The organism is Streptomyces sp. NPDC001373 (assembly GCF_042895815.1).
In the GTDB taxonomy this organism is placed as follows: Bacteria; Actinomycetota; Actinomycetes; order Streptomycetales; family Streptomycetaceae; genus Streptomyces.
Map to the genome: position 1 here is coordinate 166,253 of NZ_JBIAWQ010000001.1, position 56,577 is coordinate 222,829.

Annotated in this window: 49 protein-coding genes, 5 tRNA genes and 1 pseudogene (1 of these 55 running past the window's edge); 18 read left to right on the plus strand and 37 right to left on the minus strand. The window is 72.1% G+C overall.

The genetic code is table 11. From position 1 onward, the window contains the following. Positions 1-97: 97 nt before the first annotated feature. The 4 genes from ACFY15_RS00880 to ACFY15_RS00895 form a co-directional block, all read right to left on the minus strand. Positions 98-2,530 carry a [protein-PII] uridylyltransferase gene (locus ACFY15_RS00880; protein WP_390688943.1) on the minus strand — a complete coding sequence of 811 codons (2,433 nt, stop codon included), beginning with the start codon at positions 2,528-2,530 and terminating at the stop codon, positions 98-100. Between the two features lie 17 nt (positions 2,531-2,547). After that, positions 2,548-2,886: a P-II family nitrogen regulator gene (locus ACFY15_RS00885; RefSeq protein ID WP_390688942.1), complete on the minus strand. Its 339-nt coding sequence runs from the start codon at positions 2,884-2,886 to the stop codon at positions 2,548-2,550. Beyond that, positions 2,883-4,229, minus strand: coding sequence for an ammonium transporter (locus ACFY15_RS00890; protein ID WP_390688941.1), 1,347 nt, complete (start codon positions 4,227-4,229; stop codon positions 2,883-2,885). The genes ACFY15_RS00885 and ACFY15_RS00890 overlap by 4 nt, the downstream gene beginning before the upstream one ends. A 263-nt stretch (positions 4,230-4,492) precedes the next feature. Next, positions 4,493-5,977 (minus strand): hypothetical protein, encoded by a 1,485-nt coding sequence (locus tag ACFY15_RS00895; protein WP_390688940.1) that lies wholly within the window; start codon positions 5,975-5,977, stop codon positions 4,493-4,495. Positions 5,978-6,383: 406 nt separating this feature from the next. Here ACFY15_RS00895 and ACFY15_RS00900 point away from each other — a divergent pair, with 406 nt between their 5' ends. After that, on the plus strand, positions 6,384-7,058 hold the full coding sequence (locus ACFY15_RS00900; RefSeq protein ID WP_390688939.1) for a bifunctional DNA primase/polymerase: 675 nt from the start codon (positions 6,384-6,386) through the stop codon (positions 7,056-7,058). A gap of 115 nt (positions 7,059-7,173) precedes the next feature. On the opposite strand, the gene ftsY is transcribed toward ACFY15_RS00900, so the two are convergent. Then, positions 7,174-8,391 (minus strand): signal recognition particle-docking protein FtsY, encoded by a 1,218-nt coding sequence (gene ftsY / locus ACFY15_RS00905; RefSeq protein ID WP_390688938.1) that lies wholly within the window; start codon positions 8,389-8,391, stop codon positions 7,174-7,176. A 143-nt stretch (positions 8,392-8,534) separates the two neighbouring features. On the opposite strand from ftsY, the gene ACFY15_RS00910 reads away from it, so the two are divergent. Beyond that, entirely contained in the window at positions 8,535-9,992 is a 1,458-nt protein-coding gene (locus ACFY15_RS00910; RefSeq protein WP_390688937.1) for a cytosine permease, read from the plus strand. A 61-nt stretch (positions 9,993-10,053) separates the two neighbouring features. Continuing rightward, entirely contained in the window at positions 10,054-11,040 is a 987-nt protein-coding gene (locus ACFY15_RS00915; protein ID WP_390688936.1) for an LLM class flavin-dependent oxidoreductase, read from the plus strand. 43 nt (positions 11,041-11,083) lie between these two features. Here ACFY15_RS00915 and ACFY15_RS00920 read toward each other — a convergent pair whose 3' ends face one another. From ACFY15_RS00920 to ACFY15_RS00935, 4 genes are all read right to left on the minus strand, one after another. Continuing rightward, positions 11,084-12,523, minus strand: a complete 1,440-nt coding sequence (locus tag ACFY15_RS00920) for a sugar porter family MFS transporter (RefSeq protein WP_390688935.1) — start codon at positions 12,521-12,523, stop codon at positions 11,084-11,086. A gap of 182 nt (positions 12,524-12,705) precedes the next feature. Further along, a complete protein-coding gene (locus ACFY15_RS00925; RefSeq protein WP_390688934.1) occupies positions 12,706-16,779 on the minus strand; it encodes an AAA family ATPase in 4,074 nt (1,357 codons plus the stop codon). A gap of 215 nt (positions 16,780-16,994) precedes the next feature. Further along, on the minus strand, positions 16,995-17,210 hold the full coding sequence (locus ACFY15_RS00930) for a hypothetical protein (protein WP_042810367.1): 216 nt from the start codon (positions 17,208-17,210) through the stop codon (positions 16,995-16,997). Positions 17,211-17,582: 372 nt separating this feature from the next. After that, complete coding sequence (locus tag ACFY15_RS00935) at positions 17,583-17,864, minus strand: acylphosphatase (protein ID WP_358892717.1); 282 nt, start codon at positions 17,862-17,864, stop codon at positions 17,583-17,585. A gap of 130 nt (positions 17,865-17,994) precedes the next feature. Between ACFY15_RS00935 and ACFY15_RS00940 the strand changes: the two genes are divergently transcribed. Then, positions 17,995-18,849 carry a CAP domain-containing protein gene (locus tag ACFY15_RS00940; RefSeq protein WP_390688933.1) on the plus strand — a complete coding sequence of 285 codons (855 nt, stop codon included), beginning with the start codon at positions 17,995-17,997 and terminating at the stop codon, positions 18,847-18,849. A gap of 30 nt (positions 18,850-18,879) precedes the next feature. On the opposite strand, the gene ACFY15_RS00945 is transcribed toward ACFY15_RS00940, so the two are convergent. Beyond that, entirely contained in the window at positions 18,880-19,491 is a 612-nt protein-coding gene (locus tag ACFY15_RS00945; RefSeq protein ID WP_390688932.1) for a flavodoxin family protein, read from the minus strand. Between the two features lie 126 nt (positions 19,492-19,617). On the opposite strand from ACFY15_RS00945, the gene ACFY15_RS00950 reads away from it, so the two are divergent. After that, a complete protein-coding gene (locus ACFY15_RS00950) occupies positions 19,618-20,034 on the plus strand; it encodes a helix-turn-helix domain-containing protein (protein ID WP_366455155.1) in 417 nt (138 codons plus the stop codon). Here the strand turns inward: ACFY15_RS00950 and mutM are convergent. From mutM to ACFY15_RS00995, 9 genes are all read right to left on the minus strand, one after another. Further along, positions 20,007-20,876 (minus strand): bifunctional DNA-formamidopyrimidine glycosylase/DNA-(apurinic or apyrimidinic site) lyase, encoded by an 870-nt coding sequence (gene mutM, locus ACFY15_RS00955; protein WP_390688931.1) that lies wholly within the window; start codon positions 20,874-20,876, stop codon positions 20,007-20,009. The two genes, ACFY15_RS00950 and mutM, sit on opposite strands and share 28 nt — an antisense overlap. Positions 20,877-21,067: 191 nt before the next feature. Continuing rightward, positions 21,068-21,898, minus strand: a complete 831-nt coding sequence (gene rnc / locus ACFY15_RS00960) for a ribonuclease III (RefSeq protein ID WP_390688930.1) — start codon at positions 21,896-21,898, stop codon at positions 21,068-21,070. Between the two features lie 19 nt (positions 21,899-21,917). Next, entirely contained in the window at positions 21,918-22,091 is a 174-nt protein-coding gene (rpmF, locus tag ACFY15_RS00965; RefSeq protein WP_003965982.1) for a 50S ribosomal protein L32, read from the minus strand. A 2-nt stretch (positions 22,092-22,093) separates the two neighbouring features. Further along, entirely contained in the window at positions 22,094-22,759 is a 666-nt protein-coding gene (locus tag ACFY15_RS00970; RefSeq protein WP_390688929.1) for a YceD family protein, read from the minus strand. Between the two features lie 110 nt (positions 22,760-22,869). Beyond that, positions 22,870-23,913, minus strand: a complete 1,044-nt coding sequence (locus tag ACFY15_RS00975) for a DivIVA domain-containing protein (RefSeq protein WP_390688928.1) — start codon at positions 23,911-23,913, stop codon at positions 22,870-22,872. A gap of 101 nt (positions 23,914-24,014) precedes the next feature. Beyond that, a complete protein-coding gene (gene coaD, locus ACFY15_RS00980; RefSeq protein ID WP_390689030.1) occupies positions 24,015-24,494 on the minus strand; it encodes a pantetheine-phosphate adenylyltransferase in 480 nt (159 codons plus the stop codon). Between the two features lie 14 nt (positions 24,495-24,508). Then, positions 24,509-25,087: a 16S rRNA (guanine(966)-N(2))-methyltransferase RsmD gene (rsmD, locus tag ACFY15_RS00985; protein ID WP_390824846.1), complete on the minus strand. Its 579-nt coding sequence runs from the start codon at positions 25,085-25,087 to the stop codon at positions 24,509-24,511. 73 nt (positions 25,088-25,160) lie between these two features. Then, positions 25,161-28,379 (minus strand): helicase-related protein, encoded by a 3,219-nt coding sequence (locus ACFY15_RS00990; protein WP_390688926.1) that lies wholly within the window; start codon positions 28,377-28,379, stop codon positions 25,161-25,163. A 26-nt stretch (positions 28,380-28,405) separates the two neighbouring features. Continuing rightward, positions 28,406-30,052: a DAK2 domain-containing protein gene (locus ACFY15_RS00995; protein WP_390688925.1), complete on the minus strand. Its 1,647-nt coding sequence runs from the start codon at positions 30,050-30,052 to the stop codon at positions 28,406-28,408. 241 nt (positions 30,053-30,293) lie between these two features. On the opposite strand from ACFY15_RS00995, the gene rpmB reads away from it, so the two are divergent. Then, positions 30,294-30,479: a 50S ribosomal protein L28 gene (rpmB, locus tag ACFY15_RS01000; RefSeq protein WP_007266795.1), complete on the plus strand. Its 186-nt coding sequence runs from the start codon at positions 30,294-30,296 to the stop codon at positions 30,477-30,479. 120 nt (positions 30,480-30,599) lie between these two features. Here rpmB and thiD read toward each other — a convergent pair whose 3' ends face one another. Next, complete coding sequence (gene thiD / locus ACFY15_RS01005) at positions 30,600-31,400, minus strand: bifunctional hydroxymethylpyrimidine kinase/phosphomethylpyrimidine kinase (RefSeq protein WP_390688924.1); 801 nt, start codon at positions 31,398-31,400, stop codon at positions 30,600-30,602. Beyond that, positions 31,397-32,377, minus strand: a complete 981-nt coding sequence (locus tag ACFY15_RS01010) for a thiamine-phosphate kinase (RefSeq protein WP_042816782.1) — start codon at positions 32,375-32,377, stop codon at positions 31,397-31,399. Before ACFY15_RS01010 ends, thiD begins: the two co-directional genes overlap by 4 nt. Before the next feature lie 245 nt (positions 32,378-32,622). Here ACFY15_RS01010 and ACFY15_RS01015 point away from each other — a divergent pair, with 245 nt between their 5' ends. Further along, positions 32,623-32,856 (plus strand): Lrp/AsnC ligand binding domain-containing protein, encoded by a 234-nt coding sequence (locus ACFY15_RS01015; protein WP_042816780.1) that lies wholly within the window; start codon positions 32,623-32,625, stop codon positions 32,854-32,856. Between the two features lie 23 nt (positions 32,857-32,879). Continuing rightward, on the plus strand, positions 32,880-33,371 hold the full coding sequence (locus ACFY15_RS01020) for a DUF3515 domain-containing protein (RefSeq protein WP_390688923.1): 492 nt from the start codon (positions 32,880-32,882) through the stop codon (positions 33,369-33,371). An 86-nt stretch (positions 33,372-33,457) separates the two neighbouring features. On the opposite strand, the gene ACFY15_RS01025 is transcribed toward ACFY15_RS01020, so the two are convergent. The 3 genes from ACFY15_RS01025 to ACFY15_RS01035 are packed head-to-tail and all read right to left on the minus strand — an operon-like array spanning position 33,458 to position 36,414. After that, complete coding sequence (locus tag ACFY15_RS01025; RefSeq protein ID WP_390688922.1) at positions 33,458-34,615, minus strand: D-alanine--D-alanine ligase family protein; 1,158 nt, start codon at positions 34,613-34,615, stop codon at positions 33,458-33,460. 39 nt (positions 34,616-34,654) lie between these two features. Beyond that, on the minus strand, positions 34,655-35,665 hold the full coding sequence (locus ACFY15_RS01030) for an NAD(P)H-dependent glycerol-3-phosphate dehydrogenase (protein ID WP_390688921.1): 1,011 nt from the start codon (positions 35,663-35,665) through the stop codon (positions 34,655-34,657). Then, complete coding sequence (locus ACFY15_RS01035) at positions 35,662-36,414, minus strand: lysophospholipid acyltransferase family protein (protein ID WP_390688920.1); 753 nt, start codon at positions 36,412-36,414, stop codon at positions 35,662-35,664. The genes ACFY15_RS01030 and ACFY15_RS01035 overlap by 4 nt, the downstream gene beginning before the upstream one ends. A gap of 267 nt (positions 36,415-36,681) precedes the next feature. Between ACFY15_RS01035 and cofC the strand changes: the two are divergent. Next, positions 36,682-37,269, plus strand: a pseudogene (cofC, locus tag ACFY15_RS01040) (2-phospho-L-lactate guanylyltransferase); the annotation flags it as partial. Positions 37,270-37,589: 320 nt separating this feature from the next. Here the strand turns inward: cofC and ACFY15_RS01045 are convergent. From ACFY15_RS01045 to leuC, 4 genes are all read right to left on the minus strand, one after another. Further along, complete coding sequence (locus ACFY15_RS01045) at positions 37,590-38,276, minus strand: HU family DNA-binding protein (RefSeq protein ID WP_390688919.1); 687 nt, start codon at positions 38,274-38,276, stop codon at positions 37,590-37,592. Between the two features lie 144 nt (positions 38,277-38,420). Beyond that, entirely contained in the window at positions 38,421-38,648 is a 228-nt protein-coding gene (locus ACFY15_RS01050) for a hypothetical protein (RefSeq protein WP_042816772.1), read from the minus strand. Positions 38,649-38,785: 137 nt separating this feature from the next. After that, positions 38,786-39,379: a 3-isopropylmalate dehydratase small subunit gene (leuD, locus tag ACFY15_RS01055; protein ID WP_390688918.1), complete on the minus strand. Its 594-nt coding sequence runs from the start codon at positions 39,377-39,379 to the stop codon at positions 38,786-38,788. Between the two features lie 3 nt (positions 39,380-39,382). Beyond that, the gene (leuC, locus tag ACFY15_RS01060) at positions 39,383-40,807 is read right to left on the minus strand and encodes a 3-isopropylmalate dehydratase large subunit (protein ID WP_390688917.1); all 1,425 of its coding nucleotides are present in this window, start codon (positions 40,805-40,807) and stop codon (positions 39,383-39,385) included. A gap of 121 nt (positions 40,808-40,928) precedes the next feature. Between leuC and ndgR the strand changes: the two genes are divergently transcribed. Beyond that, positions 40,929-41,645: an IclR family transcriptional regulator NdgR gene (gene ndgR, locus ACFY15_RS01065; RefSeq protein WP_007266782.1), complete on the plus strand. Its 717-nt coding sequence runs from the start codon at positions 40,929-40,931 to the stop codon at positions 41,643-41,645. 169 nt (positions 41,646-41,814) lie between these two features. Here ndgR and ACFY15_RS01070 read toward each other — a convergent pair. The 9 genes from ACFY15_RS01070 to ACFY15_RS01110 form a co-directional block, all read right to left on the minus strand. Beyond that, positions 41,815-41,887: transfer RNA gene (locus ACFY15_RS01070), tRNA-Glu, on the minus strand. A 21-nt stretch (positions 41,888-41,908) separates the two neighbouring features. Continuing rightward, positions 41,909-41,980 (minus strand) — tRNA-Gln (locus tag ACFY15_RS01075). Between the two features lie 22 nt (positions 41,981-42,002). After that, a tRNA-Glu gene (locus tag ACFY15_RS01080) sits at positions 42,003-42,078 on the minus strand. A 61-nt stretch (positions 42,079-42,139) separates the two neighbouring features. After that, positions 42,140-42,212, minus strand: a tRNA-Glu gene (locus tag ACFY15_RS01085). A gap of 27 nt (positions 42,213-42,239) precedes the next feature. Next, a tRNA-Gln gene (locus tag ACFY15_RS01090) sits at positions 42,240-42,311 on the minus strand. Between the two features lie 88 nt (positions 42,312-42,399). Then, the gene (locus ACFY15_RS01095; RefSeq protein ID WP_390688916.1) at positions 42,400-43,128 is read right to left on the minus strand and encodes an HAD family hydrolase; all 729 of its coding nucleotides are present in this window, start codon (positions 43,126-43,128) and stop codon (positions 42,400-42,402) included. 279 nt (positions 43,129-43,407) lie between these two features. Continuing rightward, positions 43,408-44,883: a glutamate--tRNA ligase gene (gene gltX / locus ACFY15_RS01100; RefSeq protein WP_390688915.1), complete on the minus strand. Its 1,476-nt coding sequence runs from the start codon at positions 44,881-44,883 to the stop codon at positions 43,408-43,410. Beyond that, entirely contained in the window at positions 44,876-45,664 is a 789-nt protein-coding gene (locus ACFY15_RS01105; RefSeq protein ID WP_390688914.1) for a fumarylacetoacetate hydrolase family protein, read from the minus strand. Before ACFY15_RS01105 ends, gltX begins: the two co-directional genes overlap by 8 nt. Positions 45,665-45,761: 97 nt before the next feature. After that, complete coding sequence (locus tag ACFY15_RS01110; protein ID WP_390688913.1) at positions 45,762-45,950, minus strand: hypothetical protein; 189 nt, start codon at positions 45,948-45,950, stop codon at positions 45,762-45,764. A gap of 579 nt (positions 45,951-46,529) precedes the next feature. On the opposite strand from ACFY15_RS01110, the gene ACFY15_RS01115 reads away from it, so the two are divergent. The 8 genes from ACFY15_RS01115 to ACFY15_RS01150 all read left to right on the plus strand — a co-directional run. Then, positions 46,530-50,288, plus strand: coding sequence for a nitrate- and nitrite sensing domain-containing protein (locus tag ACFY15_RS01115; protein ID WP_390824847.1), 3,759 nt, complete (start codon positions 46,530-46,532; stop codon positions 50,286-50,288). Positions 50,289-50,297: 9 nt separating this feature from the next. Next, positions 50,298-50,711: a roadblock/LC7 domain-containing protein gene (locus ACFY15_RS01120; RefSeq protein WP_042820501.1), complete on the plus strand. Its 414-nt coding sequence runs from the start codon at positions 50,298-50,300 to the stop codon at positions 50,709-50,711. 151 nt (positions 50,712-50,862) lie between these two features. Then, on the plus strand, positions 50,863-51,255 hold the full coding sequence (locus tag ACFY15_RS01125; RefSeq protein WP_267012008.1) for a DUF742 domain-containing protein: 393 nt from the start codon (positions 50,863-50,865) through the stop codon (positions 51,253-51,255). Next, positions 51,236-51,817, plus strand: coding sequence for an ATP/GTP-binding protein (locus tag ACFY15_RS01130; protein ID WP_079429943.1), 582 nt, complete (start codon positions 51,236-51,238; stop codon positions 51,815-51,817). Before ACFY15_RS01125 ends, ACFY15_RS01130 begins: the two co-directional genes overlap by 20 nt. 285 nt (positions 51,818-52,102) lie before the next feature. Beyond that, positions 52,103-55,306, plus strand: a complete 3,204-nt coding sequence (locus ACFY15_RS01135) for a nitrate- and nitrite sensing domain-containing protein (protein ID WP_390824848.1) — start codon at positions 52,103-52,105, stop codon at positions 55,304-55,306. Positions 55,307-55,316: 10 nt separating this feature from the next. Further along, on the plus strand, positions 55,317-55,730 hold the full coding sequence (locus tag ACFY15_RS01140) for a roadblock/LC7 domain-containing protein (RefSeq protein ID WP_030037347.1): 414 nt from the start codon (positions 55,317-55,319) through the stop codon (positions 55,728-55,730). 93 nt (positions 55,731-55,823) lie between these two features. Then, on the plus strand, positions 55,824-56,378 hold the full coding sequence (locus tag ACFY15_RS01145; RefSeq protein WP_344170358.1) for a DUF742 domain-containing protein: 555 nt from the start codon (positions 55,824-55,826) through the stop codon (positions 56,376-56,378). Next, a protein-coding gene (locus ACFY15_RS01150; protein ID WP_079429940.1) for an ATP/GTP-binding protein crosses the window boundary here: on the plus strand, positions 56,359-56,577 show its start. It continues 363 nt past the right edge of the window; only the first 219 of its 582 coding nucleotides appear in the window; the start codon lies at positions 56,359-56,361; the stop codon falls past the right edge of the window. The genes ACFY15_RS01145 and ACFY15_RS01150 overlap by 20 nt, the downstream gene beginning before the upstream one ends.

Sequence of the window (56,577 nt, forward strand, 5' to 3'; positions counted from 1 at the left end):
CGCGATTCCTCGGGTCGGGGGCGTGGTGGTCGTCCCCCAGGGTATCCGGCCCCGCCACCCCCCGGGGGCGGGGCCGGGTTCCCGCCGCGCGCAGCGGCTACGACAGGGCCGACTGGATCCGCACGGCCAGGGCGGCCGCCTCCGCCGGCGGGAGGGGCTTGCCGTCCGGGTCGACCACGTAGACGGTGTCCACGGCGTTCGCGCCCAGCGTGGAGACATGGGCGCTGCGCACCCGGACGCCGCCCTCCTCCAGGGCGCGGCCGATGCGGTGCAGCAGGCCCACCGCATCGGGGGCGCGGACTTCCAGGACGGTGGCCAGGGGGGAGACGTCCGGGACCGCGGTGACGCGGGGCGGCGGGGGGACCACCCCCCGCCGGCGCGGGTACGCCGCCTCGCGGCCGGCCAGCTTGGCCGGGACGTCCAGCGAGCCGTCCAGCGCCCGTACCAGGTCGGTCCGCAGCCGGGCCGCCTGCGGCAGTGTCCCGTACTCCGCCGCCACCCGCCACCGCAGCACCAGCACCTCGCCCAGGTGTTCGGGCAGCTCCAGGAAGCGCAGGTCCGCCGCCCGCACCGTCAGCCGGTGCAGCGCCAGCACCCCGGCCACGGCCGGGAGCACCCCGGGCTGGTCCGGGACGGCCACGGCCAGCTCGGCCCCGACGGCGTCGTCCTCCTCCTGCCGGGCGTGCAGGGTGAGCACCGGCTCCCCGGTGCGCAGCGCCTCCAGGGCCAGGCGCTCCTGCTCCGCGGTGGGCCGCTCCGGCTGCGGGTCGGCCGCCGGGGCCCCGCTCAGCACGGCGGCGACCCGCCGCACGAGGTCGGCCACCAGGGAGCCGCGCCAGGTGCTCCAGGCGGCGGGCCCGGTCGCGAGGGCGTCGGCCTCGGTCAGGGCGTGCAGGACCTCCAGGGTGGCGGTCGAGCCGACGGCGCGCGCCACCGCGGTGACGGTGGCGGGGTCGTCGAGGTCCCGCCGGGTCGCGGTGTCCACCAGCAGCAGGTGGTGGCGTACGAGCGTGCCCAGTACGGCGGTGTCCTCGGCGTCGAAGCCGACCCGTGCGGCCATGTCGCGCGCGATGGTCTCGCCGACGACGGAGTGGTCGCCGGGCCAGCCCTTGCCGATGTCGTGCAGGAGGGCCGCCGTCAGCAGCAGGTCGGGCCGGCCCACCCGGCGGGTCAGCGCCGAGGCCCGGACGGCCGTCTCGATCAGGTGCCGGTCCACCGTCCAGGTGTGGACGGGGTTGTGCTGGGGGCGGCAGCGCACCCGTTCCCAGTCGGGCAGCAGCCGGCTGATCAGGCCCTCGGCCTCCAGCGCCTCCCACACCCCCACCATCGGCTCCCCCGCGCCCAGCAGGGTCAGCAGCTGCTCCCGCGCCTCGGCGGGCCAGGGCACGGGCAGCGGCCGGGCCTGGGCCGCGAGCCGGCGGACGGCGTGCAGCGAGACGGGCAGTCCGGCCTGGGCGGCGGCCGCCCCGAACCGCAGGGGCAGGACGGGGTCCCGTTCGGGTCGGGCGGCGAGCGCCAGGACGGCCTCCCCGTCGGACTCCACGACCCCCTCGGCCAGCGGCGCCCGTTCGGCGGCGGCCGCCGCGCCCCGGGTGCCCAGCAGCCCGCGCAGCCGGGGCCGGGCGGCCCGGGCCCGCAGGACCCGTCCGACCTCCCGCCAGGTGACGTCGCCGGCGTAGGCGACGACGCGGGCGGCCTCGTAGACCTCGCGCAGCAGGGCGTCCGCGTCGAGGAGCCCCAGCCGGGCGGCGACCTGGGGCTGTTCCTGGAGGGCGAGCCGGTCGGTGGCGCGGCCGGTGACCAGGTGCAGGGCGTCCCGCGCGTCCAGCAGCCGGCGCCGGGCCCCGTCGAGCCCCTCGCGCGGGGCGTCGGCCAGCCAGGACGCGGCGACGGCCCGCAGCGCGGTGGCGTCCCGGATCCCGCCCCGCGCCTCCTTGAGGTCGGGCTCCAGCAGGAACCGCAGCTCCCCGGCCCGTTCGGCGCGCTCCCGGCACAGGGCGTGCAGCTGGGGCAGCCGCCGGGGGGCCTGGTTGCGCCAGTCGGCGAGCACCGAGGTGCGCAGTCCGGCGAGGAGTCCGGCGTCGCCCGCGACGAGCCGGGCGTCGAGCAGCCCGAGGTGGGCCTTGAGGTCCTCGGCGGCGACCTTGCGGGCCTCGGCGGGGGTCCGTACGGAGTGGTCGAGGGCCAGCCCGAGGTCCCAGACGGGGTACCAGAGGCGGTCGGCGAGGGCGGCCAGAGCCTGGGGGCGGGCCTTGCCGTCATGGAGCAGGAGCAGGTCGAGGTCGCTGCGCGGGGAGAGTTCCCCGCGGCCGTAGCCGCCGACGGCGACCAGGGCCGCGCCCCGTACGCCGGTCTCCTGCGCGGCGGTCGTGAACCCGTCGTTCAGCCACTGGTCGGTCAGGGCGGAGAGGGCGGAACGCCGTGACGGCCCGGACCGCGACTCCTCCCCGAGGAGTCGCAGCCGGGCCGCGGCGTATCCGCCGGGTCCCGAGCCGGTGGGGTCCTGCGTGGTCGCTTCGGCGCTCGTCACCCGGGGGCTCCCGTCCGCTAGAGGGCGTCGGTGCCGCGCTCGCCGGTGCGGACCCGGACGACGGAGTCCACGGGGACGCTCCACACCTTGCCGTCGCCGATCTTCTCGGTGCGGGCGGCGCTGACGATGACGTTGATGAGCTCCTCGGCCTCGTCGTCGTCGGCGAGGACCTCGATGCGGATCTTCGGTACGAGGTCCACCGTGTACTCGGCGCCGCGGTAGACCTCCGTGTGGCCGCGCTGGCGGCCGTATCCGCTGGCCTCCGAGACGGTCAGGCCCTGGATGCCGAAGGCGTGGAGGGCCTCCTTGATGTCGTCGAGCTTGTAGGGCTTGACGATCGCGGTGATCAGCTTCATGCGTCGACCTTCTTGTTGGCTGCGGCCACGGGGGCGTGGGAGGCGGTGCCGCGCGCGGAGATCCCGCCGCCGGCGCCGCTGAAGTCGTAGGCGGTCTCGGCGTGCTCGGCCTGGTCGATGCCGGAGACCTCGACGTCCTCGGCGACCCGCATCCCGATGGTCTTGTCGAGGAGGAAGGCCATGATCGCCGATACGACGAGGGAGTAGGCGAGGACGGAGAAGACACCGACGGCCTGCTTGCCGAGCTGCTCGAAGCCGCCGCCGTAGAAGAGGCCCTTGGCGTCGGACTGGACGCCGCCGGTGGCGAAGAGGCCGACGAGGAGGGAGCCCGCGACGCCGCCGACGAGGTGGACGCCGACCACGTCGAGGGAGTCGTCGTAGCCGAACCGGTACTTGAGGCCGACGGCCATGGCGCACAGCACGCCGGCGATGGCGCCCACGGCGATCGCGCCGAGCGGGCTGACGGAGCCCCCGGCGGGGGTGATGGCGACGAGGCCGGCGACCGCGCCGGAGGCGGCGCCGAGGGTGGTGAAGGAGCCGTGGCGCAGCTTCTCGTAGCCCAGCCAGGCGAGCATGGCGGCGGCGGTGGCGACCTGGGTGTTGACGAACATGACGGCGCCAACGCCGTCGTCGTTGCCGAGCCAGGAGCCGGCGTTGAAGCCGAACCAGCCGAACCAGAGCAGGCCGGCGCCGAGCATCACGAGGGGGAGGCTGTGCGGGCGCATCGGGTCCTTCTTGAAGCCGACGCGCTTGCCGATGACCAGGATGACGCCGAAGGCGGCGGCGCCGGCGTTGATGTGGACGGCGGTGCCGCCGGCGAAGTCGATGACGCCGAGCTCGAAGAGCCAGCCGCCGGCGCCCCACACCCAGTGGGCGACGGGGAAGTAGACGACGGTCACCCACAGGGCGGTGAAGAGCACCCAGGCGCTGAACTTGACGCGGTCGGCGAGGGCGCCGCTGATCAGGGCGGGGGTGATGACCGCGAACATCAGCTGGAACACGGCGAAGACGTAGACCGGGATGGTGTAGCCGTCCCAGAGCTCGGTGATGCCGATGCCGCTGAGGCCGACGTAGTCGGAGTTCCAGCCGATGACGGAGCCGGAGTCGGTGCCGAAGGCGAGGCTGAAGCCGAAGAGCACCCACAGGATCGTGACGATCCCGAGGCTGACGAAGCTCATCATCAGCATGTTGAGGCTGCTCTTGACGCGGACCATGCCTCCGTAGAAGAAGGCGAGTCCCGGGGTCATCAGCATGACCAGGGCGGAGCAGATGAGCATGAACCCGGTGTTCGCGGCAGACAGGGTCGGGGTGTCTGCTGCGAGGGTCGTGATGGCTGGAGCCATCGGCGTCTCCTCGTCGTCGGTACGTTCGCGTGCGGGCGATCGTCGGGGTACCTGAGCGGCGGCGCAGGGTCTGGCCGGTTATTGGCCCTGAGGTTCGCGCAGGCCGGTTTCCGGCGGCGCCGCTCGGTGTTTCGCTCCGATGACGAAGAGGTCGGGCTTGTTACGCCTGAATGAACCGGTGAGGTACGGGTCCGGTCCGTGTCAGGTGAGGGTCGGGCGGGGCTCGGGCGCGCGTCAGGCGCGCGCCCGGGCCGCCGGGCGGCTCAGACGGCCTCGGCGGCCTCGGGGAGGCGGGAGGCGAGCAGGTCGGTCAGCCGGACCACCTCGGCGACGTCGCCGTATTCACGGGCGGCGGTGTCCACGGTCTTGCGGAGCCGGGTGTTCACCCGCTCGGAGCGCACCTTTCGCGCCACGTCGAGGGCCTGGTCGACGAGGACGGTCGCCTGCTCGGGTTCGCGCTGGAGCAGGTGGACGGTGGCCATGCCGATGAGGTTGAGGGCGTAGGAGCGCTGGTGGACCTCGTCCTTGGCGAAGAGCTCGACGGCCTTCTCCATCACGGGTTCGGCGAGGGAGGCGTAGGTGGGGCTGCGTCCGGCGACGTAGGCCAGGTCCCGGTAGGAGTGGGAGTTCTCGCCGTTGAGTTCGGCCTCGGAGAAGAAGCCGATCCAGTCGGGTTCCGGTTCGCCGCCGAGCCCGACGTCGCCGAAGGTGTCCTCGGCCATGCGCACGGCCCGCTTGCAGCGGCTGGGCTGGCCCATGTTGGCGTAGGCGCGGGCCTCCATCGCGTAGAGCATGGCCTGGGTCCGCGGCCCGGCGCAGTCGCGGCTGCCGTACTGGGCGAGGTGGATGAGCTCCAGGGCGTCCTCGGGGCGGCCGAGGTGGATCATCTGGCGGCTCATGTTGGAGAGGATGTACGAGCCCAGCGGCTTGTCCCCGGCCTCCTTCGCGGCGTGCAGCGCGAGGACGAAGTACTTCTGGGCGGTGGGGTGCAGGCCGATGTCGTAGCTCATCCAGCCGGCGAGTTCGGCGAGTTGGGCGGCCACCTTGAAGAGCCGCTTCATGACGGGGGCCGGGTGGTTCTCCTGGAGCAGGTCGGTGACCTCGTGGAGCTGCCCGACGACGGCCTTGCGGCGCAGTCCGCCGCCGCACTGGGCGTCCCACTGGCGGAACATCACCGTGGTGGCCTCGAGGAGGTCGAGCTCGGGTCCGGAGAGGCGGGGCGGCCGGTGCCCGGACGGGGCTCCCCCGTCGCGCGGCACGGGGTCGGCGGCGGCCGGCATCGGGACGAGCCAGCGCTGCATGGGCTCGATGAGGGCGGGGCCGGCGGAGAGGGCGAGGGAGGTCCCGAGGAAGCCGCGGCGGGCCAGCATCAGGTCGCTGCGGGAGAACTCGCTGAGCAGCTCCACGGTCTGGGGGCCCGTCCAGGGCAGGTCGACCCCGGAGACGGAAGGGGTCTGGTGGGCGCTGCGCAGGCCGAGCTGTTCGATGGCGACGACGGCGCCGAAGCGTTCGGAGAAGAGTTCCGAGAGGATGCGCGGCACGGGTTCGCGGGGCTGCTCGCCGTCGAGCCAGCGGCGCACACGGGAGGTGTCGGTGCTGATGTGGTGGGCGCCCATCTGGCGGGCCCGGCGGTTGACCTGACGGGCGAGCTCGCCCTTGGACCAGCCGCTGCGGACGAACCACGAGGTCAGCTGTTCATTGCGGCCGGCCGCCTCGCCACTCGTTCCGCTTGCGCCGCTGCCGCCCACTGGAACGCCCCCATCCGGATCGCCTCTTCACACGAAACCCTGGCCGGGGCGGCCCCTGCCGCCTGGGACCTTCACAGGTCCTCCACACATTGCCTCCGGCATACCCACGGATGGGCCCGCTTCCGGGGTTCGTGAACCGAAAGTAATCCTACGATCACCCCGTCGGCGAGGTTGATTCCAGAAACGCCACCATTCGCCACCCCTTCGAATGAACTCGCCACCGGCCAGGCGCGATTCACTTGACAGGAAGGCGAAACGGAACGGTTGGACGGGAGCACACCGGGGGCGCGCGCGGCGGGGAGTGCGCCGGGCGGCTCCGGTGGACAGTGTGCTCCGCCCGACCCCCGACAGGTCTCGCCGACGTCGTAACCACCGGCGCGTCCAACCCGTTGGAGGGGGCATGGGCATGGGCTTCACGATCGGCGGCAGCCGCGGCACCAAGGAATTCCGTTCCGGCGTCCGGCGCCGCGGCCGTACCTCGGAGTGCACGACGGTGGCGGAGTACACCGGCCTCTGGGGCTGGGACGCGGTCCCCGGCGCCCGCGCCGCGGCTCCGGCCCGCGCCTGCTCCTGCTCCTGCGGCCGCGCGGACTGCCCCGCTCCCGGGGCGCATCCGCTGGACTTCGCCCCCACCGTCCCGGGGGGCGCCACCCTGGACGAGGTCACCGGGATCTGGGGCGAGTACCCGGGCGCGGCGATCCTGCTCCCGGTCGGCCGCACCTTCGACGTGATCGAGGTCTCCGCCGAGGCCGGTCGGCGCGCCCTGGTCCGCATGGAGCGGATGGGCCTGCCGCTGGGGCCGGTGACGGCGACCCCGGACGGCCGGGCGCAGTTCTTCGTGGCCCCCGGCGCGGCGGCCGAGCTGCCCGAGCTGCTGTACCGGATGGGCTGGGACGACGCGGACCTGGACCTGCGCGCCCTGGGCCACGGCACCTTCCTGACGGCCCCGCCCTCCGACCACGCGGGCCTCGGCCCGGCCGTCTGGCTGCGCCCGCCCGCGCTGGACTGCGCGGGCGGGCCCCCGCAGGCGCGGCTGCTGCTGGGCACCCTCGCGTACACGTGCCACCGCTTCCGCCACTGACCGCACACCCGCACACCCGCACCGCCGCGGCCCGCGCCCTCGCGCACAGAGCAGTGCCCCCGCGCCCGGAGGACCGGGACGCGGGGGCACTCGTCTGCGGGGCGGGCCGGGCCGCTCAGTCGCCGATCAGGGCGTCCACGAACGCCTCGGGCTCGAAGGGGGCCAGGTCGTCCGCGCCCTCACCGAGGCCGACGAGCTTGACCGGGACGCCCAGCTCCCGCTGGACGGCGACGACGATGCCGCCCTTGGCGGTGCCGTCGAGCTTGGTCAGCACGATGCCGGTGATGTCCACGACCTCGGCGAACACGCGCGCCTGGGTCAGACCGTTCTGGCCGGTGGTGGCGTCGAGGACCAGCAGGACCTCGTCCAGCGGGCCGTGCTTCTCCACGACGCGCTTGACCTTGCCGAGCTCGTCCATGAGGCCGGTCTTGGTGTGCAGGCGGCCGGCGGTGTCGATGAGCACGACGTCCGCGCCCTCGGCGATGCCCTCCTTGACCGCGTCGAAGGCGATCGAGGCGGGGTCGCCGCCCTCGGGGCCGCGTACGGTACGGGCGCCGACGCGCTCGCCCCAGGTCTGGAGCTGGTCGGCGGCGGCGGCGCGGAAGGTGTCGGCGGCGCCGAGGACCACGCTGCGGCCGTCGGCGACGAGCACCCGGGCGAGCTTGCCGGTGGTGGTGGTCTTGCCGGTGCCGTTGACGCCGACGACCATCACGACCGCCGGGGTGTCGACGCCGCTCTCGGTCTTCACGGCACGGTCGAAGTCGGTGCCGACGAGGGCGACCAGCTCCTCCTTCAGCAGGGCGCGCAGCTCGGCGGGGGTCCGGGTGCCCAGCACCTTGACCCGCTCGCGCAGCCGCTCCACCAGCTCCTGGGTGGGCGCGACGCCGACGTCGGCGATGAGGAGGGTCTCCTCGATCTCCTCCCAGGTGTCCTCGTCGAGGTGCTCGCGCGAGAGCAGCGTGAGCAGGCCCTTGCCGAGGGAGTTCTGCGACCGGGCGAGCCGGGCGCGCAGCCGGACCAGGCGGCCGGCCGTCGGCTCGGGCACCTCGATCTCGGGCGCGGCCGGGGCCTCGGGCTCCGCAGCCGGCGCCTCGACCGGAGCCTCGGCCTCCGCCTCCGGGAGTACGACCTCCTCGATGGTGCGGCGCGGCTCTTCCGCCGTCTCTACGGCGTCCTCCCCCACCTGCGGTTCGGCAGGCGGGGCAGTGATGGTCGGCGTGCTCGGCGGCGCCGTGGGGGGCAGCTGCTTCTTCTTGCGGCTGCTGACCACGAGCCCGCTGATCACGCCGACCGCGACCAGGGCGATGACTACAGCAAGGATCAGGATTTCCATAACGCCCCCAGTATCGGCCACGGCGCGCCCTGGGCCCCGGACCTTGGACGTTCCCACCCGGCAGCGATCCGCCATTTGTGGTCTTAACGCCACATCTACGATGATGGGCGGATTGTTCCCAGCCCCGCTTCCACGGAGTACGCATGCCTGCCGAACAGACCGCCGCCGACGGCGCCGTCGAGACCCGGGGTCTGGAGCCCGTACCGGACGGCGAGCGCGGCGGCCGGGTCCGCGGGCTCGTGCCCACCTGGGTCGCCGCGAACATCAGCGTGCTGTTGCTCACCATGGGCGCGGGGCTGGTCATCTTCAACAAGCTCAACATCTGGCAGGTGCTGGTCGTCGCGGTGGCCGCGCCGGTCGTCTCGTACGGGCTCGTCGGGCTGATCTCGATCGCCGGCAAGCGCGGCGGCGCCCCCGGCATGGCGCTCTCGCGGGCCGTCTTCGGCCAGCGCGGCAACCTCTTCCCGGGGGCGCTGATCTGGGTGGCCCGCTGGGGCTGGGAGACGATCAACGCGGTCAGCGGCGCCTACGCGATCCTGACCGTGCTCGACCTCCTCTTCGGCGTGAAGGGCAACACCGCCCTGATCGTCGTCACCCTGCTGTTCTTCGTGGGCTGCACCTTCGTGGTGTCCGGGCTCGGGATCAACGCGCTGCGGGTCTGCTCGACCTGGTCGACGTACCTCTTCGGCGCCTTCAGCGTCCTCGTGCTCGGCTACCTGGTCCTCACCACCGACTGGTCCACCGTCCTCGGCAAGCCGGCCGGCTCCACGGCGATGATGGTCGCGGGCATCGGCACCATCGCGGCCGGCGGCATCAGCTGGGTGCCGTCCGGCCCCGACTTCACCCGCTACCTGCCCCGTACGGCCTCCGCGAAGGGCGTGGTCGGGGCCACGATCGGCGGCGCGGGCGTGGTCGTGCTGCCGATGGTGCTGATGGGCGCGGTGATGGCTGTCGGCACCCCGGACCTGGCCAGCGCGCAGGACCCGGTCTCCTTCATCGGCGAGCTGCTGCCGACCTGGATCGCGGTCCCGTACCTGCTGATCGCCCTCCTCGGCATGCTGCTGATCAACTCGATGTCGATGTACTCCGCCGGCTTCACCGCGCAGACCCTCGGCATCAAGGTGCCGCGGGCCTGGGCGGTCAGCGTCAACGCGGTCATCAGCCTGGTCTTCGGCTTCCTGCTGATGGTGGTCGCGACCAGCTTCTTCGGCTCCTTCATCTCCTTCCTGACCCTGCTGGCCGTGGCCTTCTCGGCGTGGATCGGGGTCTTCGGCGTGGACATGCTGCGCCGGACCTCCTACGACGGCCCCGCCCTGCTGGACACCACGCCCACCAGCGCCTACTGGTACCGGGGCGGCTTCGCCTGGCAGGCGATGACGGCCTGGGCGCTGGCGCTGGTGGTGGGCACGCTGTTCACGAAGGTGGACTGGTTCACCGGGCCGCTCGCCGGGACCTGGATCGGGGAGAACGGGCTGGGCTGGGTGGCCGGCATCCTCACCTCCGCCGCGCTGTACGCCGTCCTGCCGCGCGACGCCGCGCCCGCCCCGGCCGAGTCGGAGCCCGCCGAAGGCCGCGAGCCCGCGGAAACCCTGTCCGGCTGACGCTCCGTCAGTTAACCTCCCCTCGCCCGACCGACCGCATCCGGCGAAGGGGAACCCCTCCATGCCCGTCACCGTGGCCCGCTTCAACCTCGTCGACCCGAACGGCACGCCCGAGAGCCTCGCCGCCCGCTACCAGGCGGCGGTGGAGATGGCACGCTACGCCGACGGGCACGGGATCGACACCGTCCAGACCGAGGAGCACCACGGCACGGACAACCACTGGCTGCCCTCCCCCTTCGCCTTCGCGGGCGCGGTGCTCGGCGCCACCCGGCGGATCGCGGTCACGGTCTCGGCGATCATCGGCCCGCTGCACGACCCGCTGAAGGTGGCCGAGGACATCGCCGTCCTGGACCTGATCGGCGGCGGCCGACTGGTGACGGTGGCGGGCATCGGCTACCGGCCCGAGGAGTACGAGCAGCACGGGGTGGAGTGGGGCCGGCGCGGCCGGCTCCAGGACGAGCTCCTGGAGACCCTGCTCAAGGCCTGGACCGGCGAGCCCTTCGAGTTCCGCGGCCGCACGGTGAAGGTGACCCCGGTGCCGTTCACGCAGCCGCACCCGATGCTGCTGGTGGGCGGGAGTTCGAAGGCGGCCGCGCGGCGGGCGGCCCGGCTGGGCCTGCCCTTCTTCCCGAGCGCGCACCTGCCGGAGCTGGAGGCGTACTACCGGGAGCGGCTCGCCGAGTACGGCACCGAGGGCTTCTGCATGATGCCGGCGGAGCGGACCCCCCTGCTGCACGTCGCCGAGGACCCCGACCGGGCGTGGGCGCGGTACGGGGAGCACTTCCTGCACGAGGCCGGGGCGTACGCCGCCTGGCAGTCCAAGGACATCCGCTCGGCCGTCCGCTCCGGCGCCCGCACGGTCGAGGAGCTGCGGGCCGAGGGGGTCTACCGGATCCTCTCGCCGGAGGAGGCGGTGGACTTCGCCCGGGAGGCGGGCGAGGCGGGAAACCTGGTGCTGCACCCGCTGTGCGGCGGGATGCCCCTGGAGGAGGGGTGGCGCAGCCTGCGGCTGCTGTGCGAAAGGGTGCTGCCCCGGCTCAGGGACTGAACCGGGGCAGCACCACGGAGGAGAGGGGTGGTGGCGGGGGTGGTTACCCCATCTCCTCCAACGCCTTGCCCTTGGTCTCCGGCACCCACTTGAGGATGAAGGGGATCGAGAGCACGGCGAAGACGGTGTAGATGACGTAGGCGCCGGAGAGGTTCCAGGCGGCCAGCGACGGGAAGGTGACGGTGATCACCCAGTTGGCGATCCACTGGGCCGAGGCGGCCACGCCGAGCGCGGCGGCCCGGATGCGGTTGGGGAACATCTCGCCGAGCAGCACCCAGACCACCACGCCCCAGGACAGGGCGAAGAAGAGGACGAAGGAGTGCGCGGCGATCAGCGCGATCGTGCCCTGGGTCTCGGGCATGGAGATCTCGCCGCCGGTCTCGGTCTTGTACGAGAACGCCCACGCGCACAGGCCCAGGGAGACCGCCATGCCCACCGAGCCGATCAGCGCGAGCGGCTTGCGGCCGAGCCGGTCGACGAAGATCATCGCGATCACGGTGCCGATGATGTTGATGATCGACGTGGTGAAGGAGTACAGGAACGAGCTGGTCGGGTCGATGCCGACGGACTGCCACAGCGAGGAGCTGTAGTAGAAGATCACGTTGATGCCGACGAGCTGCTGGAAGACCGAGAGGCCGATGCCGATCCAGACGATGGGCAGCAGGCCGAAGCGGCCGCCGAGCAGGTCCTTGAAGGTGGACTTCTGCTCGGAGTGCATGGCCGTCTCGATCTCGGCGACGCGCGCGTCGAGGTCGACGTGGGAGCCCTCGACCTCGGCGAGCACCTTGCGGGCCTCGGCGTTGCGGCCGACGGAGACCAGGAAGCGCGGGGACTCCGGGATGACGAAGGACATCAGTCCGTAGAGCACGGCGGGGACGACCATCACGCCGAGCATCCACTGCCAGGCCTCGAGCCCGCCGATCACGCCGCGCTGGTCGCCGTCGGCGAGGTTGAGGATGCCCCAGTTGACCAGCTGCGAGACGGCGATGCCGATGACGATGGCGGCCTGCTGGAAGGAGGCGAGCCGGCCGCGGTAGGCGGCCGGGGAGACCTCCGCGATGTAGGCGGGGCCGATGACGGAGGCCATGCCGATGCCGAAGCCGCCGATCACGCGCCAGACGGCGAGGTCCCAGAGGGCGAAGGGCAGGGCCGAGCCGACGGCGCTCGCGGTGAAGAGGACGGCGGCGATCTGCATGCAGCGGATGCGGCCGAGCCGGTCGGCGAGCCGGCCCGCGGTGGCGGCGCCGATGGCACAGCCGATCAGTGCGGCGGCGATCACCTGGGCGAGCACGGCCGGGCCGACGTCGAAGCGTTCGCGGATGGCGACGACGGCACCGTTGATCACGGAGCTGTCGTATCCGAAGAGGAAGCCGCCCATCGCGGCGGCCGCGGCGATGAAGATGACGTGCCCGAGGTGGTCGGGGTGGGCGGAGTGGGGCGCGTTTCCGCCGCCCGACGCCGGCTTCGCTGTGCTGCTGGTCAAGGTGTGCTCCGTGGGGGGTTCTGTCCGTTCTCCTAGTGGCGCACAGGTCAAGATCGGGCACCACCGGGAGCCGGGAGACAGCCCAGAGCTTATGTGTTCATTTCCTGAAGTCAATAGTTCACGTGAAGGTCGGGTTACCTTCAAAATCCCAACTTTGACTTCACTTCTTAAATGATCAACCTTCAGCGGAGCCGCTGGCTGATCACCTTCGACACCCCGTCGCCCTGCATCGAGACCCCGTAGAGGGCGTCCGCGACCTCCATGGTCCGCTTCTGATGGGTGATCACGATCAGCTGCGAGCTCTCCTGGAGCTCCTCCATGATCCGGATCAGCCGCTGGAGGTTGGTGTCGTCCAGGGCGGCCTCGACCTCGTCCATCACGTAGAACGGGCTGGGCCGCGCCTTGAAGATGGATACCAGCAGTGCCACGGCCGTCAGGGAGCGCTCGCCGCCGGACAGCAGGGACAGCCGTCTGACCTTCTTGCCCGGCGGGCGGGCCTCCACGTCCACGCCGGTGGCCAGCATGTCCTCGGGGTCGGTGAGCACCAGGCGGCCCTCACCGCCGGGGAACAGCCGCGAGAACACGCCCTCGAACTCGCGCGCGGTGTCCCGGTAGGCCTCCGTGAAGACCTGCTCGACCCGCTGGTCCACCTCCTTCACCACTTGAAGGAGGTCGGCACGCGTCTTCCTCAGGTCCCCCAGTTGCTCGCTGAGGAACTGGTGGCGCTCCTCCAGGGCCGCGAACTCCTCCAGCGCCAGCGGGTTGACCTTGCCGAGCTGCTGGTAGGCGCGCTCGGCGGCCTTGAGCCGCTTCTCCTGCCGGGCCCGGTCGAAGGGGCCGGGCCGGTTGCGGGGGTGGTCCGGGTCCTCCGGGAGCACCTCGCCCTCGGCGGGCGGGGACGGGGGAACCGGCTGGTCGGGACCGTACTCCGCCACCAGCGCGGCCGGCTCCACGCCGAGCTCCTCGAGGGCACGGGTCTCCAGCTGCTCGATGCGCAGCCGCTTCTCGGCGCCGAGCACCTCGCCCCGGTGCACGGAGTCGGTGAGCTTGTCGAGCTCGCCCTTGAGGTCGCGGCCCCGGCCGCGGGCCTCGGCGAGCTCCCGCTCGCGCAGCCCCTTGGCCTGCTCGGCGGCCGTGCGCTCCTGCTCCGCCCGGCCGACGGACACCTTCAGGTGCGCCAGCAGCTGGCGGGCCCCGTCGGCGACGGCCCGGGCGACCCCGGCCTCGTACCGCATCCGCTGCCGGCGCCGCTCGGCGCGGGCCCGCGCCTCGCGCTCGGCCCTGGCCCCGCGGTCGAGCGCGTCCGCCCTCCCCGCGAGTCCCTTCACCCGCTCCTCGTGGGTACGCAGCAGGAGGCGGGCCTCCATCTCGGTCTGCCGCGCGTTGGCCCCGTCGGCGGCGAGGCGGTCCCGCGCGGAGGTGTCGGGGTCCTCCGCGACCGGCATCTCCTCCACGGCCGCGAGCCGCTGCGCGCACTCCTCCACGTCGGTCCGCGCACGCTCCTGCGCCTCCTCGGCGACGGCCACCGCCGAGGAGGCGCGCTCGGCCTCCCCGAGGGCCGCCTTCGCCTGTCCGGCCAGCCGGCCGAGCTGCTGCGCGACCCCGGCGCGGGCCTGTTCCCCGGCCCGCCGCAGCTCACCGAGCTCCTCGACGCGCGCCGCGGCGGCGGCCCGACGCGTCCGGGCCTCCTCCTCCGCGCCGGCCAGCTCCCCGCACTCCCGCTCCAGCCGCTCCAGCTCGGCGCCCGCCTCGTCCACGGCGGCCTGCACCTCGATGAGGCTGGGCGCCCCGGCGGAGCCGCCGTGCGCGAGGCGCGCCCCGAGGACGTCCCCGTCGGCGGTCACGGCGACCAGCTCGGGGTGCGCCGCGACCAGGGCCTCGGCCTCCTCCAGCGTCCCGACGACCACGTGCCCGCGCAGCACCCACGCCAGGGCCCGCAGCACCTCGGCGTCCCCGCGGACCAGGGCGGCTGCCTGCCGGTACCCGGCCGGAACCACCGCGACCCCGCCGACGGCGGCCACGGCGTCCGCCGCCACGGCCGGCGCGAGGTCGGCCACGGCCCGGACCCCCCTCCCGGCGGCGGCCGGCTCCGGGGAAGCGGCGGGGTGGGGGAACCCTCCCCCGGCCGGTGCCCGCCCGGACACCTCGGCACAGCCCGGGACCACGGCATCGGGCCCCGGGTCCTGCCCCGGAACCTGCCCGGAGCCGGGTACCGCCACCACGGCGGACACCGAGCCGGGGACGGCACCGACAGCAGTCGAGGAGCCGGACACCACTGCCGGGTCCCGGCCGAAGTCGACGGCCGGGGCGGAGCCGAGGGCCGGGGCGGAGCCCGGGCCGACGGCCGGGGCGGAGCCTGCGGCCTGGCCGGAGCACGGGCCGACGGCCGGAGCAGAATCGCGGTCCGGGGCAGGGCCGACGGTCGGGGCGCAGCCGACGGCCGGCATGGAGCCCAGGCCGACACCCGGGGCGGAGCCGAGGGCCGGGGCGGAGCCCGCGCCGACGGCCGACACGGGGCCGACAGCCGGCGAGGAGCCGGGGGCCGGGGCGATCAGGAACGTGGCGCGGCCCGCGTCGGACTGCCTCAGGTGGCGGATGGCGCCGGCCGCCGCCCCCGTGGAGGCCACGGCCACCGCGTCCGCGGCGGAGCCAAGCGCCGCGGCCACCGCGGCCTCGTACCCCGCCTCCACCGACACCCGCTCCGCCGCCGGCCCCAGTACCCCCGCCAGCCGCTCGCGCACCGCGAGCAGCGCCCCCGTGCCGTCCTTGCGCCGCAGCCCCAGCGCGAGCGCGTCCCGCCGCGCCGAGACGGCCGCGCGGGAGCGTTCCGCGGAGGTCCGGGCCTCCCGGGCCGCCGCCAGCGCGGCCTCGGCCTGCGCCAGTCCGGCCCGCGCCGTCTCGTGCTCCCCCTCCTCCGAGGAGGGGTCCTCCAGCCCGCCGACCTGCTCGGCCAGCGCCTCGTACTCCTCGCGGGCCTCCTCCGCCCGGGACCGCGCCCCGTCGCGGGCGGCCACGAGCCGGTCGATCTCCGCCTGGGCGGCCCCCGCCCGGGAGCGGGCCGCGCCCAGCCGCCCGGTCAGCCGGGCCAGCTCCTCGCGCCGGTCGGCCACGGCCCGCGCGGCGTCCCGCAGCCGCCGCTCCTCGTCGGCGAGGGACCGCTCCAGCTCGGCCCGGTGCGCGGCCGTGTCCTCCAGGGCCCGTTCGGAGGCTTCGAGCGCGGCGGTCAGCTCCGCCTCCTGCTCCCGGATCCGCGCGGCCTCCCGCTCCATGTCCTCGGGGTCGCGGCCCCGCCGCTCCTCCTCCACCGGCGCCGACGCGCTCTTGACCCGCGCCTGCGCCAGCGATTCGGTCCCGCGCACCCGCTCGGCCAGCTGGGCGAGCTCATGCCAGGTCTGCTGGGCCCGCTGGAGCCGGGGCGCGAGGCGCCGTACCGACTCCTCCAGCCCGGCCTCGCGGCGCAGCGCCTCCGCGAGGTCCCGCTCGGCGGACTCCTTGCGCGCCTTGAGGGCGGCCTCGTCGGCGATCTCCGCGTCGAGCGCGGCCCGCAGCGCGACCAGGTCGTCGGCGAGCAGCCGCAGCCGCGCGTCCCGCAGGTCCGCCTGGATCACGGCCGCCCGCCGGGCCACCGCCGCCTGCCGTCCCAGGGGCTTGAGCTGGCGGCGCAGCTCGTCGGTCAGGTCCTGCACCCGTGCGAGGTTGGCCTGCATCGCGTCGAGTTTGCGCAGCGCCTTCTCCTTGCGCTTGCGGTGCTTCAGTACGCCGGCGGCCTCCTCGATGAAGGCGCGGCGCCCCACCGGGTCGGCGTGCAGGACGGAGTCGAGCCGGCCCTGCCCGACGATGACGTGCATCTCGCGGCCGATGCCGGAGTCGGAGAGGAGTTCCTGGATGTCGAGGAGCCGGCAGGTGTCGCCGTTGATCTGGTACTCGCTGCTGCCGCCGCGGAACATGATCCGCGTGATGGTGACCTCGGCGTACTCGATCGGGAGGGCGCCGTCGGAGTTGTCGATGGTGAGGGAGACCTCGGCGCGGCCCAGCGGCGGGCGGCCGGTCGTCCCGGCGAAGATGACGTCCTCCATCTTGCCGCCGCGCAGGGTTTTGGCCCCCTGCTCCCCCATGACCCAGGACAGCGCGTCCACCACGTTGGACTTGCCCGAGCCGTTGGGGCCCACGACACAGGTGATGCCCGGCTCGAAGCGGAGGGTGGTGGCGGAGGCGAAGGACTTGAAGCCGCGCAGGGTGAGGGACTTGAGGTGCACGCCGCCGGACTCTACCTTTCGCGTCCGGTTTCACCCATGAAGGTGCAGGGCAGGTCAGACCTCGCAGGAACGAGCCCCCCACCTGGCCCAATGCGCCTGCGGCCCACCGGGCTCGGTGGTCGGACCTCCGTGCGCGGAGCGGCAAGAGAGAAGGGACGCCGGAGCGTCCCTTGCAGATCGTGCGGGTCAGGAGTCGACGACGGGTGAGTCGCTGATCAGGTGAGCGCAGGCTCCGCCTGGGATACGTCGAGGTCCATGCTGCCGAGCAGCGAGTCCCCGTGCTGAGCGGCGGCCGCGGTCAGGGCGTCGTTCTCGGACTGGATCCGTCCGAGCTCGGACTCGAGGTCCTGGACGCGCTGCTGAAGCCGTCGCATCTCGGCGAGGAGTCGCGGGTCGGAGCCGCCGACGTAACCGAGAAGCGCCTTTGCCATGATGGATGGTCCTCCACACTGAGTGACCGACCGAAGCGGTGTGGGTCGTGAGGGAATCGCACCCGCGGATGTCCGACAGCGACTGTCAGTCACTGCACTCAACTCGTTCTTTCGCTGACGACGCCTACTGCCAGCACTGCCAAACAGCTCAGGTGCGCGGGGCTTCCAGCGTCTCACCAAAAAGTTTGACGGTCAACACGATCACGCCCCGTATCGGCGGGCATCCCGGCCCTCGTGGGGGGCGTGGAGATCATCCTCGTCTCCGAGCCTTCCACGGTTCGCCGCCGACGGCAACGGGTCGACGGCGAATGCGCAGTTCCGACCGGGTGTGGCCGGTCCCGGGATCCGATCAGTCCATGATCGTTCGATAGGTCACCGGATCTCGAACCCGTCATAGCCGCCGCGCGGTGTGCCCCAGATCTCCGTCACCCCGTCCACCCTCCCGGGCGTGTCGCCGTCGCGGAGCCAGTCGAGCAGCCGGTGGCAATTCTCACGTTGACCCTCGGCCACCACCTGCACCCGGCCGTCGTCGAGATTGAGCGCGAAGCCGGCCAGCCCGCCGATCTCCAGAGCATTGGCCCTGGTGAACCAGCGGAAGCCCACTCCCTGTACACGGCCGCGCACCCAGGCGGTCATGCGGACATCTTCATTCATACAAGAACGCTAACCGTGCCGGCGCTCCTTGATCCCATCGCCCCTTTGCGCCATGGGCTACAGTCCCCCACCAATGACTCACCCGTTCGGATGAGCAAACGTTGATCCTGCAAAGAAGGGGCCGCGACCGATGGGACGCCACCGACTCCACGCCGCGCCGCGCCGCGGCGTCAGGCGCACCGCCGTGCGCACCGGCCTGCTCGGCGTCTGCGTGGCCGTGGTCCTCGGCACGGCGGCCGTGACCACCGGTTTCGTGCCCGTCGGCGGCTCCTTCCCGTACGTCGGCACGGGTTCCGCCGACCGGACCGAGGCCCGCGCGAAGCCCACCCCGGCCCCGAACCGGGGGCTGGAGGAGGGCGGCCTCGCCAACCTGTCCGGCCGCGCCTCCGCCGGCCCCGCCGCGGGCACCGCGTCGGCCACCCCCTCGGCCTCCCCCAGCCCCTCGGCCACGCCGTCCCCCTCGGCCTCGCCGACGCCCACGCCCACTCCCACGCCCTCCGCGTCGGCCTCCGCCAAGGCGCCGGAGAAGACGAGCGCCCCGCAGGCCCCGAAGGCCGCCGCCGCCCCCAGGCCCGCGGCGCCCAAGCCCCCGGCCGCCGGGGACGCGAACCCCTCCGCCGAGGCGGAGGTCCTCGCCCTGGTCAACCAGGAGCGGGCCCAGGCAGGCTGCGTCGCGGTCCGCGCGAACCCGCCGCTCGCCGCGCTGGCCGCCGCCTTCAGCAAGGACATGGCCGCGCGGGGCTTCTTCGACCACACGGACCCGGACGGGAACACCCCCTGGCAGCGCGCCCAGAACGCCGGGATCTCCGGGCTGGGCGGCGAGAACATCGCCCGCGGCCAGGGTGACGCCAAGACGGTGATGGAGTCCTGGATGAACAGCCCCGGCCACCGCGCGAACATCCTCAACTGCGAATACCGCACCCTCGGCGTCGGCGTCTACTTCGGCGCCGGCGGCCCCTGGTGGACCCAGGACTTCGGCTTCTAGAGAGCCGGACCGCCGGCGCCCGGAGACGGATCAGGCCGAGGCCGCCGCCAGCGCCGCCCGGCCCGTGACGACCACGCGGGTGTACTCGGCGACCCGGCGGCCGAGGTGCTCGGCGGTCGCGATGTCGGCCTTGTGCACGGCCTCCGGACCCTCGTCGGCGTTGGTCTGGGCGGCCGCGCCCGAGGAGAAGCCGAGGCGGTTGAGGTCGTACTCGCTGCCGGTGGAGGAGTTCCAGCCCGGCTTCAGGCCGAGGTTCACCCAGCTCATGCCGTGCTGCGAGGCCAGCATCTGGAAGTACTGGAGGGTGTTCAGCTTGTCGCCGGACTTGGAGGCGGAGTTGGTGAAGCCCGCAGCCACCTTGTCCTGCCAGGCGTCGCCGAACCAGCGCTTCGAGGTGGCCTCCGCGAAGACGTGGAAGGCGCCGGACGCGGTGCCCATGTAGGTCGGGGAGCCGAAGACGATCGCGTCGGAGGCGTCCAGGAGGGCCCACTCCGCGTCGGTGATCTCATCGACCTTGACGACGTGCACGGTCGCCCCGGCCGCGGCGGCGCCGGCCCGCACGGCCTCGGCGACGACGGCGGTGTGCCCGTAGCCCGAGTGGTAGGCGATCGAGACGACGGGGGCGGGGATGGTGGCAGACATGGCTGTACTCCTAGTGGGCTGTTCCGGTGCGCCGCGGTGGGCCGCGGGGCGACACGAACCAGAGAAGCACTAACTTTTTGAAAGCGCAAGCAGACAGTTAGCGCTACCCGGGGGTACGCTGAGGCCATGGAGACCCCTGCCTGTACCGACGTCTGCGCCGAGAGCGCCGCGGCCGACCTGCCGTTCGACGTCTTCGCGCGCGCCTGCCCCTCGCGGGAGACCCTGGAGCATGTCACCGGCCGCTGGGGCAGCCTCACCGTGGGCGCCCTGCGCGACGGCCCCCGCCGCTTCAACGAGCTGCGCCGCCGGGTCGAGGGGGTGAGCGAGAAGATGCTCTCGCAGACCCTGCACGCCCTGGAGCGCGACGGCATCGTCACGCGCGAGGCCCAGCCCACGAACCCGCCCCGCGTCGACTACGAGCTGACCCCGCTCGGCAGGGAGGTCGCCGACCGCCTGCTCTCCCTGATCCACTTCCTGGAGGGCAGCATGGACGGGGTCCTCGCCTCGCGGCAGGCCTACGACACCGCGCGCGGCGGCCTCTGACAGCGCGGGCAGAAGTAGCTGGACCGGTTCATCCAGGCCCGGCGCCGCATCGGCGTGCCGCAGCGGCGGCAGGGCTCGCCCTCGCGCCCGTAGGCGTCCAGGGACCGGTCGAAGTAGCCCGACTGGCCGTTCACGTTGACGTACAGGCTGTCGAAGCTGGTCCCGCCGACGGCGAGCGCGGCGTTCATGACCTCCCTCACATGGGTGAGGAGTTCCGTGCTCCGGGGGCGGGTGAGGGTGGCGGTGGGGCGGTCGTAGTGCAGCCTCGCGCGCCACAGGGCCTCGTCGGCGTAGATGTTGCCCACGCCGCTGATCAGCGACTGGTCCAGCAGCGCCCGCTTGAGGGTGGTCCGCTTGGCGCGCAGGGCCCGGTGGTAGGCGCCCTCGTCGAAGAGGGGGTCCAGCGGGTCGCGGGCGATGTGCGCGATGACGTCCGGGAGCCCCTCCTCGCTGCCGGGGGCGACCTCGTGCAGCGAGAGCCCGCCGAAGGTCCGCTGGTCGACGAAGCGCAGCTCGGTCCCCGCGTCGTCGGCGAAGCGGACCCGGATGCGCAGGTGCTTCTCGTCGGGGGCGCCGGCCGGCTGCACCAGCAGCTGCCCGCTCATCCCGAGGTGCCCGAGGACGGACAGGTCCCGGTCCTCCAGCGGCAGCCACAGGTACTTCCCGCGCCGGCGCGGCACCCCGATGGTCCCGCCGGCCAGGCGCGCCGCGAAGTCGGCCCCGCCCGCCGGGTGCCGGCGCACGGCCCGGGGGTGGAGCACCTCCACGCCGGCGACGGTCCGCCCGGCCACCCAGCGCTCCAGGCCCCGCCGCACCACTTCGACTTCGGGCAGCTCGGGCACGGTGTTCCTCCGGAGGGAATGCGGGCTTCGCGGAACCGGCACCACGGGAACGCGGGCGTCCGGCCCTGCCGCGAGCCTACCCGGCGGCCCGGGGCGGCAGGGGCCCCGCCCGGAAAGGCGGCACCCGGAAACGGGACCGCCCGCCCCTGCCGGTGGCAGGGGCGGGCGGGAGGTACCGAAGGAAGGGTCGGTCAGGCCTTCGGCCCGGGATCGGCGGGAGCAGCTGCCCCGCCGGCCTCGGCCAATGCCCCGCCGGCTGCGGCGGACGCCGCTTCCGCGGCCTTCCGCTCGTCCGCGGCGGCACGGATCCCGCGCCACGCGGACTCCGCCGCCTGCTGTTCCGCTTCCTTCTTGCTGCGGCCGGTGCCGGTGCCGTACGAGACACCACCGACGCGGGCGGCAGCGGTGAAGGTCTTCTCGTGGTCCGGACCGGTCTCGGTGACCAGGTACTCGGGCACACCGAGGCCTTCGGCCGCCGTGAGCTCCTGGAGGCTGGTCTTCCAGTCCAGGCCGGCGCCGAGGTTCGAGGACTTCTCGATGAGCGGGTCGAAGAGCCGGTGGACCAGCTCCGAGGCCGCGTCGAGGCCCTTGTCGAGATAGACCGCGCCGATCACCGCTTCAAGGGTGTCGGCGAGGATGGAGGCCTTGTCCCGGCCGCCCGTGCCCTCTTCACCCCGGCCGAGCCGGATGAAGGAGCCGAGGTCGAGGCCGCGGCCGACCTCCGCCAGCGCGCGCGAGTTGACCACCGCGGCCCGGAGCTTGGCCAGCTGGCCCTCCGGAAGGTCGGGGTGGGTCGTGTACAGCGTGTCGGTGACCACCAGGCCCAGGACGGAGTCCCCGAGGAACTCCAGCCGCTCGTTGGTGGGCAGACCGCCGTTCTCGTACGCGTACGAACGGTGGGTCAGCGCACGCACCAGAAGGGCGGACTCGAGTTGATACCCGAGCCGCCCTTCCAGAAGCGTGTGGGACGAGGCCGCGTTGTTACTGTCTGCCTGCTTCTCAGCGTTGGACAGCTCAGACATTGCGCCTCTCACCAGCCGCTCAGACCTCGAGGACCTGGCGCTTGTTGTAGGTGCCGCAGCTCGGGCACGCAATGTGCTGGAGCTTCGGCTCCTGGCAACGCTCACACGAAACCAGGGTGGGGACCGCAGCCTTCCACTGCGACCGGCGGTGGCGCGTGTTGCTGCGCGACATCTTCCGCTTCGGAACAGCCACGGCTACTTCTCCTGCTTCTCGGCGGCGCCCTGAACTCCGTCAGAGGCAGTGCCGCTCATGTTGTCCTTCTCGACGCCCTGATCGGTGACGAGTCCCTGCAATGCCGCCCAACGGATATCGACGGCGTCGTGGTGGTGCTCCGGGTCGTCGTTCAGGCTGACCCCGCAGTCGGGGCACAGTCCGAGACAGTCCTCCCGGCACACCGGCTGCATGGGCAGTGCGAGCACCACCGCATCCCGCAGCACGGGTTCGAGGTCGAACAATCCGTCCTCGAGGAAGAGCATGTCCTCGTCGTCCTCGGCGTCGTCGGCCGGCTCCGCCTTGGGGCGGCCCCGGTCGTCGGCGTCAGGGTACGAGAACATCTCCTGGAAGTCCGCCTTGAGCTCGCGCTCGACGGCCTCCAGACACCTTACGCACTCCCCCACGGCCTTCGCACGGACGGTGCCTGTGACAAGCACCCCTTCCATGACCGACTCCAGGCGGAGCTCGATCTTCACCGGGGCGCCTTCCGGCACCCCGATGACGTCGACGAGACCGAAGTCCGCCGGCGCCTCGATCTCACGGGACAGCCGCTGCATGGCACCAGGACGCCGACCCAGCTCGTGCGTGTCGAACACGAGGGGGTTGCGGTGGTCGAGGCGGGTGTTCAGGGCCGTTCCTGCTTTCACAGATCGCTGAAGATCAAAGATTTCGCTGCTCAAGGGCAGCTGGGATCGCGGCGCATATGCGCGACCGAACAGCTAGGATACCCGGCGCTTCGCTCTGAGCCCAATCCGGTCTAGCGACCTTGTTCGTACCGGCGCAGCTGATCCAGGTTGATCATGCTCGTGTCGAAGAAGCTGGTCTCGTCGAGCGCGGGCTGCTGCGGCTGATGGGGCTGGTGGGGCTGCGGATAGGCGGCGTACGGGTCGGGCTGCTGCGCGTAGCCGCCGTAGGCGTCCTGCTGCTGCGCATAGCCCGCATAGGGGTCCTGGTAGGCGTATGCGTCCGGCTGGGGCTGGTGGGGCTGCTGGTGCGGGTACGGGGCCGCGTAGGCCGCCGGGGCGTAGTCGTCGTAGGCCGGCGCCGCCTGGGCGGGGACCGCGGGCGGCTCGGGCTCGGCCAGCCCGGCCAGGAACTCCGCGTCGCTGGAGGGGCGGGCCGGCTGGTCGCCGGCCGCGTCCTGGGCGGCCATGTGCGCGCCGAGGTCGTCCGAGGGCATCCGGCCCAGCAGTTTCTGGCGGCCCCTGCCGACGGCCTCCAGGGTCTTGGCGAGCACCGCCTCGACGGTGGCCAGCTTGGCGTCCACGTACGCGTCCGCCTGCTCGCGCCGGGTCTGCGGGTCGGGGCTGGGCTCGGGGGCGCCGCTGTCGTCGTGGCCCTGGGCGTCCAGGCCCGGGCCGCGGCCCAGCAGCTTCTCGCGGCCGCGGTCGACGGCGCCGATGGTCTTGCTGAGGACGACCTCGAAGTTGGCGAGCTTGCCGTCCACGTAGTCGTCGGCCTCGGCCCGGATCTCCGCCGCCTCCCGGCGGGCGTCGGCGAGGATCCGGTCCGCCTCGTCCTGCGAGCGGCGGGCGATCTCGGTGTCGGAGATCAGGGAGCCCCGCTGGGCGTGGGCGGACTCGATGATCCGGTCGGCCTCCCGGCGGGCCTCCTCGACCATCTGGTCCCGCCCGCCGATCAGCTCCCGGGCCTGCGCGAGCGAGCCGGGCAGGGCCTGGCGTACCTCTTCGAGCCGGGCGAGGAGCTCCGCGCGGTTGACCACGCAGGAGGCCGACATGGGCATCGACCGGGCGCCGCCGACGGCCGCGACGATCTCGTCCAGCTTCTTCTGTACGTCCATGGGGGCTCGCGTTCTCTTCGCCTCGGACTGACGGGACGACTGTAGGGCCACCGGGGGAACGCGCGGGACGGACCGGGAGGCTCAGCCCCGCCGCGGCCGGGTCACTCGGCGCGCAGCCGTTCGACCAGCGCCGCGTGGACGTGCGCGGGGAGCAGGTGGGCGACGTCGCCGCCCCAGGCCGCAACCTCCTTGACCAGCGAGGAGGACAGGAAGCTGTACGTCGGGATGGTCGGGACGAACAGCGTCTCGACGCCCGACAGGCCCATGTTCATCTGGGCCATCTGGAGCTCGTAGTCGAAGTCGCTGACCGCGCGCAGGCCCTTGACGATGGCCGGGATCTCCCGCTGCTTGCAGTAGTCGACGAGCAGGCCGTGGAAGGACTCGACCTCGACGTTGCCGTAGCCGGCGGTCGCCTCGCGGATGAGTTCGATCCGCTCCTCGACCGTGAACAGCCCCTGCTTCGACGGGTTGATCATCACGGCGACGTGCACGACGTCGTACAGCCTGGAGGCGCGTCCGATGACGTCGAGGTGTCCGTTGTGGATGGGATCGAAGGACCCCGGACAGACCGCGCGGCGCAACTGAACTCCCTCGTTCATGAGTCTTCGCTGGTGGAGGCGGCGCGACCGTACCAAAGGGTGCCTTCGCCGTACTTGCGCGAACGCAGCGGGTCGAACCCCTCGGGCCACGGGAACGGGCCGCTCCTGGTGCTGCGCTCCACGGTGACGAGGGCGTCGTCGGTGAGCCAGCCATTGGCGCGGAGTGTGAGGAGGATCTCGCCGAGCTCGCCGTGCCCGACGGCGTACGGGGGGTCCAGGAAGACGATGTCGTACGGGTCTCCGGGCGCGGGCGTCGCCACGATCTGCTCGGCCTTGCCGGCCCGGAACTCGGCGCCGGGCAGGCCCAGAGCCTTGATGTTGTCGCGGATGGCCTTGGCGGCCTTGGCGTCGGCCTCGACCAGCAGGGTGTGGACGGCGCCGCGGGAGAGGGCCTCCAGGCCCACGGCGCCGGAGCCGCCGTAGAGGTCGAGGACCCGGGAGCCCTGGACGCCGTGCAGCGACTCCCAGGTGGAGAAGAGCCCTTCGCGCATCCGGTCTGAGGTCGGGCGGGTGCCGGTGCCGGGCGGCACGGCCAGGCGCCGGCCGCCGGCGGTGCCGGCGATCACGCGGGTCATCTGGGGTCCTTCTCTGCGGCGGTCGTCGGAGGCCGGGGCCTCCGTTCTGGCCTCCCACCATAGGTCGTGGCGCTCAGCCCTTCTCCAGGTACTGCTCCCGCTCGGCGTCCAGCAGGGCGTCGAGCGCGGTGCGCAGCCCGGGGAGCTCCTCCAGTCCGGGGTCGGCGGCGACCACGCGGGTGGCCTCCTCGCGGGCCTCGGCGATGACCTCCTCGTCCTCGATGACGGCGAGCATGCGCAGCGAGGAGCGGACGCCGGACTGGGCCTGGCCGAGGACGTCGCCCTCGCGGCGCTGTTCCAGGTCGATCCGGGAGAGTTCGAAGCCGTCGAGGGTGGCGGCGACCGCGGCGAGCCGGGCGCGGGCGGGGCTGGCCTCGTGCATCTCGCTGACGAGCAGGCACAGTCCGGGGGCGGAGCCGCGGCCGACGCGGCCGCGGAGCTGGTGGAGCTGGGAGACGCCGAAGCGGTCCGCGTCCATGATCACCATGACGGTGGAGTTGGGGACGTTCACGCCGACCTCGATGACGGTCGTGGCGACGAGGACCTTGACCTCGCCGGCGGCGAACCGGCGCATGACGTCGTCCTTGTCAGCGGGGTCCATCCGGCCGTGGAGCACCTCGACGGAGAGTCCGGCGAGGGGTCCGCGGCCCAGCTGTTCGGCGATCTCCAGGACGGCCAGCGGGGGGCGCTTCTCGGCCTCCTCCTCGGCGGAGGCCTTCTTCCTGCCCTTGGGGTCGTCCTCGCCGTCGCCGATGCGGGGGCAGACGACGTACGCCTGGTGGCCGTTGCCGACCTCCTCGCGGACCCGCTCCCAGGCCCGGGTGAGGAAGTGCGGTTTGTCCTTCGAGGGCACCACGTGGGTGGCGATCGGGGAGCGGCCGGCGGGCAACTGGTCGAGGACGGAGGTCTCCAGGTCGCCGAAGACGGTCATGGCGACGGTGCGCGGGATGGGGGTGGCGGTCATGACCAGCAGGTGCGGCGGCTGCTTGCCCTTCGAGCGCAGCGCGTCGCGCTGCTCGACGCCGAAGCGGTGCTGTTCGTCGACGACGACCAGGCCGAGGTCGTGGAACTGCACCTTGTCCTCGATCAGGGCGTGGGTGCCGATGACGATCCCGGCCTCGCCGGTGACCAGGTCGAGCAGGGCCCGGCGGCGGGCGGCGGTGCCCATGGAGCCGGTGAGCAGGACCACCTTGGTGCCGAGGTCGGAGCCGCCGAGCATGCCCCCTTCGGCGAGCTCGCCCATCATCTCGGTGACGGACCGGTGGTGCTGCTGGGCGAGGACCTCGGTGGGGGCGAGCATCGCGGCCTGCCCGCCGGAGTCGACGACGGCGAGCATGGCGCGCAGGGCGACCATCGTGTTGTGCGTCACGGTGAAGTTGTCCGTCACGTAGGCGTGGCTCGGGTGCTCGACGCTGATGCACTGGACCGGCTTGGCCCCTACGTACTCCACGGCCCTGATCCCGCGCCGGAAGGTGTCGTACTCCGCCCTCGGCCGCACGCGTGCCGTCGTGCGCGGCAGCCTGAACGGCACGAACTCCTCGGGCAGGGCGACCGAGACGTCGAAGGCGGCCCCCTGACGCCGTACGCGTGCTCGGCCGCCGAGGGACCTCACGAGCCAGGCCACGTCTTCCGCCAGCCGCTGGGACGCTGAGCGGAAGGACATGGCCAGACCGTCCGCGTGCAGCGTCCCGTCGGTGTCCATGAGCCCCTGGAGGACCGCCAGGCGGTCCTTGAGCGGCGCGTTCTTGTAGACGTCCGGGACGAACCTCTCGTGCGGGGTCGCACCCCACAGGCCGAGGTCGCGGATCGCCTGGACGACGGGGTTGCGCCGGGTGCCGTCCCTCGGGCCGGCCGTCCGGATCGTGTAGTCGTACGGGGATCCCGGTACGGGTGCCATCTCGCATTCCGGTGCCACGGCCGCCTCCACCGCAGCGAAGATCTCGGCGTCGGCGGTCGACAGTCCCAGGTCGTGCCGGAACGAGCCGTCACCGATCAGGACGCCCGCCAGGTAGGGATCGAGCGGCTGGTCGGCGCCACTCCCGAGGTCCACGGGGACGGCTACTGGCAGGTACCACTTGGACGATCCGTCGGCTTCATGCAGGTCTGCCCGGATATCCCTCGTGGTCATCACCTCGGGCTCCTGGCCTCGGCGCCATCCGCAGCCCGTACCCACGATCCACAGGTGTTCGTCATCGCATTCGACGGCGCTCCCGTCCGAGAGCACCATCCGCCACACGTCGCGCGTCCCCTGGGGGAAGACGCCGCCGACGACGGCGATCTCGCCCGTCGGCACCACCACTTCGTCACCGCGCGCGATACCGCCCATGGGGCGGTACCCCCTGGGCGTCAGGACCAGGGCATCGAGCGGCTGCGCCTTGCCGGAGCCGACCTCGCCCTGGAGGAGGCGGTGCATGGGGTGGCTGGTGGCCAGGTCGTCGAAGATCTCCTGGGAGACCTTCCGCTGGCCTTCGGTGAGGGTGAAGGGCAGCTTCGCGTCGAAGGCGTCGAGGAGGCCGCCGGGGGTGGAGCGGCGGGCGACGGCGGGGAGCTGGGAGTCGGCGTGCCGGCGGCGGGCGAGGGCGACCTGGAGGACGAAGGCCTCGTCCCACTTCAGGCGGCGGCGGGCGTCCTCGATGTCGGCCTTCGTCGCCGGGCGGTGGATCTTGAGGAGGGCCTCGGTGAGCGGGACCAGTCCGCGGCCGTCGCGCAGGGCGGGCGGGAGCGGGTCGAGGGCGTCCGCGGCGCTGGGCAGGACGGCGTCCACGCACTTGGCGATCTTCCAGGACTCCAGCTTGGCGCAGGCCGGGTAGATCGGGATCAGCTGGTTGGCGAAGGCGGTGGCGGCGTCCCGGTCGGAGGCGTCGCCGCCGAGGGGTTCGTACGCCGGGTGCGCGAGCTGGAGCTTGTGGTTGAACCTGGAGACCTTGCCCGCGAACATCGCCCGGCTGCCGGGCAGCAGCTCCTTGTGCGGCTTGTGGACGCCCGCGCCGAAGAAGACCAGCTGGAGGCGGCCGCTGCCGTCGGTGATGGTGACCTCCAGCCGCTTGCCGCGGCCCCCGTTGAAGGTCAGGATCCGGGCGTCGGCGACCTGGGCGACGACCGTGACGTGCTCGTCGAGCTGGTCGCCGAGGTCGGCGAGCGAGGTCAGCTCGCCGCGCTCCGCGTACCGCCGGGGGTAGTGGTGGAGCAGGTCCAGGGCCGTGTGCAGGCCGAGCTGCTCGGCGAGCACCTTGGCGGTGGCGGGGCCGAGGGTCTTCTTGAGGTCTTCGTCGAGCGCGGGCACGTGTTCCATTGCACACCATGCCTGTGACAGGGCCGCTATTCGACTCCGATGAGCAGGGGTGCCGAGTGGCGGCCGCCGTGGTAGGTGACGGTGTCCACGGCCAGGTGGGCGTGCTGGACGTATGCCTCCAGGCGCCCGGCGAGGCCGTCCGGGACGTCGGGGCCCAGGACCAGGGTGACCAGCTCGCCGCCGGAGCCGAGCATCCGCTCCAGGACCGCCTCGGCCGTCTCGGGCAGGCCCGGGCCTATGACGGCCACGTCGCCGTCGATGAGCCCGAGGACGTCCCCGGCCTGGCAGATCCCGGCCGAGGTGAAGGACTGCCGCTCGGCGACGGCGAGCTCTCCGTAGCGGGTGGCGCCGGCGGCGGCCGTCATGGTGACGACGTCCTCGTCGAAGCCGGCCTCGGGGTCGTGCACGGCGAGCGCGGCCAGGCCCTGGACGGCGGACCGGGTGGGGATCACGGCCACCCGCACGCCGTCGGCGCGGGCCTGCCCGGCGACGACGCCGGCGGCCTCCCGGTGCTCGGCACCGCAGGTCAGCAGGACCACCTCGCGGGCGTGCGCCCGGCGCACGGCGTCGATCAGGTCGGCGACGGCGGGCGGCTCGCCGGGGCGGGCCGGCACGGTGGTCGCGCCCGCCTCCGCGCACAGCGCGGCCAGCCCCTCGCCGTGGACCACGGCCACCACGGCCCGCTGGGCGCGCGGGGCGCCGGCGCGGCGGCGTTCGTCGCCGAAGTGGGTGATGCGGATCCGGTAGGGCCGGCCGGCTTCCACCCCGGCCTCGACGGCCGCGCCCGGGTCGTCGACGTGCACGTGGACGTTCCACAGCTCGTCGCCGCCGACCACCACGAGCGAGTCGCCGAGCCCGTCGAGGGCCGCGCGGAGCCGGTCGACGGCCTCCTCGGCGGCCTCCAGCAGGTAGATCACCTCGTAGGCGGGTCCGCCCTCCTCCTGGGCGCAGGGTTCCGGGACCCGTTCCACGGGCACGGCGGGCAACGGGACCGGCTCGGGGTCGGGCTCGTGGCCGGAGAGCGCCTGCCAGAGCGCCCCGAGTACGGCGACCAGCCCGCAGCCCCCCGCGTCGACGACCCCGGCCCGGCTGAGGGCGGCCAGTTGCCCGGGGGTCTCGGCGAGGGCCGCGCGGGCCCCCTCGTAGGCGGCGCGGGCCACCTCGGCAGGGGTCCCGGAGACGGTCTCCGCGGCCCGGGCCGCGGCCCCGGCGACGGTGAGCATCGTCCCCTCGACGGGGTGCGCGACGGCCTGGTAGGCCTCCTCGGCCGCCCGGGCGAGGGCCTGGGCCAGCAGCGGGCCGGGGGCGCGGCCCGCCGGGTCCGCGCCGAGCACGTCGGCCACTCCGCGCAGCAGCTGGGCGAGGATCGTCCCGGAATTGCCCCGGGCGCCTATGAGCGCGCCGTACGCGTAGGCCCGTACGGCTTCGGGGAGGGAGGCCTGGGCTGTGCCCTCGGTCACGCCGGGGGCGGTCCGGGCGAGGGCCTCGGTCAGGGCGCGGTCGGCGGATTCGGCCGTCAGGTAGAGGTTGGTGCCGGTGTCGGCGTCCGCGACGGGGTAGACGTTGATCGCGTCGATGTCCGTGCGGGCCCGCCCCAGTGCGGCCAGGGCCAGGGAGCTCCAGGTGCGCACCGCTCCGGCGTCGAGGGTGTGCGGCTCGGGCTCGTGCGCCACCGGGCGTTCCTCCTTGTGCGGGCCAGGGTTCACCGCAGGGTAACGAAGGACGGCCGCCGGCCCGGGACCCCGGGGCGGAGCCGGGCCCCGTCATGGTAGTTTTCTCGGACCCAAGCAGTCGTTGTATGCTGCTCAGGTTGCCCGTCGAGAGTCGGGTCATTCGTCCGGCAAGCCACTTCAGATCTCTGATTCCGGTGCGCCGGATCCCACCGTAATTGCATCTGAAGTCTTGGAGTGACCTGTGGCTGCCAACTGCGACGTTTGCGCCAAGGGGCCGAGCTTCGGCAACAACATCTCCCACTCGCACCGCCGCACCTCGCGTCGCTGGAACCCGAACATCCAGCGCGTCCGTGCCGTGGTCAATGGGACGCCGAAGCGCCTCAACGCCTGCACCTCGTGCATCAAGGCCGGCAAGGTCTCGCGCTGACGCCTCCCGTCGTCGTAGCGCAGCCCTTTCCGGTTGCCAAGAAGGCCGGTCCACCTCTGGTGGGCCGGCCTTTTGCCTTGTCCGGACCACACCTCGACGTTCAGGTGTGGTCCGGACTGCTCAGCGCCACCGCCAGGCGTGGTCCACCGGGCCGATGCCGGCGCCGAGCGCGAAGCCGGCGGCGATGGCGCCGGTGACGTACTCCTTGGCCGCCGTGACGGCCTCCGGGACGGGCAGGCCCTTGGCCAGGCCGGCCGCGATCGCGCCGGCGAGGGTGCAGCCGGTGCCGTGGGTGTGCCGGTTGTCGTAGCGGGGCGCCCGCAGCCACAGCTCCTCGGAGCCGTCGCTGAGCAGGTCCACGGCCTCACCGCCGTGGGCGGCGAGGTGGCCGCCCTTGATCAGCGCCCAGCGGGGGCCGAAGCCGAGGATCGCGCCGGCGGCCCGCCGCATGCCGTCCTCGTCCTCGACGGCCACCCCGGTCAGCTGCGCCACCTCGTCGAGGTTGGGTGTCGCCACCGTGGCCCGGGGCAGCAGCGCCCCTCGGACGGCGTCCAGCGCGGAGGCCGCGAGCAGGGCGTCCCCGTGCTTGGAGACGCCCACGGGATCCACCACCACCGGGGCGTCGGTGCCGGCCAGCAGCTCCGCGACGGTCTCCACGAGGATGGCGGAGGAGAGCATCCCGGTCTTGACGGCCTGGACCCCGATGTCGTCGACGACGGCCCGGTACTGGGCCCTGACGGCCTCGGCGGGCAGCTCCCAGGCCCCCTTCACCCCGAGGGAGTTCTGCGCGGTCACGGCGGTGACGACGCTCATGCCGTGCACGCCGAGGGCGAGCATGGTCTTGAGGTCGGCCTGGATGCCCGCGCCGCCGCCGGAGTCGGACCCGGCGACGGTCAGGCACAGCGGGGGGTGCCCGCTCACGGGGTCTCGCCCTCGACCGGGTCGGCCCCGAAGTGGTCCCAGCCGCCGGTGCTGGTCCAGGGGGCGCCGTCCACGGTCACCTGGGGCAGGGCGGAGCGGTGCTGGACCTCCCCGATGACCTTCCAGCGGGCCGGGAGCTTCACGTCGGGCGGGAAGGTGGCCACGATGGCGTGGTCCTCTCCCCCGGTGAGCACCCACTGGAGCGGGTCCACGCCGACGGCCTGGCCGATGTCGTGCATCTGGGTCGGGATGTCCACGGCGCCCGAGCGCAGGTCGATCCGCACGTGGCTGGCCTCGGCGATGTGCCCGAGGTCGGCGATCAGGCCGTCACTGACGTCGGTCATGGCGGTGGCGCCGAGCCCGGCGGCCGCCGGGCCCGCGTGGTACGGCGGCTCGGGGCGCCGGTGCGCCTCGACGAAGGCCCGCGGGGAGCGGAAGCCGCGCGAGAGCACCGCGTAGCCGGCCGCGGACCAGCCGAGCCAGCCCGTGACGGCCACGACGTCGCCGGGCCGGGCGCCGGAGCGCAGGACGGGCTCGTGGTTGCGCAGGTCGCCGAGGGCGGTGATGGAGACGGTGATGGTGTCCCCGCGGACGACGTCGCCGCCGACCACGGCCGCGCCGGCGACCTGGCACTCGTCGCGGATGCCGTCCATCAGCTCGGTGGGCCAGGTGACCGGCAGCTCCGCCGGGACCACGAGGCCGAGGAGGAGGGCGGTCGGCACCGCGCCCATGGCTGCGATGTCGGCCAGGTTCTGGGCGGCGGCCTTGCGGCCGACGTCGTAGGCGGTGGACCAGTCGCGGCGGAAGTGCCTGCCTTCGAGCAGGATGTCCGTGCTGGCCACGACCCGCCGGTCGGGGGCCGACACGACCGCGGCGTCGTCGCCCGGTCCGAGCCGGACCGCCGGGGTGGTGGTGAGCCGTGAGGTGAGCTCCCTGATGAGCCCGAATTCCCCCAGCTCGCCCACAGTGCCCTTCATCGCTGTGCCCCTTCTTGGCAAGTCCGCTTGCGGTCGCGAGCCGTCACAGCTCTGGGTACCGTCAACAGATACGTCAACTTCTGGTCTGCGTACGCCCCGCTGTGCGTGGCGCCTGGTCTGCGGGTCTCCCCGTGGCACCCGGCGACGCGGTACCGTGGCGTCCCTTCTTCCCCCGGCCCTTCCGATTCTGTCGGGCCCACCCGAAGGTTAGGGGAAATGATCCTCGTGGCCGCCCTGGAGGTTCCGTGGTACAGGCGTACATCCTCATCCAGACCGAGGTGGGCAAGGCGTCGGTCGTCGCCGAGTCCATCGGGAACATCGCGGGGGTGATCCAGGCCGAGGACGTGACGGGGCCGTACGACGTCATCGTGCGGGCCCAGGCCGACACCGTCGACGATCTCGGCCGCATGGTGGTCGCCAAGGTGCAGCAGGTGGAGGGGATCACCCGCACCCTGACCTGCCCCGTGGTCCATCTGTAGCCCCCGTCTACTCTTGGCCGGTGATGTCTTCGCACCACCGGCCCCTGCGTCTGCTGGCCCTGCCCGTCCTGTCGGCGGTCGCGGTCCTGGCGGGCTGTGCCCCCGGCGCCTCCGAGGCCCGGGTGACACCGCCGCCTGTGCCGCCCGCCGACGTGGCGGGGCTGTGTGCCGCGCTGCACAAGGTGCTCCCGGAGAAGGTGTCCGGGCTGGACCGGACCCGGACCGAACCGCAGTCGGACCTGACCGCCGCATGGGGCGGCTCGGCGATCGTACTGCGGTGCGGCATCCCCAAGCCCGCCAAGATGGCCGATCCGAAGGCGGACGGAGTGGAGGTGAACGGCGTCGGCTGGCTGGTGGAACGGCCGGCCGACGGCGGTCTGAAGTTCACCACCGGGTCGCGGCTCGCCTACACGGAGGTCTGGATCGACAAGGAGCATGCCACGGACGCGGGCATGCTCGTGGACCTGTCCGCCGCCGTGGCCAGGACCGTGCCCGTCGGGATCTCCTCCTACTGAGCCGCCCCTCCCCGCGCACACCGCCGCCCGCCGGCGAGCCCCTCGGTGGGGGGCCTCCCGGCGGGCGGTCGGCTGTACGGGGCCCTCTAGCGCAGGCCGGTGGAGCGGCGCAGGGCGGCCTGGATCAGGCGGTCCACCAGCTCCGGGTACTCGATGCCCGACTCCTGCCACATGCGCGGGTACATCGAGATCGGCGTGAACCCCGGCAGTGTGTTGATCTCGTTGATGACGAAGGTGCCGTCCTCGGTGAGGAAGAAGTCGGCGCGGACCAGGCCCTCGCAGGACGCGGCCTCGAAGGCCTCGACGGCGAGCCGCTGCACCTCGGCGGTCTGCTCCGGGGTGAGCGGGGCGGGCACGATCCCCGCGGCGGAGTCGATGTACTTCGCCTCGAAGTCGTAGAAGTCGTGGCTGGAGACCGGCGGGATCTCCGCGGGCGCGCTGGCGCGCGGCCCGTCCTCGAACTCCAGGACGCCGCACTCGATCTCGCGGCCGCGCAGCAGCGCCTCCACGATGACCTTCGGGTCGTGGCGGCGGGCCTCGCTGATCGCCGCGTCGAGGCCGGAGGCGTCGTCGACCTTGGTGATGCCGATGGAGGAGCCGGCCCGGGCGGGCTTGATGAACAGCGGCCAGCCGTGCTCGGCTGCGAAGTCCAGGACCTTGGCCGTGGCCGCGTCCTGGTCGGCCTCCCACTCGCGGGGGCGGATGGTCACGTACGGGCCGACGTTCAGCCCGAAGGAGGTGAACACCCGCTTCATGTAGTCCTTGTCCTGGCCGACGGCCGAGGAGAGGACGCCACAGCCGACGTACGGGATCCCGGAGAGCTCCAGGAGGCCCTGGAGGGTGCCGTCCTCGCCGTAGGGGCCGTGGAGCACGGGGAAGACGACGTCGACCTCGCCCAGTGCCTTGGGGACGCTGCCGGGCTCGGTGTAGACGACCTCGCGGCTGGCGGGGTCCACGGGCAGCACGACGGTGCCGTCCGGGGACTCCGCCAGCGACTCCACGTCGGGGAGCCGGCGGTCGGCGATGGCCATGCGCTCGGGTGCGTCGGCGGTCAGGGCCCACCGGCCGTCCGTGGTGATGCCGATGGGCAGCACCTCGTACTTGGAGCGGTCGATGGAGCGCAGCACAGCGCCCGCGGTGACGACCGAGATGGCGTGTTCCGAGCTGCGGCCGCCGAACACGACGGCCACGCGGGGCTTGCGGCCCTGCTGCTCAGGGGTCTGGGGGAGGTTCTCGCTGCTCATATCGCCACGAGAGTACCCGCTCAGGCGTCCGGAAAGGTGTCAGTGGCGTTCCGGTTTGGCGCTGCGGCCCATGAGCTCCTTCAGGGCGACCAGCGGGGGCTTGCCGTGGTGGACGATGTCGACGACCGTGTCGGTGATCGGCATGTCCACCCCGTGGCGGCGGGCCAGATCGGCCACGGACTGGCAGGACTTGACCCCTTCGGCGGTCTGCCGGGTGACCGCGATGGTCTCCTCCAGGGTCATCCCCCGGCCCAGGTTGGTGCCGAAGGTGTGGTTCCGGGAGAGCGGCGAGGAGCAGGTGGCGACGAGGTCGCCGAGGCCCGCGAGGCCGGAGAAGGTGAGCGGGTCGGCGCCCATCGCCAGGCCCAGGCGGGTGGCTTCGGCGAGGCCGCGGGTGATGAGCGAGCCCTTGGTGTTGTCGCCCAGGCCCATGCCGTCGGCGATGCCCACGGCGAGGCCGATGACGTTCTTGACGGCGCCGCCGAGCTCGCAGCCGATGACGTCGGTGCTGGTGTACGGGCGGAAGTACGGGGTGTGGCAGGCGGCCTGGAGGCGCTGGGCCACTTCCCCGTCCACGCAGGCCACGACGGAGGCGGCGGGCTGGCGGGCGACGATCTCGCGGGCCAGGTTGGGGCCGCTGACGACGGCGACGCGCTCGGCGGGGACCTTGGCCACCTCCTCGATGACCTCGCTCATCCGCTTGGCGGTGCCCAGTTCGATGCCCTTCATCAGGGAGACGAGCACCGTGTCGGGCTCCAGCAGCGGGGCCCACACGGCGAGGTTGCCGCGCAGGGTCTGGGAGGGCACGGACAGCACGGTGAAGTCCGCGCCGCGGGCGGCCTCGGCCGGGTCGGTGGTCGCGCGCAGGTTCGCCGGGAGCTCCACGCCGGGGAAGTAGTCCGGGTTGGTCCGGCCGGTGTTGATGGCCTCGGCGACCTCCGGACGGCGGGCCCACAGGGTGACCTCGCAGCCGGCGTCGGCGAGCACCATGCCGAAGGCGGTGCCCCAGGAGCCCGCCGAGAACACGGCTGCCTTGACGGGACGCGTCACTTGGAACCCTCCCCCCGGGCGTCGCGCCGCTGCTGGGCGCGGGCCTTGCGGTGGTCGTACGGCTGGTCGGGGGCCCGCTCGCCGCGGAGCTCTTCCAGGAGCTTCGTGATGTCGGCCATGATGGCCTCGGTGGCCCCCTTGAGGACCTCGGGCGTGGGTTCCTGGCCGTAGAACGCCGAGAGGTCCACGGGCGGCCCGGCCAGCACCCGGAGGGTCTTGCGGGGGAACAGGCGGACCTTGTTCTCCTTGGCGTACGGCGGCATCACGAGGTTGGCGCCCCACTGGGCCACCGGAATGACGGGAGCCTTGGTGATCAGCGCCACCCGGGCGACACCGGTCTTGCCGGCCATCGGCCACATCTCCGGGTCACGGGTGAGGGTGCCCTCGGGGTAAAAGGCGACGCATTCGCCGCGCTCGACGGCGTCCACGGCGGCCCGGAATGCGTCCAGGGCGTTGGTGGTCTCGCGGTAGACCGGGATCTGTCCCGATCCGCGCAGGATCGCGCCGACGAAAGGCACCTTGAAGAGTCCGGCCTTGGCCAGCAAACGGGGCACCCGGCCGGTGTTGTACTGGAAGTGCGCGTAGGACAGCGGGTCCAGATACGAGTTGTGATTGACGGCGGTGATAAAGCCGCCGTCGGCCGGAATGTGCTCCATTCCCCGCCAGTCCCGCTTGAAGAGCACCACCAGCGGCGGTTTTGCGATGACCGCCGCCAGGCGGTACCAGAAGCCGATTCTGCGGCGGGACACTCGGAGCACCTTCCTCTAGGACCGGGGCGTGGGGCACCTCCCAGCGCTGGCTGGGGGAGCTCGGCACCTCATGGGCCGGACAAGTGTCGCCCCGGGTCCGGTCTCTGTCGAGAACACCGTACGCCCCGCCCGGACCGCCGGGCCTCCCTCGAGGCGGTCTGAGGCGACAATGGGCCGACTGATGACCGGGCCGTGACCCGCCCATGGCCGGGGCGGGCGCGGCCGCGCACCGGAGCGAAGGAGTCCGCCACGAACGCCGTCTGGAGCCTGGTGGTCCCGCTGAAGCCCCTGGCGCTGGCCAAGAGCCGGCTGGCGGACGCCGTGGGCGCGTCCCGCCCGGGGCTGGCCCTGGCCTTCGCGCAGGACACGGTGGCGGGGGCGCTGGCCTGCGCCTCGGTCGCGGATGTGGTGGTCGTCACGGACGACGCCGAGGCGGGGGCGGAGCTGGCCCGGCTGGGGGCGCGGATCGTGCCGGACGCCCCGGGGGCGGGGCTCAACGCCGCGGTGGACCACGGCGCGCGGGCCGTGCGCGCCGGGAGGCCGGGAGCACGGCTGGCCGCGATGAACGCGGACCTGCCCGCACTGCGCCCTCCGGAATTGCTACGTGTGCTCGATCTCGCCTCCGTATTTCCCCGGGCATTTCTGGCGGATGCGGCGGGAATCGGGACGACTCTCCTTTCCGCCGGTCCGGACGTGGAATTGGCACCGGCGTTCGGCGGCCCGTCCCGGGCCCGGCATTCCGCGTCGGGCGCGGTGGAAATAGCCCTGGAGGATGTCGAGAGCGTGCGCCGGGACGTGGACACGGGGACGGACCTGCGCAGGGCCCTGCGCCTCGGCGTGGGCCGGCACACGGCCCGATACAGTGCGCTCATGCAGGCGACCGCGTACACGTACGACTCCCAGACCCGCAGCGGCAGCGTGCTGCTGGACGACGGCACCCCGGTGCCCTTCGGGGCCGAGGCCTTCGACGCGGGGGGCCTGCTGATGCTGCGGCCCGGGCAGCGGGTGCGCATCGAGACGGACGGCGAGGGCGCCGGCCTGCGGATCACCCTGGTCACCCTGCAGACGTTCTAGCCCCGGCGGAACCACACGCCACCCCTGTGACCTGCGAAGGAACGCACCGCGGGCCGGCTTCCCCCAGGGGGAAGCCGGCCCGGCGTGTGTGACTCGTGCCCCTACTTCTTGCGGGCGGTGGTCTTCTTCGCGGTGGCCTTGCGCGTCGTCGTCTTCTTGGCGGGCGCCTTCGTCGCGGTGGCCTTCTTGGCCGCCGGGGCGGTCTTCTTCGCGGTGGCGGTGGTCTTCTTGGCCGCCGCCGGGGCGGTCTTCTTCGCCGGAGCCGCCTTCTTGGCGGTGGCCGTGGCCTTCTTCGCGACCGTGGTCTTCGCGGCCGTCTTCTTGACGGTCGCGGTGGCCTTCTTGGCCGTGGTCTTCTTCGCGGCGGTCTTGGTGGCCGTGGTCTTGGCGGCGGCCTTCTTGGCCGTGGTCGCCTTCTTCGCGGCGGCCTTCTTGACCGTGGCCGAGGCGCCGCCCGAGAGGCTGCCCTTCGGGGCCTTCTTCACGGCCACCTCGTCGCCCTTGGGGAGCTTCTTGGTGCCGCTGACCAGGTCCTTGAAGCCCTGACCCGCGCGGAAGCGGGGAACGGAGGTCTTCTTGACCCGGACGCGCTCACCCGTCTGCGGGTTGCGGGCGTAGCGGGCCGGACGGTCCACCTTCTCGAACGAGCCGAAGCCCGTGACCGAGACCCGGTCGCCCGCGACGACCGCGCGGACCATCGCGTCCAGTACCGCGTCGACGGCGTCCGCGGCCTGCTGGCGGCCGCCCAGCTTGTCGGCAATCGCTTCTACGAGCTGCGCCTTGTTCACGTCTTCCCCTTCGGAGACCTCGCCAGAACGAATGTGTTCAAGCTTATTTCGCACGTTAGGCGGATATATACCGCAAATCAAACACGAAACGGGCTAATCACCCTAGTGCCGCAACGCTGTGAGCCGTTACGGAGTTCCTTCGCATCAGTCGCCTTCAGGGAATCGACCCTCGTCGAGGTCCTTCATCAACCTGTCCAGGCGCCTTGCCGCATCGGCGAGATCGTGCTTCGACGCGGCAGTGACGACCAACAGCTTCCGGGACAGCGCCATCCTTACGCCCTCCGGGACTTGCAGTGCGCGCACCCTGGTGTGTGCTTCTTTCAACCGGTCCGCGACGAGTTCGTAGAGCTCGAGTTGACTGTCGCGTTCCATGCACAGATTGTGCCATCTGGGGCGAGTTGTCGCCTCACGGGGCCTCAACATACGGCTGTGCCCCCCGCCGGAAGGCGGGGGGCACAGTGTTGCCGACGCGATCACCCGAAGGCGAATAAGCGCTGATCAGGCAGGAATCAGACGCGAATCGTACGCGGCTTGAAGGCCGGCCGGGTGCTTTCGTAGGCGTCGATGTCGGCTTCGTTCTGAAGGGTGAGCGAGATGTCGTCCAGTCCTTCCAGCAGACGCCAGCGCGCGTTGTCGTCGAGTTCGAACTCCGCCTCGACGCCCTCGGCTCGGACCTTCCGGTCGACCAGGTCGACCGTGATCTCGGCGCTCGGGTCGGCCTCGGTGAGCTCCCACAGGCGGTCCACGGTCTCCTGCGGCAGGACGACGGTCAGCAGACCGTTCTTCAGCGAGTTGCCGCGGAAGATGTCGGCGAAGCGGGAGGAGATGACCGTCTTGAACCCGAAGTTCTGCAGGGCCCAGACGGCGTGCTCGCGGGAGGAGCCGGTACCGAAGTCGGGGCCGGCGACCAGCACGGTCGCACCCGCGCGCTCGGGGCGGTTGGTGACGAACTCCGGGTCCTTGCGCCAGGCCTCGAAGAGCCCGTCCTCGAATCCGTCACGGGTGATCTTCTTCAGCCAGTGGGCCGGGATGATCTGGTCGGTGTCGACGTTGCTGCGGCGCAGCGGGACGGCACGGCCGGTGTGGGTGGTGAAGGCTTCCATGGCTCAGACTCCGGCGGTGGCGTTGGCGTCGGACAGGTCGGCGGGCGAGGCCAGGTGGCCCAGCACGGCGGTGGCGGCGGCCACCTGCGGGGAGACCAGGTGGGTCCGCCCGCCCTTGCCCTGCCGGCCCTCGAAGTTGCGGTTGGAGGTGGACGCGGAACGCTCACCGGGGGCCAGTTGGTCGGGGTTCATGCCCAGGCACATGGAGCAGCCCGCGTGCCGCCATTCGGCGCCGGCGTCCTTGAAGACCTTGTCCAGGCCCTCCTCGACGGCCTGGAGGGCGACCCGGACGGAGCCCGGGACGACCAGCATCCGTACGCCGTCGGCGACTTTGCGGCCCCCGAGGATGCCGGCGACGGCGCGCAGGTCCTCGATGCGGCCGTTGGTGCAGGAACCTACGAAGACGGTGTCGACCTCGATCTCGCGCAGCGGCTGCCCGGCCGTCAACCCCATGTACTCCAGGGCCTTTTCGGCGGCGTGACGCTCCGAAGCGTCCTCGTACGAAGCCGGGTCGGGGACGCTCGCCGACAGGGGCGCGCCCTGGCCCGGGTTGGTGCCCCAGGTGACGAACGGGGAGAGCGCGGAGCCGTCGATGACGACCTCGGCGTCGAAGACGGCGTCGTCGTCGGTGCGCAGGGTCTTCCAGTAGGCGACCGCCGCGTCCCAGTCCTCGCCCGTCGGGGCGTGGTCGCGGCCCTCCAGGTAGTCGAAGGTGGTCTGGTCGGGGGCGATCATGCCCGCGCGGGCGCCCGCCTCGATCGACATGTTGCAGATGGTCATGCGGGCTTCCATCGAGAGCTTCTCGACGGCCTCGCCGCGGTACTCCAGGACGTATCCCTGGCCGCCGCCGGTGCCGATCTTGGCGATGATCGCCAGGATCAGGTCCTTGGCGGTGACGCCCTCGGCCAGCTCTCCGGTGACGGTGATCGCCATCGTCTTCGGGCGGGCCAGCGGCAGCGTCTGGGTGGCCAGCACGTGCTCGACCTGGCTGGTGCCGATGCCGAAGGCCAGCGCGCCGAAGGCGCCGTGCGTGGAGGTGTGGGAGTCACCGCAGACCACCGTGGTGCCCGGCTGGGTCAGGCCCAGCTGCGGCCCCACCACGTGCACGACACCCTGCTCGACATCGCCCAGCGAGTGCAGACGGACGCCGAACTCGGCGCAGTTCTTGCGCAGCGTCTCCAGCTGGGCCCGGGAGACCGGGTCCGCGATCGGCTTGTCGATGTCGAGGGTGGGGGTGTTGTGGTCCTCGGTGGCGATGGTGAGGTCCACTCGCCGGACCTTGCGGCCGGCCTGCCGCAGCCCTTCGAAGGCCTGCGGGCTGGTCACCTCGTGCAGCAGGTGGAGATCAATGAAGAGGAGATCGGGCTCGCCCTCGGCGCGCCGGACGACATGGTCGTCCCAGACCTTCTCCGCGAGTGTCCTACCCATCGCTCTTTCCCTCCGGCTCACCGTCCCGGACCCAGTGGTTCGTGGACCCGTACATACAGACTCGCTCGTTCTTGGAAAATTTGAACTTGCGTTTCACAGTGTGAGACGTGAATATCGTTTCATGGACAACTCTAGCGGCGTCGGCGTTCTCGACAAGGCAGCTCTGGTATTGAGCGCACTGGAGTCCGGTCCGGCCACCCTCGCCGGGCTGGTCGCGGCGACAGGGCTCGCACGACCCACGGCACATCGCCTTGCCGTGGCACTGGAACACCACCGGATGGTGGCGAGGGACATGCAGGGCCGGTTCATCCTCGGTCCGCGGCTGGCGGAGCTCGCCGCCGCGGCCGGCGAGGACCGTCTGCTGGCCACGGCGGGACCGGTGCTCACGCACCTCCGTGACGTGACGGGCGAGAGCGCGCAGCTCTACCGCCGTCAGGGCGACATGCGCATCTGCGTGGCGGCCGCCGAGCGGCTGTCGGGCCTGCGGGACACCGTCCCGGTGGGCTCCACGCTCCCGATGAAGGCCGGATCGGCGGCCCAGATCCTGATGGCCTGGGAGGAGCCCGAGCGGCTCCACCGCGGGCTGCAGGGCGCGCGCTTCACGGCGACGGCCCTGTCGGGCGTACGGCGCCGCGGGTGGGCCCAGTCGATCGGCGAGCGGGAGCCCGGCGTGGCATCCGTCTCGGCGCCGGTGCGCGGCCCCTCGAACCGCGTGGTGGCCTCCGTGTCGGTCTCCGGCCCGATCGAGCGCCTGACCCGGCATCCGGGGCGCATGCACGCCCAGGCCGTCATCGACGCGGCCGCCCGCCTGACGGAGGCCCTGCGCCGCTCCGGCTGATCCCGCCCGTTCCCACCCCCGGGCCCGGGGGCGCGTACGACGCCGCACACGTCCGAACTCGCGCCCCCGGGCCCACACTTGTCCCCGGGACCGGCGCCCTTCCGGCACGACCCGCCCGGGAACGGCGAAGAGGCCCTCCGCGATGATCGCGGAGGGCCTCTTCTTCATGTACCCCCGACCGGATTCGAACCGGCGCTACCGCCTTGAGAGGGCGGCGTGCTAGGCCGCTACACAACGGGGGCTAGCTTTACTGCGGTACTGCGCTGGGCTACCAGGACTCGAACCTAGAATAAGGGAACCAGAAACCCTCGTGTTGCCAATTACACTATAGCCCAATGGTCTAGACCTGCCAGACCTTGGTACCCCCGACCGGATTCGAACCGGCGCTACCGCCTTGAGAGGGCGGCGTGCTAGGCCGCTACACAACGGGGGCCCTAGCGATCCTGCATCAAAACCTCCGGGAGCGACCCTGGAGATCCTGCGGGAAGGATCTGTACCCCCGACCGGATTCGAACCGGCGCTACCGCCTTGAGAGGGCGGCGTGCTAGGCCGCTACACAACGGGGGCAAAGCACTGCGTTACTGCTGCACTGCGCTGGGCTACCAGGACTCGAACCTAGAATAAGGGAACCAGAAACCCTCGTGTTGCCAATTACACTATAGCCCACCGAACTTCAAGCCCTTGAGGGCCTTTCGTTTGGTTAGCGCCTCCGGTTTCCGGCCTCTCGGCCCGTCTCCCCGGCGCAGAAAGAACATTACCGGATGCCTGACCGTGCTCCAAAACGGGTATCAGCGGCCAGCAGCGCGGGGAGCCGTTCGAGCCCCTCGATCCTGTGGACGCCCGCGGGTCCGGGCCCCCTTCCCCCGTCCCGGTCGAGCCAGACGGCGGTCAGTCCCGCGTCGCGCGCGCCGCGCGCGTCGATCTCCGGCTGGTCCCCCACGTACGCCACCTCGGCCGGGGGCAGCCCGAGCGCTCCGCAGGCGGCGAGGAAGGCCGCGGCGTCGGGCTTGCTGACCCCGAGCTCGGCCGCGCACACCAGCACTTCGAAGCGGTCGCGCAGGCCGAGGCGGCGCAGCTTGGGGTCCTGGTTGGCCTCGGAGGAGTTGGAGAGCACGCCGTGCCGGTAGCGGCCGGCGAGGACGTCCAGGGTGGGCAGGACGTCCGGGAAGAGGGACCAGGCGGCCTGGTAGTGCGCGACGTAGCGTTCGAACCAGGCGTCGGCCTCGTCGTCGCCCAGGGCCGGCCGGTTCAGGAAGTCCCGCACCCGGTCCTGGCGCTGGCCCCTGAAGGTGACCTCGCCTGCGGCGAAGCGCGCCCAGTGCAGTTCCGTGACCCGCCGCCACTCGGCCAGGGCCTCGGCGGGGGTTTCGTGGCGCTCCCCGAGGCCCTCGTCCCGCAGGTGCTGGGCCAGCCCGGCCGCATCGGCCCCCGTGTAGTCGAAGAGGGTGTCGTCGATGTCCCACAGCACGGCGCGGATCGGCATACCGGCGAGCCTACGCCCGGGCGGGGGCGCGCGGGGGCGGGACGGGAAACCCGGCCGCGCCGTGGGCCGCGTCACACCCCGGCGGTCCGCTCCGAGGGCCGGCGCTCCCGCCGGGTGGGCCGCGTCACACCCGCGCCCGCGCGCGGTGCGGCCGCGTGCGGTGCGGCCGCGTGCACCGGACGGGTGTGAGCGTTCTCACCGCGCGCCGCTCCCGGGGCGCGCGGGAACGCCGAAGGGGCGGCAGCCTGGTCGGCTGCCGCCCCTTCGGAAGGGCGCGGGTCAGGCGGCGAGCTTCGCCAGGGCCGCGTCGATGCGCGCGATCGAGCGCTCCTTGCCCAGGATCTCCAGGGACTCGAAGAGCGGCAGGCCGACGGTGCGGCCGGTGACGGCCACGCGGACCGGGGCCTGGGCCTTGCCGAGCTTGAGGCCGTGGGCCTCGCCGGCGGCCAGGACGGCCTGCTTGAGGGACTCGGGGTCCGCCCAGTCGGCGGCGAGGAGGTTCTCCCGGGCCGTGGCCAGCAGGGCCGCGGGCTCGCCCTTCATGGCCTTGTCCCAGGAAGCCTGGTCCTCGACGGGCTCCTTGAGGAAGAGGAAGTCCACGTTGGCCGTGATGTCCGAGAGGACGGTCACACGGGTCTGGGCGTGCGGGGCGATCCGGTCCCAGGCGGCGGCGTCGAAGTCCTCGGGCGCCCAGTTGGCGTGCGGGGCCCGCAGCCACGGGGCGCAGGCGTCCGCGAAGGCCTTCGGGTCCAGCCGGCGGATGTGGTCGGCGTTGATCGCCTCGGCCTTCTTGAGGTCGAAGCGCGCCGGGTTGGCGTTGACGCCGTCGATGTCGAACTTCGCCACCATCTCCTCGATCGAGAAGATGTCCTGGTCCTTGGAGAAGGACCAGCCGAGGAGCGAGAGGTAGTTCAGCAGGCCCTCGGGCAGGAAGCCGCGCTCGCGGTAGAGGTTGAGCGAGGACTCGGGGTCGCGCTTGGAGAGCTTCTTGTTGCCCTCGCCCATCACGTACGGCAGGTGGCCGAACTGCGGGGTGGCCTTGGCGACGCCCAGCTCGATCAGCGCCTTGTAGAGGGCGATCTGGCGGGGGGTGGAGGAGAGCAGGTCCTCGCCGCGCAGGACGTGCGTGATCTCCATCAGCGCGTCGTCGACCGGGTTGACCAGCGTGTAGAGCGGGGCGCCGTTCGCGCGGACGATGCCGAAGTCCGGCACGTTCTCCGGGGTGAAGGAGAGCTCGCCGCGGACCAGGTCCGTGAAGGTGATGGTCTCGTCGGGCATCCGGAAGCGGACGATGGAGGTGCGGCCCTCTGCCTCGTACGCGGCGACCTGCTCGGAGGTCAGCTCGCGGCAGTGGCCGTCGTAGCCCGAGGGCTTGCCGGCGGCGCGGGCGGCGTCGCGGCGGGTGTCGAGCTCCTCGGTGGTGCAGTAGCAGTGGTAGGCGTAGCCGCCGTCCTGGAGCTTCTGCGCGACGTCCTTGTAGATGTCCATCCGCTCGGACTGCCGGTACGGGGCGTGCGGGCCGCCGACCTCGGGGCCCTCGTCCCAGGTGAAGCCGAGCCAGCGCAGCGAGTCGAGCAGCTGGACGTACGACTCCTCGGAGTCGCGGGCCGCGTCGGTGTCCTCGATGCGGAAGACGAACGTACCGCCGTGGTGACGGGCGAACGCCCAGTTGAAGAGGGCGGTGCGGACCAGGCCCACGTGGGGGTTGCCGGTCGGGGAGGGACAGAAACGTACGCGGACGTTCGCGTTAGCCACGCTTGATCACCCTGTTGGTGAGAGTGCCGATGCCTTCGATGGTGACGGCGACCTCGTCGCCGACGTTGAGGGGGCCGACTCCGGCCGGGGTCCCCGTGAGGATGACGTCGCCCGGGAGGAGCGTCATGGCCTCGCTGATGTGCACGACCAGGTCCTCGACGGAGCGGACCATGTCGCTGGTGCGGCCGAGCTGGCGCTGTTCGCCGTTGACGGTGCACTGGACCGTCAGGTCGGACGGGTCCAGGTCGGTCTCGATCCAGGGGCCGAGGGGGCAGGCGCTGTCGAAGCCCTTGGCCCGGGCCCACTGCTTCTCCCGCTGCTGGACGTCGCGGGCGGTGACGTCGTTGGCACAGGTGTAGCCGAGGACGACGTCCTTGACGCGCTCCTTCGGGACCTCGCGGCACATGCGGCCGATGACCACGGCGAGCTCCGCCTCGTGGTGGACGTCCTGGGAGAAGGAGGGGTAGACGATCGGGTCGCCGGAGCCGACCACCGAGGTGGAGGGCTTGAAGAAGGTGATGGGTGCCTCGGGGAGCTCGTTGCCGAGCTCCGCCGCGTGCTCCGCGTAGTTGCGGCCGACGGCCACGACCTTGTTCGGGAGCACGGGCGGCAGCAGCCGGACCTTGCTCAGCGGGACCTTCGTGCCGGAGAGCTCGAAGTCCGCGAACGGGATGCCCTTGATGATGTCGAGGACGAGCTCGCCTTCGGCGCCGGGGGCAGTGCTGCCCTCGACCGCGCCGAACGCGACGTTGCCGTCGATCGAGAACCTGGCGATGCGCACCTGCTGCGTCTGCCCCTCTTTGTGTTTCCGCTGGCTGGAGTCTGCGGACTCCAGGCTAACGCGGTGGGGGCCGGCGCTTCGCGCTCCTTTACTGCCGCTACTGCTGCGCGGCGGCCACCGGCGCGTCCATGAGGACGGTGCGGCGCGGGTTCGCGGTCTGGGCGGGCAGCTCGACGCGGTGGTCCGGGGTGGCCGGGGCCGCCTGCAGCTCCTCGGCGTCCTTGAGGTGCGCGAGGGTGGTGCGGCGGGGGTTGGCTATGTTGCGGATCATCGACGTCGTCTTCATCGGAGTTTCGGGCCCTCGGCTCGCTGGTGGGGTGCGGGTCGTCTGCCGCGCCGGATGTGGCGCCAACCCTTTAACAGGCAAGGCTAAACACCCGAATCCCCGACTGAACCGGTAAGTAACAGCCATTGTCATGTGAGTTTCCTCACCAGCGAGCGGGCAATACGGACATAACTCACAGTCAATTGCCGCCCTCGAAACGGACATTGCGCCACTGAATGCAGCATTCCGCTCCTGATCATCTCGACTGGGACACCTTGCCAGGCGCAAGGTTTGATTGATGTAAGTCCGATTCATCCCCATTGATCTTCGACGTCGCGTAGCGCCGATGTCACAAATAGTGACCGGCTCGCCGGTGCGACACGCGCACCTTGTTGGAGATCCCCCACTGTGCTGGAATTCGCGAGACCGCCGCGGGTATCAGCCGGTGCGCAGGTGGCGCAAGAGAGCGCCGAGCGCGGTGGCATCGACAGGGAAACGCGCCGGTCACCGACGACCACCATGGGGCCGTCAGTGCCCCACGACTCGACACCGTTCCGCCGCTCATCCGGTGGGGCGCCTGGTCCAGAGGTTGCGACGCTAGTGCAGGGACGATTCAAGAGGGATGGCAAGGGGTCTCCCCAGGCCCTTCAGGGCCGAGGGGAAGCTGCGGCGGAGCAGGAGCCGCTCGGCGGGACCGACCGTGGCGCCTCGCCCCAGCACGCCCCGGGCCGCGGCCCGGCACTCGAAGGGGCGGGGCCCGACCCCTCCCCCGCGGGGAAGGCCAAGGGCCGCGGGAAGTCCGGCAAGGCCCCGAAGGCCGGCCGGTCCAAGGGCAAGGCCAAGGCCGAGCCCCTCCCGCAGGACGAGGCGATACCCAAGGCCCCCAGTTCGGGTTCGCGTCTCGCGATGCAGAACTGGCGCATCAGCACGCGACTGGTGTCGCTGCTGACCCTGCCCGTCGTCGCGGCCACCACCCTCGGTGGCTTCCGCATCAACGACTCGCTCAACGACATCGCCCAGCTGGAGCACATGCAGCTCCTGACGACGATGACCCGGCAGGCCACCAACCTGGCCGCCATGCTCCAGGAGGAGCGGGACAAGTCGGCCGGTCCGATGTCGATCACCAAGGACGGCAAGGCCAACAGCCTCGTCCAGGGTGTCCGCGACCAGACCGACGCCGCCGCCAAGGCCTTCAACGCCGCGACCGACAAGGTCGACAGCGCGGAGGACAAGGACGAGACCCTCAAGTCGATCCGCAACAACATCCTGCAGATCGGCCGCCAGCTCACGGGCATCGAGGACATCCGCAAAAAGGCGTACATGAACGGCGCCCAGCAGACGGTCACCGAGTACAACGCCCTGATCGTCTCGCTGCTCTCGCTGTCGCAGGACATGGCCCAGGCCACCTCCAACCCGGAGATGATCAAGCGCACCCGCGCCCTGGCCGCGTTCTCCTCCGCCAAGGAGTACGCCTCCATCCAGCGCGCCGTCATCGCCGCCTCGCTCCTCGAAAGCAGCGACAAGCCGGGCAAGCTGGACGAGAACGACCGCCTCTACGGCCTCTCCGCGCTCCGCGGCGAGAGCCAGGCGAAGAAGACCTTCGAGCTCGTCTACCAGGGCAAGCCCGAGGAGCTCCTCGCGGCGCTCGGCGACGGCAACACCGAGATCGGCAGCGCCGACCACTACGCCCGCCGCGTCCTGAGCACCCAGGGACAGTTCCTCAAGGAGAAGAACCGGTCCTGGATGGACTGGTACGACGCCGACGACACCAAGCTCCAGGCCATGAAGGTCATCGAGCTGACCCTGCTCGAGGACATGGAGCAGAAGGCCCGCGAGCTCAAGAACGAGTCGCAGCAGGACGCCATCATCAACGGTGCCCTGATCCTCCTCGTCCTCGGTGTCTCCCTCGTCGGCGCCTTCGTCATGGCCCGGTCCATGATCCGCTCGCTGCGCCGCCTCCAGGACACCGCGACGCGCGTCGCCCAGGACCGCCTGCCCGAGCTCGTCAAGCAGCTCTCGGAGTCGGACCCGCAGGACGTCGACACCTCCGTGGAGTCCGTCGGCCTGCACACCCGCGACGAGATCGGCCAGGTGGCCGCGGCCTTCGACCACGTGCACCGCGAGGCCGTCCGCCTCGCCGCCGAGCAGGCCCTCCTCCGGGGCAACGTCAACGCGATGTTCACCAACCTCTCGCGCCGCTCCCAGGGCCTCATCCAGCGTCAGCTGTCGCTCATCTCCGAACTGGAGTCGCGCGAGGCCGACCCGGACCAGCTCTCCTCGCTCTTCAAGCTCGACCACCTCGCCACCCGAATGCGGCGGAACGGTGAGAACCTCCTCGTCCTCGCGGGTGAGGAGCCGGGCCGCCGGTGGACCCGCCCCGTCCCGCTCGTCGACGTGCTCCGCGCCGCCGCGTCCGAGGTGGAGCAGTACGAGCGCATCGAACTGGCGGCGGTGCCCGGCACCGATGTCGCCGGCCGCGTCGTCAACGACCTCGTGCACCTGCTCGCCGAGCTGCTGGAGAACGCCACCTCGTTCTCCTCCCCGCAGACGAAGGTCAAGGTCACCGGTCACGCGCTGCCCGACGGCCGCGTGCTCGTCGAGATCCACGACACCGGTATCGGCCTGTCCCCCGAGGACCTCGCCGCGATCAACGAGCGGCTCGCGTCGCCGCCGACCGTGGACGTCTCCGTCTCCCGCCGCATGGGCCTGTTCGTGGTCGGCCGCCTGTCCCTGCGACACGGCATCCGCATCCAGCTGCGCCCCTCCGACTCGGGCGGTACGACGGCGCTCGTCATGCTCCCGGTGGACGTCGCCCAGGGCGGCAAGAAGCCGGGTCCGATGCCGGGCCAGGGCGGCGCGCAGGGCGGCCAGGGTGCTCCCGGCGGCCAGGGCCCGGTGTCCGGCGCCGGCGCGCGTCCCCCCGTGGGCGCGGGCCAGCAGCGCGGCCAGGTCGGCGGCGGCCAGCGTCCGGCGCTGCCGGGCCAGGGCGGCCCGGCCGGCGGTCCGCAGCAGCGTCCGCAGGGCCAGGGTCCCCGTCCGCAGGGCGGCCCCGCCGCCCCCACGGGCCAGGGCCAGGGCGGCTTCGGCGGCGGTGCCCCGCAGCCCACCCGCGGCCAGGGCGGCCCCGCCGGTGCTCCGGCAGCCCAGGACAACAACCTCTTCAGCGGTCCGCAGGCCCGTCCCGCGGGCGTGCCCCAGGCCTCCGGCCCCGGTGTCTTCCCGGCCCAGGGAGGCGGCTTCGAGCGTCCCCAGCAGCAGCCCCAGGGCGGCCCCGGCTTCGGCCAGCAGCAGCCCGGGCAGGCCCCGCAGCAGGCCCCCGGAGCCCCCGTCAAGCGCCGGCGTCCGCAGCTGCCGCCGCAGGGCGGCGCCGCGGCCCGTCCGGAGCTTCCGGGCGCGGGCGGCCCGTCCGCCGGGATGCCTCAGGCCACGAGCTGGGGTGCCGGCCAGGCCGGGCAGGAGGCCCCCCGCGGCCACGACGAGCTGTCGGGCCCCGGTTCGACGGCGGAGTTCGCCCGCCCCGACTTCAACGCCCCGTACCCGCAGGCCGCCGGCGGCACCCCCGTCGGCTCCACGACGGGGCAGTTCGAGCGCCCCGAGGTACGCGGTCCCCAGGACCCGTCCGCCACCGGGCAGTTCGAGCGTCCGCAGGCGGGCGGCCCCCTGGACCTGTCCTCGACGGGCCAGTTCGCCCGCCCCGGCGGCCCCGGTGCCGGCGGGTACGCGGACCAGCAGCCCCAGGACCGGCAGCCCGGCGGCTACGCCCCCGCGCCCATGCCGGCGCCGCGTGCCGAGGCCCCGCAGCTCCCGCAGGCGTACCAGCCGGAGGCGCTGCCGCCGGCCCAGGCCCAGCCCGGTGGTGAACCGCGCAGTCCGATCTTCGATACGCTGGACTCGAACTGGTCCGGCCAGAACGGCGGCCCGTCCTCCGGACAGGCGCCGGGCGTTCCGCAGCAGCCCCAGCAGGCGCCGGCACCCCAGCAGCAGCCGCTGCCGCAGCGGGGACACGAGCCCGCGGCCGAACCCGCCACGGCGGTCACCGGCAGCACGCCGACGGTCAGCTGGCGGTCCTCCCCCAACGACGAGCTGATGCGGCAGGCCGAGCGCGTGCGCCAGCCCGCCGCCGGCGGGATCACCACCTCGGGGCTCCCCCGGCGGGTGCCGCGGGCCAACCTCGTCGCCGGTACCGCCCAGCAGCAGGCCGACGCCCCGGCCGGGCCGCAGGTGTCGCGCGCCCCGGACGACGTGCGCGGCCGTCTCACCAACCTCCGACGCGGTATCCAGCAGGGACGGCAGGCCGGCGGGTCCGGCCCGGCGACCGGCAGTTACCCCATCGACCCCACTTACCAGCAGGAGCGATAGTTGAGCTCGATGAGCCAGGCGGCACAGAACCTGAACTGGTTGATCACCAACTTCGTGGACAACACCCCCGGGGTGTCCCACACCGTGGTGGTCTCCGCCGACGGACTCCTTCTGGCCATGTCCGAAGGGTTCCCCCGCGACCGCGCCGACCAGCTGGCGGCCGTGGCCTCCGGTCTGACCTCGCTGACCGCCGGGGCCTCCCGGATCTTCGAGGGCGGCGCCGTCAACCAGACCGTGGTCGAGATGGACCGGGGATTCCTCTTCCTCATGTCCGTCTCCGACGGGTCCTCGCTGGCCGTCCTGGCGCACCCCGAGTGCGACATCGGCCTCGTGGGCTACGAGATGGCCCTCCTCGTGGACCGCGCCGGCAACGTCCTCACCCCGGACCTGCGCGCGGAGCTCCAGGGAAGCCTGCTCACCTGACACCCCCTCTCCCGGCCGGACGGTACTTCCGGCCGGGAGGACCGGGACCGCGTCCCGGAACCCCAGTACCCCCGAAGGCCGTCATCAAGTCCCCCCACCGGCCGCCCCGTCAGACGGCACGCTGACCACTGCTGTCCAGCCCGGAGGATCAATGACCCCGCCCCCCGCCTATCCCGATGCGTACGGAGATTCGTACTCGGAAGGCGACCAGCCGCTGGTGCGTCCGTACGCGATGACCGGCGGCCGGACCCGGCCGCGCTACCAGCTCGCCATCGAGGCGCTGGTCAGCACGACGGCAGACCCGATGCACCTGTCCAACCTGCTGCCGGAGCACCAGCGCATCTGCACTCTGTGCCGCGAGGTGAAGTCGGTCGCGGAGGTCTCCGCGCTGCTGTCGATGCCGCTCGGTGTGGCCCGCATCCTCGTCGCCGACCTGGCGGAGGCCGGCATGGTGGCCATCCACCAGCCGGGCAATGGAGAGGCCGGCGGAACGCCGGACGTTACGCTGCTCGAAAGGGTGCTCAGTGGACTTCGCAAGCTCTAACGGCGGAGCGGCTCGCTCCACCACCTCCGCGAAGATCGTGGTGGCGGGCGGCTTCGGCGTGGGCAAGACCACGTTCGTCGGCGCGGTCTCCGAGATCAACCCCCTGCGCACCGAAGCCGTCATGACCAGCGCCTCGGCCGGAATCGACGACCTCACCCACACCGGTGACAAGACGACCACCACGGTCGCCATGGACTTCGGCCGCATCACCCTGGACCAGGACCTGATCCTGTACCTCTTCGGTACCCCCGGACAGGACCGCTTCTGGTTCATGTGGGACGACCTCGTCCGCGGCGCCATCGGCGCCGTCGTCCTCGTCGACACCCGACGCCTCGCCGACTGCTTCCCCGCCGTCGACTACTTCGAGAACAGCGGCCTCCCCTTCGTCATCGCCCTCAACGGCTTCGACGGACACCAGCCCTACACCCCCGAAGAAGTCCGCGAGGCCCTCCAGATCGGCCCCGACGCCCCCATCATCACCACCGACGCCCGCCACCGCGGCGACGCCAAGAGCGCACTCATCACGCTCGTCGAACACGCCCTCATGGCACGGCTGAAGTAACACCGGGCCAAACGCGGAGGCGGGCTGTGTCATAGGACACGGCCCGCCTCTGGTGTTCATAACGTTTCGACAGAGAATTACTCTCACATGGACACGGCATGCGTTCACCCGGTGCCGCTGTGCGCACGACTGACCCCATTTTTGCCGCCGCTCGCTCTTTATGTCCGTTTTATGTGGGACTTAGGTCTCTGGGAATGGCTGGTTTCAACTGTTTGGAATACGGCGCTTAATCGTGCTGGAATTCAACGAACTAGCTAGTAGCACCGCCGAGAGGTTGTTGGTCGAGTGAGGCGAAGCAACTCGAGCCCCGCGGATGAACCCGCGCGCGGCAACTTCACCCCGCCGCCGCGCGCGGCCATGTCGCCCGTCGACGTGCCCGTGGAGCCACCCGCGAGCGGCGGCAGCACCAGCAAGCTCGCGCCCCGCAACTGGCGGGTGCCGACGCGTCTGAACGCGATCCTCCTCGTGCCCGTCCTTGTCGGACTGGTCATGGGCGGCTTCCAGGTGAAGGGCTCGATCGACACCTGGAACGAGGCGAAGGACGCCGAGAAGACCGTCCGCATCGTCCAGGCGGCGGCCGAATACGGCCAGGCCCTCCTCAACGAGCGCGACCTCAGCGCCGAGCCGCTCCTCAAGGGCGACCGCAACAACGAGGCCGTGACGAAGGCCTACGCGGCCACCGACGCAGCCAAGGCCAAGTTCGCCGCGGCCGTGAAGGACATGCCGCAGAAGCAGGGCCTGGAACGCCGCCTGGAGCTCTTCCGCCAGGAGGAGCCCAAGCTGGAGCAGGTCCGCAAGACGGCCTACGCCGTCCCGGAGTCCGCAAAGAAGAACCTCCCGACCTCGGCCGGCCCCGTGCCGACCGAGGAGGGCTACGTGCTGGTCCAGCACTACCTGATGCAGTTCTCCAACGAACTGGGCCTGGGCACCGGGAACGTCACCAGCTACGGCCGCATGGTCTACGCGGTCGAGCTGGCGAAGGCCGCCAACTCGCTCCAGCGCTCCATCGGCACGCACCTGCTGGTCCGCCCGAACGAGGACGAGAACGTCCGCAAGGCCCAGCTCGTCGCCTTCTCCTCCTACGCCTACCTCGAAGAGATCGCGGCCGGCGAGTACGTCGCCGCCGGTACCGAAGAGGACACCAACCGGCTCAAGGAGGTCATGGGCAAGAAGTCCCAGGAGGGCGCCGCCAAGCTCGCGCAGGCCAAGCAGGCCGCCGAGCAGGCCGGCACGCCCTTCAAGGCCCCGCCCGTGGTCAACGGCTCCGCCCTCACCGGCATGACCGAGGCGATAGCCGGCGGCGAGAAGCCCTCCAAGCTCGCCCTGGGCGGCACCACGCCGCAGGCCTGGCAGGCCGCCGCCACCGCCAAGTTCGACGGCTACGCCGAGATCGAGCACGAGCTCCTCGACAAGGCCGTCAAGGACACCGTCGCGATCTCCGACAAGGCCCAGAGCGACGCCATCCTGACCGGCGCCATCGTGGTCGTGGCCCTCCTCGCCGCCTTCATCCTGGCCGCGATGATGGCCCGCCAGATGAGCCGCTCGATGCTGCGCCTGCGCACCTCCGCCTTCGACATCGCCGAGCAGCGCCTGCCGATGCTCGTCGACCAGCTCTCGCGCACCGACCCGGGCAAGGTCGACACCCGTGTCGAGCCGATCCCGATCAACTCCCAGGACGAGATCGGCGAGGTCGCGCGCGCCTTCGACCAGGTCCACCGGGAAGCGGTCCGTCTCGCCGCCGAACAGGCGCTCCTGCGGGGCAACGTCAACGCGATCTTCACGAACCTCTCCATGCGCAACCAGTCGCTGATCGAGGGCCAGCTGACCCTCATCACCGACCTGGAGAACAACGAGGCCGACCCGGACCAGCTGGAGAACCTCTTCCGCCTGGACCACCTGGCCACCCGCATGCGCCGCAACGGCGAGAACCTCCTCATCCTCGCGGGTGAGAACCCGGGCCGCCGCTGGGACCAGCCGGTGCCCCTCGTCGACGTGCTGCGCGCCGCCTCCTCCGAGGTGGAGCAGTACGAGCGCATCGAGCTCTCGGGCGTCTCCGAGGCCGAGATCCACGGCCAGGCCGTGACCGACCTCGTGCACCTGCTCGCCGAGCTCCTGGAGAACGCCACCACGTTCTCCTCCCCCCAGACCAAGGTCCGGGTCAACGCCACGCGTCTGCCCGACGGCCGCGTGATGATCGAGATCCACGACAAGGGCATCGGCCTCACCGCCGAGGACTTCGCGGACATCAACCACAAGCTGGCCAACCCGCCGACCGTGGACGCCGCGATATCGCAGCGCATGGGTCTGTTCGTGGTCGGCCGGCTGGCGGACCGCCACAGCATCCGCGTCCAGCTGCGCCCCTCCGGCGAGCAGGCCGGCACCACGTCGCTGATCATGCTCCCCGACGCCATCACCCACGGTGGCGGTGGCGAGGGCATCCCGGACGACGACTTCACCGTCTCCTCGATCATCCCCGAGCAGCAGGCCCAGCAGGCCGCCCCGCTGCGCACCGCCGCCGAGCTCGGCTTCGACGACTCCCGCTACGAGGCCCAGGGCGGCCAGGGCGGCGAGGAGAAGCCGGCCGACCCGGTCGTGCGGTCCCTGGGCCGCGAGGAGCGCCGGGCCGCGCTGGAGGCGCAGCTCAACTTCGGGCAGGAGCAGGCCCCGCAGCCGGAGCAGCAGTACTCCGCCGACGGCTATCCGGAACCTCAGCCCGAGCACGCGTACCAGCCGTACCAGGAGTACGAGCAGCCGTCCGCGCAGGGCTACGAGGCTCCGTACGCCGAGCAGGGCCAGCAGCAGTCCTACGAGGCGTTCCCGGAGCAGGGCTACGCCTATCCGGAAGTCGGACACCAGGACCCGCAGCAGCCCGCCCAGGCGTACGACGGCGGCTACGCGGAGCAGTCCCAGCAGGCCGCATGGCCTGAGCAGAACACCTACGCAGAGGCGTACCAGCCGGACTACGGGAACGAATCGGAACCCCCGGCCGCTCCCGAACCGGCCGTGGACCGCGTAGGCTTCGACCGTCCGGGCGCCGCTGCCGACGCCGGTCACGCGTTGACCGGAGCGGGCCTGCCGCGACGCGGCAGCCAGCAACAGTGGGGTTCGGGTCAGAAGGAAGCGGAGCCCACCGGTTCTCTCTTCGAGCAGCGGCCGCAGCGACAGCAGCAGCCCGCCGAACCGAAGGGGGACCCGGAGGACGAGGCGGCCGGCGCGGGCTGGCGTTCGACGAACGACGAGCGCTGGCAGCAGGCCGGCAAGCTCCGTGAGCCGAAGGCGGGCGGGGTCACCTCGTCCGGTCTCCCTCGGCGGGTGCCCAAGGCCAACCTGGTCGAGGGCGCTGCGGAGACGACCCCGCAGGGCGGCCCCCAGGTCTCCCGCGCCCCGGAGGACGTGCGCGGCAGGTTGAGCAACCTGCGCCGTGGTGTCCAGCAGGGACGCAGCGCGGGTTCCGAGCAGTCAAGTAACAGCTATGACCAGGAGCGTTAGTGTGAGCGCGATGAGCCAGGCGGCGCAGAACCTGAACTGGTTGATCACCAACTTCGTGGACAACACCCCCGGGGTGTCCCACACCGTGGTGGTCTCCGCCGACGGCCTTCTGCTGGCGATGTCCGACGGATTCCCGCGCGACCGCGCCGATCAGCTGGCGGCCGTGGCCTCCGGTCTGACCTCGCTGACCGCCGGAGCCTCCCGCATCTTCGAGGGCGGCGCCGTCAACCAGACCGTGGTCGAGATGGACCGGGGATTCCTCTTCCTCATGTCCGTCTCCGACGGGTCCTCGCTCGCGGTGCTCGCGCACCCCGAGTGCGACATCGGCCTCGTGGGCTACGAGATGGCCCTCCTCGTGGACCGCGCCGGCAGCGTCCTCACCCCGGACCTGCGCGCGGAGCTGCAGGGAAGCCTTCTCAACTAGCAAACAAGCAGTGCGTTTCGCGTCATCGCACCGTAGGGTGCGGTGGCGCGGTTCCACAGGGAGTACTGCGTTCTTGGAGTCGGAGGAGGAGACGTGACAACACCCGGAGGACATCCTTATGGCGGCCAGCAGCCGCAGGGTGGGCACGACCAGAACCGCTTCAACTTCCCCTCCGCTCCCAGCCGGCCGATGCCGGAGCAGAACCCCTACGCGCAGCAACCGTACGGCCAGCCCCAGCAGCCCCAGGCGCCCCACAGGCTTCCGCAGCAGCCCCCCAGGGCCTCGCAGCCGCAGGCTCCGAAGGCGCACAACCCGCTGGTGCGCCCGTACGCGATGACCGGCGGCCGGACCCGGCCGCGCTACCAGCTCGCCATCGAGGCGCTGGTCAGTACCACGGCGGATCCCGCACGGCTGCAAGGGCAGTTGCCCGAGCACCAGCGCATCTGCCGTCTGTGCCAGGAGATCAAATCCGTCGCGGAGATCTCGGCACTTCTCTCCATTCCTCTTGGTGTCGCCCGCATCCTCGTAGCCGACCTGGCGGAGGCGGGCCTTGTCGCCATTCACCAGCCCGGCGGCGACGAGTCTGCCGGCGGCCAGCCAGATGTGACACTGCTCGAAAGGGTGCTCAGTGGACTTCGCAAGCTCTAACGGCGGAGCGGCTCGCTCCACCACCTCCGCGAAGATCGTGGTGGCGGGCGGCTTCGGCGTGGGCAAGACCACGTTCGTCGGCGCGGTCTCCGAGATCAACCCCCTGCGCACCGAAGCCGTCATGACCAGCGCCTCGGCCGGAATCGACGACCTCACCCACACCGGTGACAAGACGACCACCACGGTCGCCATGGACTTC

What these genes read in the sequence shown, in the direction of transcription:
- ACFY15_RS00885 (WP_390688942.1), bottom strand. Translation starts at nt 2,886, where the DNA reads ATGAAGCTGATCACCGCGATCGTCAAGCCCTACAAGCTCGACGACATC.
- ACFY15_RS00890 (WP_390688941.1), bottom strand. Translation starts at nt 4,229, where the DNA reads ATGGCTCCAGCCATCACGACCCTCGCAGCAGACACCCCGACCCTGTCT.
- ACFY15_RS00900 (WP_390688939.1), top strand. Translation starts at nt 6,384, where the DNA reads ATGGGCTTCACGATCGGCGGCAGCCGCGGCACCAAGGAATTCCGTTCC.
- ftsY (WP_390688938.1), bottom strand. Translation starts at nt 8,391, where the DNA reads ATGGAAATCCTGATCCTTGCTGTAGTCATCGCCCTGGTCGCGGTCGGC.
- ACFY15_RS00910 (WP_390688937.1), top strand. Translation starts at nt 8,535, where the DNA reads ATGCCTGCCGAACAGACCGCCGCCGACGGCGCCGTCGAGACCCGGGGT.
- ACFY15_RS00915 (WP_390688936.1), top strand. Translation starts at nt 10,054, where the DNA reads ATGCCCGTCACCGTGGCCCGCTTCAACCTCGTCGACCCGAACGGCACG.
- ACFY15_RS00930 (WP_042810367.1), bottom strand. Translation starts at nt 17,210, where the DNA reads ATGGCAAAGGCGCTTCTCGGTTACGTCGGCGGCTCCGACCCGCGACTC.
- ACFY15_RS00935 (WP_358892717.1), bottom strand. Translation starts at nt 17,864, where the DNA reads ATGAATGAAGATGTCCGCATGACCGCCTGGGTGCGCGGCCGTGTACAG.
- ACFY15_RS00940 (WP_390688933.1), top strand. Translation starts at nt 17,995, where the DNA reads ATGGGACGCCACCGACTCCACGCCGCGCCGCGCCGCGGCGTCAGGCGC.
- ACFY15_RS00945 (WP_390688932.1), bottom strand. Translation starts at nt 19,491, where the DNA reads ATGTCTGCCACCATCCCCGCCCCCGTCGTCTCGATCGCCTACCACTCG.
- ACFY15_RS00950 (WP_366455155.1), top strand. Translation starts at nt 19,618, where the DNA reads ATGGAGACCCCTGCCTGTACCGACGTCTGCGCCGAGAGCGCCGCGGCC.
- rnc (WP_390688930.1), bottom strand. Translation starts at nt 21,898, where the DNA reads ATGTCTGAGCTGTCCAACGCTGAGAAGCAGGCAGACAGTAACAACGCG.
- ACFY15_RS00975 (WP_390688928.1), bottom strand. Translation starts at nt 23,913, where the DNA reads ATGGACGTACAGAAGAAGCTGGACGAGATCGTCGCGGCCGTCGGCGGC.
- rsmD (WP_390824846.1), bottom strand. Translation starts at nt 25,087, where the DNA reads ATGACCCGCGTGATCGCCGGCACCGCCGGCGGCCGGCGCCTGGCCGTG.
- ACFY15_RS00990 (WP_390688926.1), bottom strand. Translation starts at nt 28,379, where the DNA reads ATGGAACACGTGCCCGCGCTCGACGAAGACCTCAAGAAGACCCTCGGC.
- ACFY15_RS01010 (WP_042816782.1), bottom strand. Translation starts at nt 32,377, where the DNA reads ATGAAGGGCACTGTGGGCGAGCTGGGGGAATTCGGGCTCATCAGGGAG.
- ACFY15_RS01020 (WP_390688923.1), top strand. Translation starts at nt 32,880, where the DNA reads ATGTCTTCGCACCACCGGCCCCTGCGTCTGCTGGCCCTGCCCGTCCTG.
- ACFY15_RS01025 (WP_390688922.1), bottom strand. Translation starts at nt 34,615, where the DNA reads ATGAGCAGCGAGAACCTCCCCCAGACCCCTGAGCAGCAGGGCCGCAAG.
- ACFY15_RS01050 (WP_042816772.1), bottom strand. Translation starts at nt 38,648, where the DNA reads ATGGAACGCGACAGTCAACTCGAGCTCTACGAACTCGTCGCGGACCGG.
- leuD (WP_390688918.1), bottom strand. Translation starts at nt 39,379, where the DNA reads ATGGAAGCCTTCACCACCCACACCGGCCGTGCCGTCCCGCTGCGCCGC.
- leuC (WP_390688917.1), bottom strand. Translation starts at nt 40,807, where the DNA reads ATGGGTAGGACACTCGCGGAGAAGGTCTGGGACGACCATGTCGTCCGG.
- ndgR (WP_007266782.1), top strand. Translation starts at nt 40,929, where the DNA reads ATGGACAACTCTAGCGGCGTCGGCGTTCTCGACAAGGCAGCTCTGGTA.
- ACFY15_RS01095 (WP_390688916.1), bottom strand. Translation starts at nt 43,128, where the DNA reads ATGCCGATCCGCGCCGTGCTGTGGGACATCGACGACACCCTCTTCGAC.
- ACFY15_RS01110 (WP_390688913.1), bottom strand. Translation starts at nt 45,950, where the DNA reads ATGAAGACGACGTCGATGATCCGCAACATAGCCAACCCCCGCCGCACC.
- ACFY15_RS01120 (WP_042820501.1), top strand. Translation starts at nt 50,298, where the DNA reads ATGAGCCAGGCGGCACAGAACCTGAACTGGTTGATCACCAACTTCGTG.
- ACFY15_RS01125 (WP_267012008.1), top strand. Translation starts at nt 50,863, where the DNA reads ATGACCCCGCCCCCCGCCTATCCCGATGCGTACGGAGATTCGTACTCG.
- ACFY15_RS01140 (WP_030037347.1), top strand. Translation starts at nt 55,317, where the DNA reads ATGAGCCAGGCGGCGCAGAACCTGAACTGGTTGATCACCAACTTCGTG.